The sequence below is a fragment of the uncultured Clostridium sp. genome, from assembly GCF_900547735.1.
Lineage (GTDB): Bacteria > Bacillota > Clostridia > Lachnospirales > Lachnospiraceae > Otoolea.
This window is the reverse complement of the sequence record NZ_URHZ01000016.1, coordinates 1-57,671: the sequence shown is the minus strand read 5'-3', so window position 1 is coordinate 57,671 and position 57,671 is coordinate 1. Positions and strand designations below refer to the sequence as shown.

The 57,671-nt window shown below is 49.4% G+C and carries 45 protein-coding genes, 3 tRNA genes and 1 pseudogene (1 of these 49 running past the window's edge); 10 read left to right on the top strand and 39 right to left on the bottom strand.

Annotated elements, in window-relative coordinates; genetic code table 11:
- From QZT18_RS07345 to QZT18_RS07300, 10 genes are all read right to left on the bottom strand, one after another.
- Positions 1 to 1,002, bottom strand: the 5' portion of a protein-coding gene (locus tag QZT18_RS07345) for a hydantoinase B/oxoprolinase family protein (RefSeq protein WP_294146116.1). Its footprint begins 711 nt before the window's first position; only the first 1,002 of its 1,713 coding nucleotides appear in the window; the start codon lies at positions 1,000 to 1,002; its stop codon lies off the left edge, out of view.
- Positions 1,002 to 3,065: a hydantoinase/oxoprolinase family protein gene (locus QZT18_RS07340; protein ID WP_294146114.1), complete on the bottom strand. Its 2,064-nt coding sequence runs from the start codon at positions 3,063 to 3,065 to the stop codon at positions 1,002 to 1,004. The genes QZT18_RS07345 and QZT18_RS07340 overlap by 1 nt, the downstream gene beginning before the upstream one ends.
- An 84-nt stretch (positions 3,066 to 3,149) precedes the next feature.
- On the bottom strand, positions 3,150 to 4,025 hold the full coding sequence (locus QZT18_RS07335) for a fructoselysine 6-kinase (protein ID WP_294146112.1): 876 nt from the start codon (positions 4,023 to 4,025) through the stop codon (positions 3,150 to 3,152).
- Between the two features lie 202 nt (positions 4,026 to 4,227).
- Positions 4,228 to 5,868 (bottom strand): ABC transporter substrate-binding protein, encoded by a 1,641-nt coding sequence (locus QZT18_RS07330; RefSeq protein WP_294146107.1) that lies wholly within the window; start codon positions 5,866 to 5,868, stop codon positions 4,228 to 4,230.
- Between the two features lie 69 nt (positions 5,869 to 5,937).
- A complete protein-coding gene (locus tag QZT18_RS07325) occupies positions 5,938 to 6,765 on the bottom strand; it encodes an ABC transporter permease (protein ID WP_294146105.1) in 828 nt (275 codons plus the stop codon).
- Positions 6,766 to 6,775: 10 nt separating this feature from the next.
- On the bottom strand, positions 6,776 to 7,735 hold the full coding sequence (locus tag QZT18_RS07320) for an ABC transporter permease (RefSeq protein ID WP_294146103.1): 960 nt from the start codon (positions 7,733 to 7,735) through the stop codon (positions 6,776 to 6,778).
- Positions 7,728 to 8,717 (bottom strand): ABC transporter ATP-binding protein, encoded by a 990-nt coding sequence (locus QZT18_RS07315; RefSeq protein ID WP_294146101.1) that lies wholly within the window; start codon positions 8,715 to 8,717, stop codon positions 7,728 to 7,730. Before QZT18_RS07315 ends, QZT18_RS07320 begins: the two co-directional genes overlap by 8 nt.
- Positions 8,710 to 9,705, bottom strand: coding sequence for an ABC transporter ATP-binding protein (locus tag QZT18_RS07310; RefSeq protein ID WP_294146100.1), 996 nt, complete (start codon positions 9,703 to 9,705; stop codon positions 8,710 to 8,712). The genes QZT18_RS07315 and QZT18_RS07310 overlap by 8 nt, the downstream gene beginning before the upstream one ends.
- A 632-nt stretch (positions 9,706 to 10,337) precedes the next feature.
- Positions 10,338 to 11,984 (bottom strand): SulP family inorganic anion transporter, encoded by a 1,647-nt coding sequence (gene sulP / locus QZT18_RS07305; RefSeq protein ID WP_294146156.1) that lies wholly within the window; start codon positions 11,982 to 11,984, stop codon positions 10,338 to 10,340.
- Positions 11,985 to 12,346: 362 nt separating this feature from the next.
- Positions 12,347 to 13,126 (bottom strand): DUF6612 family protein, encoded by a 780-nt coding sequence (locus tag QZT18_RS07300; protein WP_294146098.1) that lies wholly within the window; start codon positions 13,124 to 13,126, stop codon positions 12,347 to 12,349.
- A gap of 316 nt (positions 13,127 to 13,442) precedes the next feature.
- Between QZT18_RS07300 and QZT18_RS23510 the strand changes: the two genes are divergently transcribed.
- A complete protein-coding gene (locus QZT18_RS23510) occupies positions 13,443 to 14,798 on the top strand; it encodes a DNA-deoxyinosine glycosylase (RefSeq protein ID WP_366925812.1) in 1,356 nt (451 codons plus the stop codon).
- A gap of 688 nt (positions 14,799 to 15,486) precedes the next feature.
- Positions 15,487 to 15,951 (top strand): annotated as a pseudogene (locus QZT18_RS23505) (Ltp family lipoprotein); the annotation flags it as partial.
- 246 nt (positions 15,952 to 16,197) lie between these two features.
- Here the strand turns inward: QZT18_RS23505 and QZT18_RS07280 are convergent.
- Together QZT18_RS07280 and QZT18_RS07275 are read right to left on the bottom strand one after the other, a co-directional pair.
- Positions 16,198 to 16,269, bottom strand: a tRNA-Gly gene (locus tag QZT18_RS07280).
- Between the two features lie 185 nt (positions 16,270 to 16,454).
- Positions 16,455 to 18,131, bottom strand: coding sequence for a sigma-54-dependent Fis family transcriptional regulator (locus QZT18_RS07275; protein WP_294146092.1), 1,677 nt, complete (start codon positions 18,129 to 18,131; stop codon positions 16,455 to 16,457).
- Between the two features lie 372 nt (positions 18,132 to 18,503).
- Here QZT18_RS07275 and QZT18_RS07270 point away from each other — a divergent pair, with 372 nt between their 5' ends.
- The 3 genes from QZT18_RS07270 (at position 18,504) to QZT18_RS07260 (ending at position 22,028) form a co-directional block, all read left to right on the top strand.
- Positions 18,504 to 20,126: a BCCT family transporter gene (locus QZT18_RS07270; protein WP_294146089.1), complete on the top strand. Its 1,623-nt coding sequence runs from the start codon at positions 18,504 to 18,506 to the stop codon at positions 20,124 to 20,126.
- A gap of 79 nt (positions 20,127 to 20,205) precedes the next feature.
- The gene (locus QZT18_RS07265) at positions 20,206 to 21,741 is read left to right on the top strand and encodes an aromatic amino acid ammonia-lyase (protein WP_366925811.1); all 1,536 of its coding nucleotides are present in this window, start codon (positions 20,206 to 20,208) and stop codon (positions 21,739 to 21,741) included.
- Positions 21,742 to 21,767: 26 nt separating this feature from the next.
- Positions 21,768 to 22,028, top strand: a complete 261-nt coding sequence (locus QZT18_RS07260) for a hypothetical protein (protein ID WP_294146083.1) — start codon at positions 21,768 to 21,770, stop codon at positions 22,026 to 22,028.
- 138 nt (positions 22,029 to 22,166) lie between these two features.
- Here QZT18_RS07260 and QZT18_RS07255 read toward each other — a convergent pair.
- From QZT18_RS07255 to QZT18_RS07225, 7 genes are all read right to left on the bottom strand, one after another.
- Positions 22,167 to 22,237, bottom strand: a tRNA-Gly gene (locus QZT18_RS07255).
- Between the two features lie 66 nt (positions 22,238 to 22,303).
- Positions 22,304 to 22,376 (bottom strand) — tRNA-Phe (locus tag QZT18_RS07250).
- Between the two features lie 217 nt (positions 22,377 to 22,593).
- On the bottom strand, positions 22,594 to 23,460 hold the full coding sequence (gene rsmA / locus QZT18_RS07245) for a 16S rRNA (adenine(1518)-N(6)/adenine(1519)-N(6))-dimethyltransferase RsmA (RefSeq protein WP_294146080.1): 867 nt from the start codon (positions 23,458 to 23,460) through the stop codon (positions 22,594 to 22,596).
- A 1-nt stretch (position 23,461) separates the two neighbouring features.
- Positions 23,462 to 24,250 (bottom strand): TatD family hydrolase, encoded by a 789-nt coding sequence (locus QZT18_RS07240; RefSeq protein WP_294146078.1) that lies wholly within the window; start codon positions 24,248 to 24,250, stop codon positions 23,462 to 23,464.
- A 118-nt stretch (positions 24,251 to 24,368) separates the two neighbouring features.
- Entirely contained in the window at positions 24,369 to 25,256 is an 888-nt protein-coding gene (locus QZT18_RS07235) for an EcsC family protein (protein ID WP_294146075.1), read from the bottom strand.
- A gap of 189 nt (positions 25,257 to 25,445) precedes the next feature.
- Positions 25,446 to 27,425, bottom strand: coding sequence for a methionine--tRNA ligase (gene metG, locus QZT18_RS07230; RefSeq protein WP_294146072.1), 1,980 nt, complete (start codon positions 27,423 to 27,425; stop codon positions 25,446 to 25,448).
- Between the two features lie 681 nt (positions 27,426 to 28,106).
- A complete protein-coding gene (locus QZT18_RS07225; RefSeq protein ID WP_294146069.1) occupies positions 28,107 to 29,186 on the bottom strand; it encodes an acyltransferase in 1,080 nt (359 codons plus the stop codon).
- Between the two features lie 1,065 nt (positions 29,187 to 30,251).
- Between QZT18_RS07225 and QZT18_RS07220 the strand changes: the two genes are divergently transcribed.
- Positions 30,252 to 32,108, top strand: coding sequence for a DUF885 domain-containing protein (locus QZT18_RS07220; RefSeq protein ID WP_294146065.1), 1,857 nt, complete (start codon positions 30,252 to 30,254; stop codon positions 32,106 to 32,108).
- Positions 32,109 to 32,417: 309 nt separating this feature from the next.
- On the opposite strand, the gene QZT18_RS07215 is transcribed toward QZT18_RS07220, so the two are convergent.
- From QZT18_RS07215 to QZT18_RS07205, 3 genes are all read right to left on the bottom strand, one after another.
- Positions 32,418 to 32,939, bottom strand: a complete 522-nt coding sequence (locus QZT18_RS07215; RefSeq protein ID WP_294146064.1) for a GerMN domain-containing protein — start codon at positions 32,937 to 32,939, stop codon at positions 32,418 to 32,420.
- 24 nt (positions 32,940 to 32,963) lie between these two features.
- Complete coding sequence (locus tag QZT18_RS07210; protein ID WP_227033191.1) at positions 32,964 to 33,419, bottom strand: MarR family winged helix-turn-helix transcriptional regulator; 456 nt, start codon at positions 33,417 to 33,419, stop codon at positions 32,964 to 32,966.
- 116 nt (positions 33,420 to 33,535) lie between these two features.
- Positions 33,536 to 34,060, bottom strand: a complete 525-nt coding sequence (locus tag QZT18_RS07205; RefSeq protein WP_294146061.1) for a spore maturation protein — start codon at positions 34,058 to 34,060, stop codon at positions 33,536 to 33,538.
- 432 nt (positions 34,061 to 34,492) lie between these two features.
- Here QZT18_RS07205 and QZT18_RS07200 point away from each other — a divergent pair, with 432 nt between their 5' ends.
- Positions 34,493 to 34,849, top strand: coding sequence for an arsenate reductase family protein (locus tag QZT18_RS07200; RefSeq protein WP_294146059.1), 357 nt, complete (start codon positions 34,493 to 34,495; stop codon positions 34,847 to 34,849).
- A 255-nt stretch (positions 34,850 to 35,104) separates the two neighbouring features.
- Here the strand turns inward: QZT18_RS07200 and QZT18_RS07195 are convergent, their stop codons facing one another.
- On the bottom strand, positions 35,105 to 35,713 hold the full coding sequence (locus QZT18_RS07195) for a nucleoside recognition protein (RefSeq protein ID WP_294146057.1): 609 nt from the start codon (positions 35,711 to 35,713) through the stop codon (positions 35,105 to 35,107).
- A gap of 213 nt (positions 35,714 to 35,926) precedes the next feature.
- Between QZT18_RS07195 and QZT18_RS07190 the strand changes: the two genes are divergently transcribed.
- Both QZT18_RS07190 and QZT18_RS07185 read left to right on the top strand, forming a co-directional pair.
- Positions 35,927 to 36,988 (top strand): hypothetical protein, encoded by a 1,062-nt coding sequence (locus QZT18_RS07190; protein WP_294146054.1) that lies wholly within the window; start codon positions 35,927 to 35,929, stop codon positions 36,986 to 36,988.
- Positions 36,989 to 37,151: 163 nt separating this feature from the next.
- Complete coding sequence (locus QZT18_RS07185; protein ID WP_294146053.1) at positions 37,152 to 37,364, top strand: hypothetical protein; 213 nt, start codon at positions 37,152 to 37,154, stop codon at positions 37,362 to 37,364.
- Positions 37,365 to 37,482: 118 nt separating this feature from the next.
- Here the strand turns inward: QZT18_RS07185 and QZT18_RS07180 are convergent, their stop codons facing one another.
- Entirely contained in the window at positions 37,483 to 38,835 is a 1,353-nt protein-coding gene (locus QZT18_RS07180; RefSeq protein ID WP_294146050.1) for an MATE family efflux transporter, read from the bottom strand.
- A 384-nt stretch (positions 38,836 to 39,219) separates the two neighbouring features.
- Between QZT18_RS07180 and QZT18_RS07175 the strand changes: the two genes are divergently transcribed.
- Positions 39,220 to 41,205, top strand: a complete 1,986-nt coding sequence (locus tag QZT18_RS07175) for an ABC-ATPase domain-containing protein (RefSeq protein WP_294146045.1) — start codon at positions 39,220 to 39,222, stop codon at positions 41,203 to 41,205.
- A gap of 76 nt (positions 41,206 to 41,281) precedes the next feature.
- Here the strand turns inward: QZT18_RS07175 and QZT18_RS07170 are convergent, their stop codons facing one another.
- The 15 genes from QZT18_RS07170 to QZT18_RS07100 form a co-directional block, all read right to left on the bottom strand.
- Positions 41,282 to 42,877 carry an amidohydrolase gene (locus QZT18_RS07170; protein WP_294146043.1) on the bottom strand — a complete coding sequence of 532 codons (1,596 nt, stop codon included), beginning with the start codon at positions 42,875 to 42,877 and terminating at the stop codon, positions 41,282 to 41,284.
- Between the two features lie 73 nt (positions 42,878 to 42,950).
- A complete protein-coding gene (locus QZT18_RS07165; protein WP_294146041.1) occupies positions 42,951 to 44,459 on the bottom strand; it encodes a sodium:solute symporter in 1,509 nt (502 codons plus the stop codon).
- A complete protein-coding gene (locus QZT18_RS07160; protein WP_294146039.1) occupies positions 44,449 to 44,919 on the bottom strand; it encodes a hypothetical protein in 471 nt (156 codons plus the stop codon). The genes QZT18_RS07165 and QZT18_RS07160 overlap by 11 nt, the downstream gene beginning before the upstream one ends.
- 316 nt (positions 44,920 to 45,235) lie before the next feature.
- Positions 45,236 to 45,859 carry a TetR/AcrR family transcriptional regulator gene (locus tag QZT18_RS07155; RefSeq protein WP_294146037.1) on the bottom strand — a complete coding sequence of 208 codons (624 nt, stop codon included), beginning with the start codon at positions 45,857 to 45,859 and terminating at the stop codon, positions 45,236 to 45,238.
- A 362-nt stretch (positions 45,860 to 46,221) separates the two neighbouring features.
- Positions 46,222 to 47,340 (bottom strand): nitronate monooxygenase family protein, encoded by a 1,119-nt coding sequence (locus QZT18_RS07150; protein ID WP_294146035.1) that lies wholly within the window; start codon positions 47,338 to 47,340, stop codon positions 46,222 to 46,224.
- A 180-nt stretch (positions 47,341 to 47,520) separates the two neighbouring features.
- Positions 47,521 to 49,344, bottom strand: a complete 1,824-nt coding sequence (gene accD, locus QZT18_RS07145; protein WP_294146033.1) for an acetyl-CoA carboxylase, carboxyltransferase subunit beta — start codon at positions 49,342 to 49,344, stop codon at positions 47,521 to 47,523.
- Positions 49,345 to 49,555: 211 nt separating this feature from the next.
- Positions 49,556 to 50,908 carry an acetyl-CoA carboxylase biotin carboxylase subunit gene (locus tag QZT18_RS07140; protein ID WP_294146031.1) on the bottom strand — a complete coding sequence of 451 codons (1,353 nt, stop codon included), beginning with the start codon at positions 50,906 to 50,908 and terminating at the stop codon, positions 49,556 to 49,558.
- Positions 50,909 to 50,918: 10 nt separating this feature from the next.
- On the bottom strand, positions 50,919 to 51,341 hold the full coding sequence (gene fabZ / locus QZT18_RS07135; RefSeq protein ID WP_294146029.1) for a 3-hydroxyacyl-ACP dehydratase FabZ: 423 nt from the start codon (positions 51,339 to 51,341) through the stop codon (positions 50,919 to 50,921).
- A gap of 118 nt (positions 51,342 to 51,459) precedes the next feature.
- Positions 51,460 to 51,966 carry an acetyl-CoA carboxylase biotin carboxyl carrier protein gene (gene accB / locus QZT18_RS07130; protein WP_294146027.1) on the bottom strand — a complete coding sequence of 169 codons (507 nt, stop codon included), beginning with the start codon at positions 51,964 to 51,966 and terminating at the stop codon, positions 51,460 to 51,462.
- Between the two features lie 118 nt (positions 51,967 to 52,084).
- Positions 52,085 to 53,329 carry a beta-ketoacyl-ACP synthase II gene (gene fabF, locus QZT18_RS07125; RefSeq protein ID WP_294146024.1) on the bottom strand — a complete coding sequence of 415 codons (1,245 nt, stop codon included), beginning with the start codon at positions 53,327 to 53,329 and terminating at the stop codon, positions 52,085 to 52,087.
- A 33-nt stretch (positions 53,330 to 53,362) separates the two neighbouring features.
- Entirely contained in the window at positions 53,363 to 54,103 is a 741-nt protein-coding gene (gene fabG, locus QZT18_RS07120) for a 3-oxoacyl-[acyl-carrier-protein] reductase (protein ID WP_294146022.1), read from the bottom strand.
- On the bottom strand, positions 54,097 to 55,023 hold the full coding sequence (fabD, locus tag QZT18_RS07115; RefSeq protein ID WP_294146020.1) for an ACP S-malonyltransferase: 927 nt from the start codon (positions 55,021 to 55,023) through the stop codon (positions 54,097 to 54,099). The genes fabG and fabD overlap by 7 nt, the downstream gene beginning before the upstream one ends.
- A 167-nt stretch (positions 55,024 to 55,190) precedes the next feature.
- Positions 55,191 to 56,117, bottom strand: a complete 927-nt coding sequence (gene fabK / locus QZT18_RS07110; RefSeq protein WP_125141715.1) for an enoyl-[acyl-carrier-protein] reductase FabK — start codon at positions 56,115 to 56,117, stop codon at positions 55,191 to 55,193.
- The gene (gene acpP, locus QZT18_RS07105) at positions 56,117 to 56,350 is read right to left on the bottom strand and encodes an acyl carrier protein (protein ID WP_125141714.1); all 234 of its coding nucleotides are present in this window, start codon (positions 56,348 to 56,350) and stop codon (positions 56,117 to 56,119) included. The genes fabK and acpP overlap by 1 nt, the downstream gene beginning before the upstream one ends.
- A gap of 94 nt (positions 56,351 to 56,444) precedes the next feature.
- Complete coding sequence (locus QZT18_RS07100; RefSeq protein WP_294146014.1) at positions 56,445 to 57,407, bottom strand: beta-ketoacyl-ACP synthase III; 963 nt, start codon at positions 57,405 to 57,407, stop codon at positions 56,445 to 56,447.
- Positions 57,408 to 57,671: the final 264 nt, after the last annotated feature.

Here is a 57,671-nt window from a genome sequence, read left to right as displayed (position 1 = left end):
CACGGGCGCCGGGTTTGTCGCATTGATGATGGTTCCCGGCTCCGCCTCCACGCTGAATGCCCTGTATATTCCGGCATTGGACGGGATTCCCGGATCAATCAGCGCTTTTAAGGAATAGAACACCGTGGCGAGAAGTCCGTTTTTTGTCACGTTGTTCGGTCCGTTCACCTGGGGATCGGTTCCCGCAAAGTCCAGGTGCATATCGTCCCCTTTGATGGTGACCCTGACCTGAATCCTGATTGGCTCGGGATGCCCTACGCCCGCGTCGTCCATGTAATCGGTAAATTCATACTCCCCGTCCGGCAGATTCCGGATACCGGCCCGCAGTCTTCTCTCCGCATAGTTCTGAAGCTCGTGCATGCTGTCCACCAGCAGGTCGTCATAGCGGTCGAACGCCTCGGTCAGACGTTTGGCCCCTACACGGTTCGAAGCAATCTGAGCCTGCAGATCCCCGTAACGCTCCCCGGGGATACGGCTGTTGGCCATGAGAAAACTGATGATATCGTCATTGACCTCATCATTCCGGCACACTCTGACAAGCGGAATTTTAAGTCCTTCCTGAAAAATGCTCACCGCATCGCCCGAGGTGGAACCGGCCACCTTACCGCCCACATCGCTGTGGTGGGCCAGGTTGGCTACCCAGCCAATCAGCTTTTCTCCGACAAACACCGGCTGCGTCACCGTGATGTCCGGCAGGTGGGTTCCGCCGCCGTTATACGGGTCATTTCCCATAAACATATCGCCGGGCCTTATGTCCTCCGGGGCATGTTTTTTATATACTTCCTTGATAATTCCAAGCAGGGAGCCGAGGTGCATGGCGACGTGCTCGGCCTGTGCCACCATATTTCCTTCCGGATCAAACACCGCCGTGGAAATGTCACGCCGTTCCTTGATGTTGGTGGAATAGGCGCTCTTGATTAGCGCCACTCCCATTTCTTCCGCAATGGATAAAAGAAGGTTTCCCACGATTTCCACCGTTACTGCATCAACCTGGTTTTTCATTATTTTGCACCTCCCTCATAAGTCACGATGATATTCTGGTATCCGTCCGTGTACACCTTCCAGTCCGGCGGGATTACGGAGGTGGAGTCCATCTGTTCAATGATGGCCGGTCCCATAACCGTGCAGCCCGGTTTGAAGTCGTCCCTGTTGTAAATATTGGTCGTTATGTAATCTTTCTCCCGATCAAACAGGACGTCGCGGGTGGTAAACGGCTTTGGCGGCTCCGCGTTCGGATCCACCGGCATTTCAACCAGATCCGGTTTGATGATATCTCCGATGGCGCTGACGCGGTAGTTGACCATCTGAAGCTTCATGTTTCTGTTGAAATAGCCGTAGGAACGGTTGTGTTCCTGATGGAAATTCTCGATCATTTCCTCCATCACCTCTTTTGTGAAACGGCCTTCCACCTCGATGCCAATCTCATAATTCTGTCTCTCATACCGGCACTCGATCAGGTAGGTAAAGCTTCTGTCTTTCTCCGCAACACCCTCTTTGTCGAGAAGCTCATTGCCCTCTTCGGTCAGCGTATCAAAAATATTCTGTACTTTGCCCAGGTTCTCCTCCTCCGCAATCATGACGTTGGAGCGGCTGATGTCAAACTTCGTATCGGCCATCAGAAGTCCCAGGGAGCAGAGCGTTCCCGGAGACGGCGGAAGCAGCACGGAGGTGATTCCCATATCTCTCGCCACCTCACACGCATGGAGCGGGCCTGCGCCGCCGAAGGCCATCAGTGTGAATTCCCGTGCGTCGTATCCGCGCTCCACGGACACAACACGGATGGCGCGCGTCATGTTGGAATTCACAACCGAGATAATTCCCGCTGCCGCCTGCTTCAAATCCAGGGTGGACTTGCCGCAGATATTCTCTTTGACGGCTTTTTCAGCCAGTTCCAGATCCACGTCCATCCGGCCGCCCAGAATCTTTTTCTGGTTCAGCTTGCCGAGTACGATGTTGGCATCCGTAACACAGGCTTCCGTGCCGCCGCGCATATAGCAGGCCGGTCCCGGCGTCGCTCCGGCGCTGTCGGGTCCCACCTTTAAGGCCCCTCCGGCGTCAATCCGGGCAATGGAACCGCCGCCCGCGCCTACCGTTACAATATCTATCATTGGTATTCTGGCCGGATACCCCTCCACGAGTCTCTCGTTGGACAGGGACGCCTTTCCATTTTCAATCAGGCTGACGTCGATGCTGGTGCCTCCCATATCAAAGGTGATTACCTTGTCGATGCCGCACTGCTTTCCGATATAGACGGCGCCGATGACACCGGCGCTGGGTCCCGACACGGCAGTCTTGATCGGGCAGTCGATGGTCTCCGCAATGGAGATGACGGAACCGTTGGACTGTGTCACATAGGGAGCCACGGTGATCCCGGAGTCCAGAATGGATTTTTCAAAGTTATGTACGTATTTTTCCATAACCGGTCCCAGATAGGCATTGAGCACGGTCGTGCTCATCCTGGAATACTCCCGGAATTCGGGAACCAGTTCATGGGAGGTGGAAACATAGGCCTCCGGATACTCTTCTTCTATGATTTCCCTGATTCTCACCTCATGCTCCGGGTTGATAAAGGAGAAAAGAGTGCAGACGGCAATCGTCTGAGCGCCCTGTTCTTTCAGGTAGCGCACCGCTTCGCGGACGCTGTCCTCGTTTAGCGCCGTTTTAACCGTGCCGTCGTATAAAATCCGTTCCTCCACCTCGCATTTCATGCCGTCCGGAATCAGGCTCTCGGGTTTCTGTTTTGATAAATCATAGAGGGACGGCCGTTTCTGCCAGCCGATTTCCATCAGGTCGCGGAATCCCTTTGTTGTAATCAGTCCCAGGCGCGCGCCTTTCTTTTCTATCAGGGCGTTGGTTGCAACCGTGGTTCCATGTGCCAGGTAACTCACCTGCTCCGGGCCGATGCAGTCCTCTGAGAGCACATGGAGGATGCCGTTTACAATCGCTCTCGACGGATCATCCGGCGTGGAACTGTGCTTAAAATGTTTTAATTTCCCCGTCTCTGTGTTGAATATCGAAAAGTCTGTAAACGTACCGCCGACGTCTACGCCAATCATATAACTCATATTTTCACCTCGTATTTTCGTCTTTTAAGTGCAGGAATTGTAACAGTTCAGCCATGATGCAGTATGGCCGAAGGCTGAACTGTATCAAAAATTCCTGCCGTGCCCGAATGCTCCCCGTACCAGGCAGGTCCCGGCTGCGAATGCCGCTCCGTTTTCCATTGCCGTTTTTAACTTTTTCTGATACGGTTCTCCGTCTCTGTCCGGCTTACCGCCGTCCGCTTTTTGCCCGCTCCCGTCCTCCTTTATCATGGAAAGCAGAAATGCCGTTGCAAAGGAGTCCCCTGCGCCCAGCGTATCCACCGCCTCCACCAGATGGGGCGGCTGGCTGTAGAAATCCTTGCCGTCATAAACGAGCGCTCCCCGGCTGCCCATTGTCGCCACGATAAACCGGCACCCCTTTTCATGCATATCAAGGCAGATGCGCCTGCCCTCTTCCTCTGTCACGGAACCGCAGGATAAAAATACATAAGAGGCATAGGGCGCCACCTTCGACACCAGGCCCTCGTTTACCCACTGTCCGGAAAAATCATAGGAAACGGGAACCCCGGCCCCATGGATTTTCTCAAGCTGGCCGTCCATATAGCTGTTGTTGCTGGTATGCACCAGAGCAAATGTCTTTATATATTTAAGATCCTCCTCCGTTAGTTCCAGAGGATGTTCCTTCGTAATTCCCCCTTTATTGCTTCCGAGAAAAACACGGTCCCCGTCCACCAGGGTTACCCTGGCACAGCCGTTTTCACCCTCATACCGCCTGCACCTGCCATGTTCAATTCCCAGTTCATCCAGCGTGTTTATCACGTGGTCCGCTACCTCATCCGTTCCAAACACCCCCATATAAGAGGCATCCGCGCCCAGCATTTTGGCGTAGACGGAAAAATTCAGCGCCTGTCCTCCCGGAAACATGGTCTTTAAATGTTCATATTTATCGCATACATTGTCTCCAATACCTATTACTCTCAATCTGTTCTGCCTCCGCATGCCCCATTGCCCGTGCGGCGGTGTAGCGGCGCCGCATCATTCAGGTTTCTGCCATCCGTAACCATAATTATCATGTCATTATATATCATTCCAATATGTTTATATCTTTTACTCCGGGGCAGTTTCTACTGCCCCGGATAATACTTAATTTTATGATTGGCGGTGTTTCCCCCGCGCCGGTTTCTTATTCCTCTACGTAAGTATCCTGTAATGTAAGGCCGGAAAGGTAGGTAAGGATGCCGTCCAGGTTCTGGAATCCGTGAACGTTCTTGGCTGTTGCGAATACCTGCTCCCTGAAGTTGATGAATACGAATGGTGAAAGCTCCAGCGCCCTCTCCCTGAACTGATCATAGATTTCCGCTCTTTCTTTTTCATCCAGAGTAGTTCTGCCCTTTGCAAGAAGCTCATCGATCTTGTCGTCGGCAAATCCCGGGCAGCTGTTCATCCGCACGTCTCCGCTCTCATAGTAGTTGGTCGTCCAGTCCATATCCACAATATTTCCCGTTGTTCCCGATACCATCATGTCGTAATCGCCAACGTTGGAACGCTCGATACGCGTTGCCCAGTCCGGAAGCTCCAATTCTACCTTGATACCGATTTCGGCGAGGCTGGACTGTACGCATACTGCGGTCTGCTCGTGCATTGCGTAGGTGGAGGAGGATAACAGCTTGCAGGAGAAACCGTCGGGATAACCGGCTTCCGCCAGGAGTTTCTTTGCCTTTTCAACGTCATAGGAGAAGTAGTTGTCGTATTTGCCGTCATAGCCGTTCTGGCCCACGATGGTCGGAAATCCGAAGATTGGCTCGCCGCGTCCCATAAATGCCGCGTTGATTACGTCGTCTCTCTTAATTGCGTAGGAAATAGCCTGTCTCACCTTCGGATCGGCCAGCGGGCTGCCCTCGGTGCAGTTAATCTGCAGGCACATAAACGGTGCCACCGAAACGTCCACATTAGCGTCATCGGCTCCCTCAAATGCGATAACCTCCTTGGACGGAACGTAGTCGATGATGTCCACTTCTCCCGTGCGGAGCGCATTGGCCCTCGTTGTCTCGTCTGTGTAGAAGAAGAAATCAATGTTCGGAGTCTGTACCGGAGTTCCGTACCAGCCGTCATACGCACTGACGCTGATGGAGAGGCCGTTCTCCCATCCGCCGAATGCATAAGGTCCGCATCCCATGGCTGCTGTGCTTAAATCGTTGTTGTTCGCCTCGCAGAATGCCTTTGAAACCACTGCTGCTTCGGGAAGGCAGAGGTACTCCAGGAACGGTGCGCAGGGCTGTTTCAGGACAATTTCCACCGTCTTTTCATCCGGTGCATTTACATGGTCCACTACCGAGCGGAAATCGCTTCCGAATGTGGCCGCCACGGATTCGTCCATGACACGCTCCACGGAAAACTTCACGTCCCCGGCCGTAACCGGTGAACCGTCGTGGAAGGTGGCATCCTTTAATACAAAGGTATAGGTCAGCCCGTCGTCCGATACGGTATAGGAATCGGCCACGTCTGCGGCAATGCCGGAATCTGCCGTATAAGTCATAAGTCCGCGGTAAATCTGCTGCTTAATCAGCCTTGTCGCCTGTCCCGACTGAAGATGGGGATCCAGGGTTGCCGGCTCGGCGCTGATTCCCACGTTTAAGGTATCGCGTTTGTTACCCGTTCCGGCGCCTGCCGCTTCTTCGGTTCCTGACGCTGCACCGCCTTCCTCCTTTGTTGCAGGCTGTGTGTCCCCGCCCGTCTGAGAACTGCCGCAGGCCGTCAACACTACGGATGCCGCCAGGGCGGCCGCCAATGTAAGCGCTACTTTTTTCAAACCTCTTTTTTTCATGAAATTTCCTCCTTTTTTATAGTTAACGGTACCCGGCGCTGTATTTTCTCTGTCACCCGGCGCCAGCCATTAAAAACTGTTGTTAAGCTTCGGATCCAGAATATCTCTTATGGCATCGCCCATCAGGTTCACCGCCAGGATGGTCAGGCACAGACAGAGCGCAGGCCAGAACAGATACATAACATTGACATTCAGATATCCCCTTGCCGAACCGATCATCTGGCCCCAGGAAGGTGTGGGCGGCAGAACGCCCAGTCCCAGGAAGCTGAGTCCCGATTCCAAAAGGATCGCATTGGAGATCGTCGTGCTCACCTGGACAATCAGAACCGATATTATGTTCGGGAAAATTGCCTTTCTCATGATGGCCGCCGGTGTGGCACCAATGGATAAATCGCTCTCCACATACTCCATTTTTCTGACCTGGAGCGTGGAAGAGTAGGCAATACGTGAAAAGTGCGGTATGTACAGAATCCCGATTACCAGCATCAGATTGATGACTCCGGCTCCCCAAAGGCCCGCGATAATCATAGCCAGCAGGATGGGCGGAAAACAGAGAATGATGTCAATTCCCCTCATAATGACCGTTCCGATTTTGCCTTCCAGGTAACCGGCCGCGACTCCCAGGACGGTTCCGCCGGCAAAGGCGATGGCCGTTCCCCCGAGCGCCACCATCATGGACGGCCTGATTCCCAGTATCAGACGGGTCAGGATACACCGTCCGTACTCATCGGTTCCCAGCGGATATTTAACCGATGAGTTCTGCAGCATGTTGGCCGTATCCAGCGCGTAGGGATCATTGGGTATCAGGAGATTGCCGAATATCATGACAATAATCAGAGGGACCAGAATAATAAAGCCGACAGCAAACTTTTTATTGCTGAAACATTTCTTAAACATTGTATCCCTCCTATCTGACTCTTGGGTCAAGAATTCCGTATATTATGTCAACCATCATATTCGTAAATATGTAAACTACGGAGATCAGCAGTACGCACCCCTGAATCAGGGGATAATCACGGTGGTTGATGGCCTTTACCAGAAGGGACGCCACTCCCGGCCAGTTAAACACGGTCTCACAGAGGACGGTTCCGCCGATCAGGTTCCCCAACTGGAGGCCGATGATTGTGATGACGGGAATCATTGCATTCCTGATTACGTGTTTTCTGATCACCTTTCCGTTTGAAAGTCCCTTGGCCCGCAGCGGCCTGACGGATTCCGCGGCCATTGCGTCCAGCATGGAGGAACGCGTTGTCCTCATGATGGAAGCGGCGACTCCCAGGGCCAGCGTAATGGCCGGAAGTATGATTTTCTGTATATGCAGGCCCGGATTTTTTGAAAATGCGGTAAATCCGCTGGCGGGCAGCTTCGCTATCGGCAGGTTGAAAATATTCAGGGCGAAGATTACCACCAGCAGATATCCCAGAACATAAACCGGTACCGATGTACCCACCGATGCCATCGTCGTCAGCGCAAGATCGGAGAATTTTCCCCTCCGCACCGCGGCAATAATGCCAAACGGAATTCCTACCAGACAGGCCAGCACAAGCGATACAAAGGCCAGTTCCAGTGTTCTCGGAAAACGGGAAGCGATCGCCTGTACGACCGGGATTTTCTCTGAATATGATTTCCCCAAGTCAAGATGGATAATTCCTTTTAAATAATTGGCGTACTGAACCAGGATTGGCTGATCCAGCCCCAGTTCCGTACGGATTTTTTCAACGGTGACCGGATCCGGGTTGCTGTCCACTCCCAGCATCGTCAGAACGGGATCGCCGGGCATCATATGTACAAATGCAAATACAAGTGTGGTCACGATGAACAGTAAAAGCGCCGATATGGCCAGTCTTTTTGCTATAAATTTAAACATGAGCGCCGCCCCCTTTCCCGGCCAGAAAACAGGCTGCATAGTGTCCCGGCTTTATCTGCACAAGTTCCGGCCGCTCCGTCCGGCACCGTTCCTCCACGAAGGGACATCGGGTACAGAACCGGCAGCCCTCCGGTGGGTTCACCGGACTTGGAATATCCCCGTTTAAAATAATTCTTTCTTTTTTCTGTGTTGTCTTTGCTTCGGGAATTGCCGAGAGCAGGGCTTTTGTATAGGGATGGGCGGCATTTTCATAAATCTCATCGCTGTCCGCCAGTTCCACTATCACCCCAAGATACATGACGGCAATTCTGTCCGCCATGAATTTTACGACGGATAAATTATGTGAAATGAACAGATACGTCAGTTCAAATTCTTTCTGAAGATCCTTTAAAAGGTTTAAAACCTGTGACTGGATTGATACATCCAAAGCGGAGACGGGTTCGTCGCAGATAATCAGTTCCGGATTGCCGGCCAGAGCCCTTGCAATCCCGATCCTCTGCCTTTGTCCTCCTGAGAATTCATGGGGGTAGCGGTTCAGCCATTCCCTGTTAAGCCCCACCATGTCCATCAGCCTGAGAACCTCATTTTCAATCTCACCGTCCGGCACCGCATGATGGATTTTCAGCGGCGCGCCGATAATGTCCTTCACCCTCTCCCTGGGATTCAGGGAACCGTACGGCTTCTGGAAAATCATTCTCATCTTCCGCCGTATTTTTTCCATCTTCCTGCCTTTTAAGCCAGTTATATCTTCTCCGTTAAATGTAATCGTTCCCCCATCGGCGGGAACCAGATTCAGAATCGTCCTGGACAGGGTGCTCTTTCCGCATCCCGACTCTCCTACCAGGCCGAACGTCTCTCCCTTTTTTATCTCGAAACAGACGTCATCCACCGCATGGACCGTGCCTTTGCCCCCGGAGAACATCTTGGCCTTGACGGGAAAATACTTTTTCAGGTGGTCGATTTTCAGAATTACATCACTCATGGGCCAGACCTCCCTTCGCAATTTCCTCCGCCCTGTGGCATCTGACAAAATGTTTCTCGTTTAGTTCTATAAACGGCGGTTCTTTCTCCCTGCACTCATCGAGCGCCAGAGGACACCGCGTACAGAAACGGCATCCGGGAGGGAAATTCCTGATGTCGGGCACCATTCCCTGAATGCTGTAGAGCCGCTCCTCCTTTGTATCCAGCTGGGGAATCGAACGGATCAGGCCATGGGTGTAAGGATGGCAGGGAGAATTGAAAATCACCTCTTTCGGCGCAATCTCCATGGATTTCCCCGCATACATCACCACGATATCGTCCGCCACGTCGGCCACCACCCCCAGGTCGTGGGTGATGAGGACGGTTCCCATATCGTATTCCTTCTGGATCTTTTTGAGCAGTTCCATAATCTGGGCCTGCACCGTCACGTCGAGGGCCGTCGTAGGTTCATCGGCAAACAGCAGTTTCGGATTGCAGCTAAGGGCAATCGCTATCATAACCCTCTGGCACATGCCGCCCGACAGCTCGAACGGATAGGAACGGTACACGCGCTCCGAATTGGGAATCCCCACGTCCTCCAGCAGGGCGAGCGCCTTCTTCTTCGCCTCGTCCTTTGACATTTTTTTATGTGTCCGGATCGCCTCGATAATCTGATCGCCGACCGTGTAAATCTGATCTAACGACATGACGGGATCCTGAAAAATCATGGCCATCTCATTACCCCTGAGATTCTGCATTTCTTTTTCACTCAATTCCAGAAGGTTTTTCCCGTCAAACAAAATCTCACCTTCCGCCACCCTCCCCTGGTTTGGGAGTAAGCCCAGCACGGAGAGGGACGCCATCGTCTTTCCGCTTCCGCTTTCCCCGACTATTCCAAGAGTCTTTCCCCGCTCTACCGAAAAGGTAAGACCTTCTACTGCGGCAAATGATGACTTCTTATTCTGAAACACCATTTTAAGATTATTAACTTTCAGTAAAACTTCTCCCATCCGCTCTCACTCTCTTCTCTTTACTCTGCACCGTTCCGGTGCCGTCTTTCTGCATCCCGGCTGCCGTTTCCATTGATCCACGTTCCCACCGCAGCTTTACCCCGATTGCGTATAATATTTTGCAAGTTATTATGTATCATTATATAATATGTTGACTCAAAACGATAACCTGCGCGCTCTGCGCACAGGTCACTGTCCCCAACAACGAAAAACCTGCTCTTCAAACTTTTCATTGTCGGTTGCTCGCCCGCTAAACGGACTCTATGCCGACCCTGTCTGCTCCGGCATTACAGCGGACGCTTTTGTCCAGCTCATTATATAACATTACAGAATGTTATTCTCTATTGAAAATAGTATCATCTTGTAAAATTCTTGTCAAGATATTTGAAAACTTTTTATCACTATCTTCTCATGATGAAAACAGTCGTTTTTCTTCCAGTCTATTTCACAAATGTATTTTATTTCGTTAGATTTCTGACAATAACTGATATCTGGATAGCCGCCTTTATCCTCAAAGCATAATGACTCGTCCCAGGTTTTCCATTTATCCCTTGATAAATGGAGGGTAAAGTTCCTCCGTGAACCGGGTGAAGGTCCATCTGATTCGTTAAAAAAAACACAATTTGTCAGCGTCAGCGGTCCCCCGTCGTCTTCTCCGCCTCTGCCAGAGCCTCATCAATACATCCGAAGAAATTATCTTCCCCGGCCTCCTGGCAGAAGCCGGCTTTCCTCATTACCCTCATCGGCTGCTCATTGACGTGTGACAGCATCAGTCTGATCCCTTTCTCCCGGCACACCCGGTTTAATTTTCTCAGGCTGTTCAGCGCCGTAATATCCATGGCCGGAACACTCCTCATTCTCAGAATCATAACTTTCTTTTCCTCGTGGAACGGCACTTCCAGAATCTTGTCCGCCGCGGCAAAGAACATCGGCCCTGTAATCTCAAATACCATTGTATGGCCGGGAACCGGTTTTAAGTCCCTGGTGTCTTTTCCTTCCTCATACTCATCCAGGTAGGTCCATTCCTGTACATCGGCCACATCGGCCATCCTGCTCAGGAAAAGAAGGGATGCCAGTATCAGGCCGACCGCGATGGCAACCACCAGATCAAATACCACCGTGAGGGAAAATGTCAGGACCAGCACCACCACATCGCTCTTCGGCGAAGTCTTAGCAATCTCGGCAAAGGTGCGCCAGCCGCTCATATTATAGGCCACCATGAACAGAATTGCCGCAATAGCAGGCATTGGGATCAGCGCCGCATACGGCATCAGAAGCAGCAGCGTCAGAAGCAGGACTACTGCATGAACCATGCCCGCGACAGGGGAACTTCCCCCGTTTTTAATATTGGCCGCCGTCCTTGCAATGGCGCCCGTCGCCGGGATGCCTCCAAAGAGGGCGGAACCGATATTTCCCAGTCCCTGTGCAACGAGTTCCATGTTGGAGTTATGTTTGCTGCCGATCATGCCGTCCGCCACCACACAGGAGAGCAGGGATTCGATCGCGGCCAGAATTGCGATGGTAAATGCATCCGGCAGAACGGTTTTCACGGTTCCGTATGTAACCTCGGGGAGGTGGAAGGCTGGAAAGGAGGAAGAAATCGTATAGAGATCCCCAATCGTATTGACCTTAAGCGCCAGACCCTTAACAAGCACTGCCGATACCAGCACCGCTATCAGGGACGGCGGCAGCTTTTTATTAAACTTCGGCCACACAACCAGTATGGCGAGGGCAATCAGCCCCACTCCAAGCGCCTGCAGATTTGCAGTACCGATGCAGGTAATCACCTGCTCCAGTTTTTCCATGGTCTCCAGCGGTGTCTTTTCAAAAGTCAGCCCCAGAAAATCTTTAATCTGCCCTATGACGATCGTCACTGCAATACCCGCCGTAAAACCGGTCGTGATCGTGAAGGGAATAAACTTAATCATGCTGCCCAGCCGGAGAAGTCCCATGGCAACCAGAAGAATACCGGCAATCACGGTTGCGATAATCAGTCCGTCCATCCCGTTGCGGGCCACGATTCCGGCTACGATGGATGCAAATGCGGCCGTCGGTCCGGCAATCTGTACCTTGCTGCCGCCGAAGAATGATATGATGAATCCTGCGATAATCGCCGTATAAAGTCCCTGTTCCGGCGTGACCCCCGAGGCCAGCGCAAGGGCAATAGAAAGCGGCAGCGCAATAATCGCAACGATAACGCCTGCCGTCAGATCCCCGGCCAACTGTTTGCCGGAATAGCCTTTCGTGGATAAAAAGAATTGTGGTTTCAGCTCTTTCATAATCAATAAAACACCCCTTAAATAGTAATTCTCCGCAGAACTGTTAAAATCCTGCAAAGATATATCCATCTTACACTCTCTTTCCATGAGGATACAAGTTCTTTTTTAAGTACTTTGTTTATTGTATACATATTTTACATGTAATTTACATTTTCTAGAACAGAGAGTTCCGCTTGCGGAACTCTTGCGCTGCCGCGCGGTTGCTTCTGCAGCCATTTACCTCTGCGCGGCATGTGCATCCTCGCGGAGCGTTTTTGATTCATAGGACGTAATTTCCTATGAATCAAAAAAACCTGTACAGGCGATGACTGCCCATACAGGTTTCCCATTTTTATTTTTTCTTTTATTTTATACCGTCCGCATTACTGTGCTGCAGGCATTTCCACTTCTGTGTATCCTTCCGTATCAGGCAGTTCCACTGTAACTTCCTGTCCCGGATTGTTTACTTTACCGGTCAGATCCATTACCATGGTAACGGCTTCGCCCTGAAGATCCATGTCTACGGTCATCTTCATTGTCATGTCTGTATAGTAGCCGTCTTTGTTAACCGTATAAGTTCCGCTGGCTTCCTTGAATGACATCTGTGTGTCGCCCATAGCGCCCATTCCGCTCATGCTGCCCATAACGTCGGTTAAGTACTCGTTCATCTTCTCAGGATCTGCGGTGAAAGTCAGGATTGTGTTGTCTCCCTCTTTCGCCATTGTAAGATCTTTAAGCTGCTCGGACTGAAGGTTTGTGCTCTCCGTGCTCTGTTTTACGGATTCCATAAGCGCTGTCAGATCCATTGGATATTTGATCTTCTGTCCCATGCTGTCCATGTAGTAATATCCGTCTTTATAGAAGATAGTTGCATCCAGGGTCTGGCCCATCAGGGAAGTCTTTGTCTCAGCCAGATACTGCATGGTATCCTTGCTGATATCGCTCATCTTCATCTTCATATCCACGGTTACGTCGATATTCTCTTCTCCCTGTGTCATGGTCATCTTCATTGTTGTATCCATGTCCATGGAAGTCAGTTCTGAATTCTTTTTCACTGCTGTGTCAAAAACCTCTTTCGGGTCTGCTTTCTTTGCGCAGGCTGTCATGGAAAATACCATCATGGTAGACAGGATCACTGCTGCTGTTCTGATCATTTTTTTCATAGTGTTACTCCTTTTTTCCTCTTTCTTTATACTTCTCACTGTAATACTAAATTGTTTACCAAAAAGTATACTAGGAGTATAGCATTTATTTATGTGTCGGACAATTGTCTATATTTACCATTTAATTAATATTTTGCGTCATTTTTATTACAATATTGTCTTTACGGGAGATTCCTTCCCGGTAAAATTGTCTCCGGGTGAAGGACACCTGCGGAAAGGATGACAGCTCCCTCTTTGTTGTCTTGAATTATTTTTTCACTTCAGTTATCATAAAATACAGAAACCATCTTACAAACCGATTTAAAGGAGTCTGATTATGCCTTTTGTTTCACTGATTATTCCCGTATACAATGCGGAAAAATACCTTCGCCGATGCCTGGACAGCGCAATGCAGCAGACTTTTCAGGACATGGAAATCATCCTGGTCAACGACGGCAGCGAGGATACCAGCCTGGAGATCTGCCGGGAATACGAAGAACTGGACAGCCGGTTCCGGATTATCGACAAAGAGAATACCGGCGTATCGGACAGCCGCAACCAGGCCATTTCGGCCGCCGTCGGAACCTATCTGCAATTCATGGACAGTGACGACTGGATAACTCCGGATGCAACGGAAAGCTTTGTCCATGCGGCGAAAAAATACGACTGTGATCTGGTCATTGCGGATTTCTACCGTGTAGACAAAGCCGTCTTCACCGAAAAGCAGCATATTCGGGAACGGGGCCTGTTAAGCCGGGAGACGTATGCGGAATATATGATGCAGGACCCTGCGGATTTCTATTACGGAGTGCTCTGGAATAAATTATACCGGCGCAGCATTATTGAGACACACCGTCTGAAAATGGAGGAAAAACTCCAATGGTGTGAGGATTTTCTGTTCAATCTCAGCTTTATCCGGTACGCCGAACGTTTTACCGCAATCCAGACGCCGATTTATTACTACATGAAGCGGAAAGGGAGCCTTGTCAGCACAGACTGGAAAAAGGCCAATGCGCTGCTGCTCAAATTCTATCTGCTGAAAGTTTATAAAGAACTGTATCAGAGCATGAACCTGTACGAGGAAAATAAGCTGCGCATCAATGCATTCGTGGTGGCCTTTGCCAAGGACGGAGGTGTGGCGGCCCCCCTGAGCCGGCGCAGGCAGAGGCTGGGCGAGGAAATATATATTGAAGACGAACTTCCTCCCGGATACGTCCGGGTATCTCACCCCTTCGAGCCGGTATATGATGAAAACTCCCGTATTTTAATCCTCGGCAGTTTTCCATCCGTCAAATCCAGGGAAACGAATTTTTACTACGGACGCCCCCAGAACCGTTTCTGGAGACTGATCGCCCGCCTGACCGGAGAACCGGTTCCCGAAACCATCGAGGAGAAAAAAGCTTTGCTGCTGCGCCATGGAATCGCGGTATGGGATGTGGTTGCCGTCTGCGATATCAAGGGGTCCAGCGACAAGAACATCCGCAATATCATTCCGACGGATATCAACCGGATCCTGCGCTCGGCAAACATTGAAAAAATCATAGCCAACGGCGACTCCGCCTTTCATCTTTACCGGAAATACTGCCAGGAACAGACCGGAAGAGAGGCGGTTAAATGCCCCTCCACCAGCCCGGCCAATGCATTGTTTACACTGGAGCGGCTGAAGGAAGAGTGGGAGAAGGCGCTTAAGTAACAGCGAAGCCCTGATACAACCGCTATCGTGTATTTTCATAGGCATTTTTATTGATCCTGCCGTATAAATTTGTTATAGTGTAAGTATCAGGAAATAAAGTGATAAAGGCCATTAATACCAGTTAATACGGCGATACATTCTACAAATTCAGAAAACAGAGCCGGTAATATCCGGTCCTCATGGCCGTCACTAAGGAGGAAAGAGTATGAAATGTCAACGATGCGGTACAGAATTTGAGGGGCGTTACTGTCCCAACTGCGGAGAAGCAGTGGGCGCCGCGCCGCCTGTGAATGACCGGGAGAACCGGGAAGTTCCCCCGATTGAACCGGCGCCGATGTCCGGAAAGTATTATGAAACAAGGGCACAAGTCAAAGAACCGTTTCTCGCCAAAACGTGGTTCGTCCTTCTGATGCTCCTGTTCTGCTGTTTCCCATTCGGCCTATTCCTTATGTGGAAATACAAAAAATTCAATAAACCGGCGAGAGTAATTCTTACCGCAGTCTTATGCATCTGCTATATGTGGAGTATTGCAAATATGCTTGCGTTCTCAAAGGTTCCTTCCATACCGTCGTCTCCATCGGCGCAGACTGCCAAAACGGCCGCGGAGGCCAGGGAAACCAAAGCGCAAAAATCGGAGCCGGAAACGGTCAAAGCCCCGGAAGCAGGGAAAAAAGCCGAACCTGCGGAGGATACTAAAGTTCCTTCCGAGTATAAATCGGCGTTAAAGAAAGCCCAGAGCTACAGCAGTATCATGCATATGTCCAAGGCAGGCATCTATGATCAGCTGACATCGGAATACGGTGAACAGTTTACTGCCGAGGCGGCACAATATGCCATCGATAACATGGAGGCCGACTGGAATGCAAATGCCCTTGAAAAGGCAAAATCATACAGTGACACATTGTATATGTCTAAAATAGGTATCTATGATCAGCTGACCTCCGAATACGGTGACCGTTTTACCTCCGATGAGGCACAGTACGCAGTTGATAATGCCGACATTGACTGGAACCGGAACGCACTGGAGAAGGCAAAATCCTATCAGTCCACAATGAATATGTCACCCGCCGCCATTCGCGACCAGCTCATTTCCGAGTATGGAGAAAAATTTACCAGGGAACAGGCGGATTATGCTATTGCAAATCTTAATTGATTCTTTTTAAAGGAAATACAAAAGGCCGGTTTCCGGGGAGCTTTGATGTGCTCCCGGAGAACGGCCTTTCTGCTTTTTATGAAAGGACAAAGAATCCCGCGAGCGTGATTCTTGCGCTACCGCGCGGTTGCTTCAGCAGCTATTTACCTCTGCGCGGCATGTGCATCCTCGCAGAGCATTTTTTGATTTATCGGACGTAATTTCCCTATGAATCAAAAAAAGTACCGCAATTACGGTACTTCTGAGAGCGCGAGACGGGATTCGAACCCGCGACCCTCGCCTTGGCAAGGCGATACTCCACCACTGAGCCACTCGCGCATAAGTTATATAAATTGTTTCTGTTCCAAGGTTTTATAATGACCTGTCAACGAGAAATATTCTATCATAACTTATGCGCTATGGCAAGTGGTTTTTGTGGATTTTTTTAAATTTTTTATTTCATTTCTCCTATTGCCCCTCTGTTTTCCTTTTTACTGCCTCCGGACAAAAAAGATTCGGCCGTTTTAAATGATGATACCGTACTTTTTAATCCGGTACTGAAGACTCTGCCTCCTGAGGCCGAGGGCGTCCGCGGTCTTTGTGATGTTGTATCCGTAATGCTCCAGCGCCTTCTGTATTACCTGGTGCTCGTACTCGTCCATAATTCCCTGAAGTTCCACGCCCGGTGTAAAGCCGGAGGCGCCGTCCCCGCCGAATGAAGCGGCGGGCCCTGTCTCATTCCTCTCCGCCCCGAACTTGCGCAGGTAGCCCGGCAGATGCTCCCGTTTCAACACCTCGCCGTCCGCCACATTCTGCGCGTAATCCAGCACGTGAAACAGCTCCCTGACGTTTCCCGGCCAGGAGTAGGCACGGAATACCTCCATAACCTCCTGGGCAATCCCGGAAAAAGAATGTACATACTGAAACGCCGTGGCATTCAGCCGGTACTCGATCAGCTCCTCCAAATCCTCCTTATGCTCCCTCAGCGGCGGCAGTTCAATCATAACCGTAGAAAGCCGGTAGAACAGATCTTTCCGGAACTGGTTTTCCGCAATTGCATGGAAGGGATCCTCGTTGCAGGAGGAAACGATACGCACGTCCATCTTGATGTCTTTTTGTCCGCCTACCCTGCGGAATGTATTCTCCTGTATCGCCCTCAGGATCTTGGACTGCATGCTCAGGCTCATGGAGTTTAACTCATCCAGGAACAGCGTTCCGCCTTCGGCCTCCTCAAAGTAACCGGCTTTATTCTCACTGCCCGTAAAGCTGCCTTTCTGCGTTCCGAACAGCAGGCTCTCAATCAGGGACTCCGGTATGGCCGCGCAGTTCAGCGCAACAAATTTCTTGTCCTTCCGGCCGCTGGCCCTGTGGATGCTCTGGGCAAAAATCTCTTTGCCCGTTCCGGTTTCCCCCACCAGAAGAATGGAACTATTCTGATGCGCCACTTTTCTGGCTATATTCACCGCCTCTTTCAGCTTGGCTCCGTGGCCGATAATATGGTCAAAGGAATAACCTGTAAAACGGGTATAGTGGGAGTGCTCTTCATAGAGCTTCAGCGCATGGTCGATCTCTCCCATTTTCTTATTATACGTTTTTACAATATCACTGTTCTGTTCAAATACGACAGAACCTAAAAGCTCCTTCCCCTTCCTGATGGGGTAAGCCGTATTTGCCGTGGCAATGGAAATACCGTCGCTGGACTTATAGTGATCCACCCGGTTGATTACCGGTGACTGGGTCCGCAGGCATGTCATAATCGTGCTGATATTCTCATCCAGGTTATACATATCCAGCAGATGACGCCCCTCTATCGGAACATCATTGGGAATGTGGGCAATCTCCCTGCTGGCCTTGTTAAAAAATACGGCGCAGGCATTTTTATCATAAATCTGGATTCCCTCCGCAATGTGATCCAGAGTTTTTGCAAACAGATACCCCTGATCATCTCTTTTCTTAAAAAACAGATAGGAATGGCCGTCAGCGGCATCCAGTTTTTCAAAGTTAAAATGATCTTCGTCCCAGAATATCTCGCCTTCTCTCTCATCATCCTTCATGGCGAAAACGCCGGATGGCTTTTCTCCCCTCAGAATCCAGTTGGAAAAAAGCAGTCTGTACATGCTCTCCGCCTGCGGAGTCCCCCATTCTACGCGAAGCATTACCTGATTTTCGTCCAGTACAAAGTAAAAATCATAAAATTTCATTACTTTCCCCGCTTTCTCCTGTGCAATATTATTACTTTATAAACAAAGTGTATCACATAAAAAGAGCTCGCGTCAAGATAAACGCCAAATCATTATGCGGTATGCCAAATTATTATGCACTTTTTACTAAAATGACTGCCGCCCTGTGCCATTCCAATTAATTTGTAAGGTCCTCTGATGATTTTTGTTTATTTTTTAAATTCTCTCAAAATACTATTAAATACAGCAAAAATTGTGTAATACTATAATATATTTTTAACTACATTTGCAGAATCCAAAAAAGTTGGCACGGGTTTTGCTTTATATAAAGTCAGAAAAACGGAAAGGAGAGTATGGAGACGTATAAAACGTACTACCATACAAACAAAAAACATGAGTGAAAATAATTCCAATTCAAAGCCGATCCGCTGGAGCGTGTTTATTCCCTGCTTCCTGGTTGTCGGCGGAGCCGCCATCCTCGGCATCGTAAACAATGCCTGGCTGACGGACGTCACCAAAGCAATTTTTACATGGTCCCTCGGAAACTTCGGCTGGCTCTATCAGATCGTCGCAATGGTGACACTGGTTCTGGTATCCCTTCTCTGCTTCTCAAAGATCGGAAATATCCGTCTCGGCGGCCCTCAGGCAAAGTCGAAATATTCTTTCGGTTCCTGGTTCGCCATGACACTGACAGGCGGCATCGCGACCGGACTGATTACTTACGGCGTTAACGAGGTTCTGATTTATTTTGGAAACGTATACGGAGAGCTGAACGGTTACGGAGTCCAGCCGTACACCAACGAAGCCGCATACTTCTCACTTGGGCGCTGCTTCTACAACTGGACGGTAATTCCATATGCCATGTATGCCCTCTCAGGCGTTATCATCGCTTACATGTATTTTAACCGTAAACAGGAATTATCCGTTTCCGCATCTCTTACACCGCTGTTTGGCCAGAAGATTACAAAAGGATTCTGGAAAGCGCTGGTGGACGTTTTATCCGTTCTGGCAATCGCACTCGGTCTGGCTTCCTCACTTGGCGCCGGCCTCGCTTTAATCGGAACAGGACTTTCCGCAGCTTACGGCATCGCTCAGGGGCCGATCGTATGGTTTATCCTGACTGCAATTATCACCGTAACATTTACCGCAGCATCGGTTGCCGGTATCGACAAAGGCATCAAATGGCTGGCCGGTTTAACATCCAAAATTTTCTACGTGCTTTTAATCCTTCTTTTCATTATCGGGCCGACCGTTTACATCCTCAACATGGCTAACGTTGGTCTGGGCTACTGGCTGGATCGTTTCTGGACCTGGGGCTTTGACCCATCCACAGTCGGCGGCGACGCACTTGTAACATGGTGGACCATGTATGACTGGGCTATCTGGATTGCTTACGCTCCTCTGATGGGTATCTTCTTCGCTATCATCGCCTACGGAAGAACCATCCGCCAGTTCCTGATTATCAACTGGATTCTGCCTGCATCCTTTGGTTTCGTATGGTTCTCCGTATGGGGGAGCACAGCCCTCAACTGGCAGATCAGCGGCAAAGCAGATATTATCGCAGCCATCAATGAAGGAGGAGCCGTATCCGGTATCTGGGAGTTCTTAAAACATGTACCGTTAGGCGCTATCCTGATTCCGGTTATCATTGTTACACTGATTGCGGCCTTCTCCACAACGGCCGACACCATGTCCACGACAATCGCAGCGCTCTGTACCGAAGGCGCACGCCACGATGAAGAGCCTGCACTCTGGCAGAAAGTCGTATGGGGCGTTTCCATCGGACTCATCGCCTGCATCATGGTTGCCTTTGGCGGCGGTTCACAGGGTGTGGACGGCGTTAAGTATCTGGCAGCCTGCGGCGGTTTCGTCGTACTGGCCATCTTCATCCTTCAGTTAATTGCGAGTATTAAAGTATTCTTCTTTGACCCGCAGACGAAAAAAGACATTGAGGCCTGCGCCGATAACACGGTCACCGAAGTAACCGAGGTACCGGCCGAAGAAGCAAAAGCCTGAAAACACGGCTGAACAGGCCGAAGAAGCTGAACAAAATATCTTATCAACATCAGAAACAAAATAAAAGGTGGAAAGCAATATGGATATCAGTATCAAAAATATAATTCTGGGGACCCCCATAACCCTGGAAGACTTTATCGCAGTCGTCAGATACGGCGCCAGGGTCGAATTCTCCGACGAATACTGCCGCAGGGTTAAAAAATCCCGCGAACTGGTGGAAAAATGGGTTGCCGAAGAAAAAGTCATGTACGGAGTCACCACCGGTTTCGGCGCCCTCTGTACCAAGGCGATCGGCAAAGATGAAACGGCAAAGCTTCAGGAAAACATTATTCTCTCCCACTCTGTTTCCGTAGGTGAGCCGCTGTCCATCGAGAGGGTAAGGGGAACCATGCTTATGGTTCTCCAGAATCTGGGGCAGGGATACTCGGGAGTACGCCTTACTCTTCTGGAATACTACAGAGACTTTTTAAACAAGGGCGTTATCCCATGGGCGCCAGGCTGCGGCAGCGTCGGCTATCTGGCTCCGGAGGCCCATATGGCCCTCGTGCTGCTCGGCAAAGGCAAGGCCTGGTATGAAGGGGAACTGCTTTCCGGCAGCGAAGCGCTCCGGAGAGCCGGTATGGAACCTCTGGAACTCAGTTCCAAGGAGGGGCTTGCTCTGGTATCCGGTACCACTTCCCCGACCGCAATGGCGGCGCTGGCTGTTTATGACCTTTTAAACGCCGCAAAATCCGCCGATATCGTCGGCTCCGCAACCCTGGAGGCCTGCAAGGGCGTTATGAATGCATTTGATGAGCGTGTCATGTCTGTCCGCCCGCACAGCGAGCAGGGAAAAACGGCGGAGAATGTAAGAAAGATTTTAAACGGCTCCGGCATTATTGAAAAATATAAGGGAAGCCGTGTCCAGGACGCTCTTTCCCTCCGCTGCATCCCGCAACTCCACGGCGCCGCGAAAAAGACGCTTAAGGATGCCAGGGAAGCGATTGAGATTGAAATGAACTCCTGCTGTGATAACCCCGTCATCTGGCCGGGTGAGGGAAACCAGGACGTAATCTCCGCCTGCAACCCGGATTCTTCCTATGTAGGCATGGAGATGGACAGCGCCTGTATCGCCGCCGTAGGCATGGCAAAGATGTCCGAGCGCAGAAACAACCGCCTGATTGACGAGAGCCTGTCTGGAAACCCGTGGTTCTGCATCAAGACCCCGGGACTGAACTCGGGACTGATGATTCCCCAGTACACCCAGGCCGGTCTCTTAAACGAGATGCGCGGCCTTGCCACTCCGGCTACCATTGACAATACCCCCACCTGCGGCAACCAGGAAGACTATGTTGCAATGGGATTCAACGCCTGTAAAAAAGCGGGGGCCGCGGCCGAAAAGCTGGAATACATTCTGGCTATCGAGCTGCTTTCCGCCTACCAGACACAGCAGTTTTTAGATACCGACGTGAACAGGGCTCCTGCCACAGACGCAGTCATGAAAGAGATCGGCGAACACATTCCTGTCATGGAACAGGATATGTTCCTCCATCCCTATATTGAGTATCTCAGGGAGTTAATCCACTCGGGAGAACTGGTTCGTATCGTGGAGTCGGTTACCGGGAAACTGAATTAATAATTATATAAAAGGAGAAAAAGCAGATGAAAAGCGCAGAAAAAAGACAGGTGGAAATGGATCTCACAAGAATCTTTCTCACACCTCCTAATACAAGAAAAGAAAAAATCACATTGTTAGCTATGCTGGTGGTCACCTTCATTATTTTCTTCGGCCCCATCTGCTTTTCGGCCATACCGCCCGTGAAAGCAATATTCCTGGCCTGCATGCCTTCCCTCTCTATCTCATGGGGATGGATGGTGATGCTGCGCTCTCTCTTCAGGAAAGATGAATTCGCGAGGAATTAAGCGGTAACAGAACGGTTCCAACGCACCGTACCTGGTTTCCTGCATGAAAAAGGCCGGCGTCCATTGAGCTCTGAGCTCAGCGGACGCCGGTCTTTTTGTATCGTTCTTATCATTAGATTTTTATCCGGGCAGCAAAAAAGCGGGTGATGGGAATCGAACCCACGTATCTAGCTTGGAAGGCTAGTGTTCTACCATTGAACTACACCCGCATAATGTATAACTATGAAACAACGAAAAGCACGCTTCACAAACTTTTCATTGCCATTCAATTAAAGTGCCCAGAGCCGGAATCGAACCAGCGACACGAGGATTTTCAGTCCTCTGCTCTACCAACTGAGCTATCTGGGCCTCCTGAGAAATTGTTGATTCTCTCACCGCACTGGTGTTACCAGCAACGTAAATAATTTTACTAAATTTTCGCCCTGTTGTCAAGGAGTTTTTTCGTTGTTTCGCGGGTTTTTAATCATGCCCGTAAATTGTTTTCCAGCACTCTTTTATTTTATTCCATTCGTACCGTTTTGTGAATCGGAGATCGGCGGCATTTCCTGACGTCGGTCCCCGGTTTTTAGCTTTCGGAAAGAATATTGGCCAGCGCTGCAAATTGCTCCAGCGTGAGGGCCTCGCCTCTGACTGCGGCGGGCACGCCCAGTTTCACGATAGACTCTGCGATAATTTCCTTGGGTATCTGTATTTCCGGTGAATTGTTTAAACCGTTTAAAAGAGTTTTCCGTCTCTGGTTAAACGAGGCGCGGATCAGTTTGAACATCAGCTCCCTGTCGGCCACGTCCACCGGCGGCGTCCTGTGGCGTGTAAGGCGTATTACGGCCGATCCCACATTGGGGCGCGGAATAAAGCAGTTGGGCGGCACATTGGCCACAATATACGGTTCTGCGTAGTACTGGACCGCCAGGGACAGGGCGCCGTAATCTTTCGTTCCCGGCCCGACCTGCATTCGGTCGGCCACCTCTTTCTGAACCATGACCGTGATATTGTCGATGGGGACACCGCTTTCAAACAGTCCCATAATAATCGGCGTCGTAATATAGTAAGGCAGGTTAGCCACCACCTTAATCGGCTTTCCCCCGTTGTGTTCCTCCGCCAGCTTTTTTATGTCAACCTTTAGGATATCCTCATTGAGCACTGTAATATTTTCATAATCTTTAAGCGTTTCTTCCAGAATCGGTATCAGATTGCTGTCTATCTCAACAGCGACAACCTTGCCGGCGCTGTCGGCCAGGTACTGGGTCATCGTTCCGATACCCGGGCCTATCTCCAGAACCATGTCGTCCTTCGTCACCCCGGCGGCATCTACAATTTTAGAGAGGACATGAGTGTCGATGAGGAAGTTCTGGCCGAATTTTTTCTGGAAGGCAAAGCCGTACTTTTGTATAATCTCGATTGTGTTTTTGGGATTTCCCAAATCTATGCGCATATCAGTTCCTTTCTGATTTCCCCGGAGCCAGGTGGTAAAGCTGTTTGGCGTTCAGGTTGGTTGCCCGGATTACTTCCTCCGTGCTTAAGCCCCTTATCTCCGCCATGGCATCCACCACGTACGGCAGATTTAAGGAAGAATTCCGTTTCCCTCTGTTTGGGACCGGCGCCAGATAAGGACAGTCTGTTTCAAGTACCAGCCTGTCAAGCGGCGCGTATTCCACCACCTCTTTTAACTTCTTTGCGTTGCTGAAGGTCAAAACTCCGCCGATACCAAGATAAAAGCCCAGGTTCAGGAATTCTCTGGCCATCTCTTTGCCGTAGGAAAAACAGTGGATCACTCCGCCGATCTCCTCCGCTTTATGTTCCTTCAGAATATCAAGTGTATCTTTGGCCGCATCCCTGCTGTGGATGACAACGGGTCTCTTGACCTCCCTCGCCAGCTCAAGCTGACGGCCGAACCAGTACCTCTGGATCTCATGGGCAGGCTCGTCCCAATAATAGTCAAGCCCAATTTCTCCCACCGCTACTATCTGGGGATCCATGGCTGCCGTCTTAAGCCTGGCAAATTTTTCTTCATCCAGCTCCGCGCTGCTGCTGGGATGGACTCCCGCCGCCCCGTATACCTGAGGATAGCGTTTCGTCAGCTCCAGCGTGTGTTCGGTGCTGGCCATATCATTTCCTATATTTACAATAGCCTCAATTCCATGCTCGGTAAGGCCCTGCAACAGTTCTTCCCTGTCTTCGTCAAATGCCTCGTCATCGTAATGGGCATGTGTATCAAAAATCATTTGTTTCCTCCGGTCTTCTTATCCGTTTTGGTATTTATCCGTTACTCACGCACCATTATAGCCAATCTCCCGTGAAAAAACAATGACTATCGGGATTTTACTTCCGTTTTTACGCCTTTTATCCACATTTTCCCTCTGATTTTCCAAGCAGATATCTTCTCTCCAGCTTGATCGCCGCATAGCCGGTCACCTTTTTCATATAAATTCCGTCATACAGTCCGCCGATTACGCCTGCAATGGGAACTCCCTGCAGGAATTTCATATACAGAAGTTCTCCGGAAAGCGCCCGTGAGGCATCAAGGGCGGCCGCATCCACGTCTGCCGGAGCTTTCTCATGCGGTGCGGCTTCAAATTCTTTCGTTTTCCCCGGCGACGCTGCTCCGTACGCCTGAGTTTTCTCCGTCAGTGCTTCTCTGTGCGGCCTGCGGGCCATCCGGTACAGTTTCCGGTTCATCGCCGCATCCCGTTCCTTAAAATCTTCCCCGCTGTACAGAGACAGCGCAAGAAGCTCCAGAAGCAGTTCCTGTTCCTCCGGATTTCTATAATCTACGCCAAAATGCAGAGCCTGCGTATACAAGCCTCGGAGCAGCGCAGCCAGAAAGAGAGGAATGTCAGGAAGACCGATTCCCAAAAGCCCCAGTACCGCCCCCTCCGCACAGGCTCCGGCCACCCCTGCCGCTGCCTGGCGGGCCGCCAGCTTTCTGCCCGCCGCCAGATTTTTCCTGACCGGATAGAGCCTGCCTGCGTACTCCCGCGTCTTGAACTCTGCCTCCAGCTTTTCCTTGGGAAATGTCTTCTCAATCACCCCGGTGCCGTTTTCCAAAATCACGCAGAATGCCTTGTAAAATGCATCTTCCAGTTTTTCCCTCAGCCCGTCCGGCACCGCCTTATGCAGTTTTTTCTCCCAGAAAGGCTCCTTTCTGGTTCCATATCTTTTAAGGGTCTTATTTTCACGTTTCAGAAAGGAATCCCATTCCTTTTCCAGAGGTGTCTTTTTATCTGCCATCCGTTCCATCTCCTTTCACCGCTCATTTTCATTGCCACTCAACAACGAAAAGCACGCTTCGCGAACTTTTCATTGCCACCAACAAGAATCCCCGCCGGGAACACTGCGTTTCCAGGCGGGGTTCAACCCGAATTTCGTCTTATATGAAAGGCAGCGTATTCTGCCGGGCGCATCGTGAATCTTACGGATTTAGCAGATTTCAGCGCCTGCCGGCATATCCTTCTCCGGCTTCATAAGCGCCAGATTGCCCTCACTGTCTTCTGCACAGAGCAGCATTCCCTCGGACAGCATTCCCGCAAGTTTAGCCGGTTTTAAATTGGTCACAACCATAACCTTTTTACCAACCATCTCTTCCGGTGTGTAGTTTGCCTTGATTCCGCTCAGGATCTGACGTACCTTTGTTCCCACTTTTACCTGGGAGCAAAGAAGTTTTTTGGACTTCGGAACCGCCTCGCAGGCAATAATTTCGCCAACCTGGAACTGGAGCTTTGCAAAATCATCGTATGTGATTTCCGGCTTTGCTTCCAGATCAATCACATTCTCATCCTCTTTTTCTTCTTCCGGCTGTTCGGACGCGGCCGCCTCGGCTGCTCTCATTGCTTCGACCTTCTCCATTACCTCTTTCACATCCATACGTGCAAAAAGAATTTCCGGTTTTTCGGTCACTTTCCCGCCTGACGGATAAAGGCCGAATGTGCCCATCTCTTCCAGGGTTCTCTTCTGTGTGTTGATCTGAGCCAGAATCTTCTCAGCCGTTTCAGGCATGAAGGAGTATAACAGGGATGCACCGATTGTGATAGCCTCCGTCAGGTTGTAAAGAACGGTTGAAAGGCGGTCCTTCTTTTCCTCATCCTTTGCCAGTGTCCACGGCGTAGTCTCATCAATATATTTGTTGCTTCTTCTGAATATTCCGAAGATATCCGTAATGGCATCCGCTACGCGCAGCTTATCCATCTTTTCGTCCACCTTCTTCACGGCAGCCAGTACGGTGGCCTTCAAATCCGCATCAACTTCCTCGGATACGCCGGTATCCGTAACAACGCCTCCAAAGTATTTATTGCTCATGGAAATAGTCCTGTTTACCAGGTTTCCAAGGATGTTTGCCAGATCGGAGTTCATACGCTCCACCATCAGATCCCAGGAAATAACTCCGTCATTTTCAAATGGCATCTCGTGAAGTACAAAGTAACGCACCGCGTCCACACCAAAGAAATCCACCAGAGTGTCTGCATAAAGCACATTTCCTTTGGACTTGCTCATCTTGCCGTCGCCCTGTAAAAGCCATGGATGTCCGAATACCTGTTTCGGCAGCGGAAGATCCAGAGCCATCAGGAAGATTGGCCAGTAAATCGTATGGAAACGGATGATGTCTTTACCAATCAGATGGAGATCGGCCGGCCAGAATTTTTCAAATAATTCGCCGTGGTTTCCGTCGCAGTCATAACCTAAGCCGGTGATATAGTTGGTCAGGGCATCCAGCCATACGTATGTCACATGCTTCGGATCAAAGGATACGGGAATTCCCCACTTAAAGGAAGTCCTGGACACACAGAGGTCCTGGAGTCCCGGGAGCAGGAAGTTATTCATCATCTCATTTTTACGGGATACCGGCTGGATGAATTCCGGATGCTCATTGATATGGTCAATCAGCCTCTGGGCGTATTTGCTCATTTTAAAGAAATATGCCTCTTCCTTCGCTGGAATAACCGGGCGGCCGCAGTCGGGACATTTGCCGTCCACTACCTGGGAGGCGGTCCAGAAGGACTCACACGGTGTACAGTAAAGTCCCTCATAGTGGCCTTTATAAATATCACCCTTGTCATACAGCTTTTTGAAAATCTTCTGTACCTGCTCTTCATGCTCCTTATCGGTTGTACGGATAAATTTATCATAAGAAGTGTTCATCAGATCCCAGATCGACTTAATCTGGGCTGCTACACCGTCTACAAACTCCTGAGGCGTTACACCGGCCTCTTCGGCCTTCAGCTCGATCTTCTGGCCGTGCTCGTCGGTTCCCGTCTGGAAACGCACGTCAAATCCCTGTTCCCTCTTATATCTAGCAATACTGTCCGCCAGTACAATCTCGTAAGTGTTGCCGATATGCGGCTTGCCTGATGTATAGGCGATTGCGGTAGTTATATAATATGGTTTTTTGCAATTCTGACACATAAATCGTTCCTCCTGTTATGAATAATAGTTTTATAGTTGAAGAAAAAAGAACAAAGAATCCCGCCCGGAGGGCTTTTTTATACCATAGGAACACTTTCCTATGATATAAAAAAATCGCCTTTAAAGGTGATTGAATCACCATTAAAGACGAGAGTTATTTTCCCGTGTTACCACTTTAATTCGCATGCCGTCTCACAACGGATGCCTCTACGGCTGTAGAGAAACGTCTCTGTTCCGGCATTTCTGCCGACCCACTGCGTGTTCACAGCCTGCGGTGTTAACGGACCTGCTCCGTCACTGCTTAAAACAGACAGCCTGAACACCCCGCACACAGTTCGTCGTCATCAACGGACCCGGCACTTACGTAGGCACTCCATCCATACTTCGGCAGCGCAGCTCTGAGACCATCTTCGGCAGCTCTCCTGACAATCCGTTTCCACCACCCGGACTCTCTGTAATCATTCCTTCTGCGTACTCTTCTCTTCACAGCCTTTGTTTTATATTGTTACTTTCTAAAAGATATAGTTTAGTCTAGCGTTTTCAACTCTTTTTGTCAAGAAGGATTCCTCAAAATCCGGCATAAACCGGCGAAAGTCCGGCCATGACATATTCCGCGGGACATTTTCACACGCTTTTAATGGAACTGCCGGGGCCCGGTACCCGCGGCATAAAGCGCTGTTATTACCGTTCCGTTGTATCCTTCCTGCAGTTCAGCCATGAAACCGTGCTGCCCCACAAAAGAGCGGCAATTCCTGTTAAAATACGGCTCATCCAGTAAAATACCGCACCGACTATACTGATGAATACAAAATACTTCCAGAAAACAAGATAGTTTTCCAATCTTCCCACCGGCCGCCCAATCAGTGGAAACACAAATTTCCCGACCAGAATATGATGTACAAGATAGATGGCAAAGGTATAGGAAGAGAAAATGGAAATTCCCTTCTTCACGACCGTATTTTTAATAAACTGCCCCACCCATACGAGAAAGAGAAAAAGCGGTATCCCCGTCCACAGGATTTTAAACGGAACCGGCAGTGACGTTTTCACCGTCATAACTGTAAAAACTCCGATAAAAGACGCCAGTCCCCATTTCCAGTCATATTTTTCCCGCTGCTGCCTAGTTCCATACAGATATTTTATAAAATACATGCCAAACAGCACTTCCGGCACCCTGAGCAGGAAGAAAAACTGAATATCCATCTGAAACGGATAAAACAGCGTGAGAGGAATATAAATAAGCGCCGTGCCAACTAAAGTGAGCACCGGCCAACGGAGCATACACGCCCGAAGCGCCGGAAACATCAGATAAATCAAAAGAATACAGCCGATAAACCACTCGCCTAACAGATAGTAGTTCGGAATCAGGTAATTCAGATACCCATCCATGCCAACAGCCGTAAGAAGCAGCCTGGACAATGGTTTATCAAAGGCAAAGTTATGCTTAATCAGATAATTATATACAAAAAAAGCGGCATAAACGGTCCAGTAAAGCGGATAAATCGCAAGGAATCGCTTTTTAAAATACGTCTTTAGATCCAGCTTTTCCATCGACGAATACATCAGCGACGCCCCCGCCAGAATAAAGAACAGTGAAACGCCGATATGGCCCATACTTCCGTTGGCATAATTAAAAAATAAAAGGATCGGTTTATTAACAATGGGCTCCATGAACGTCACAGCATTATAATGGAAAACAACAATCGACACAGCAGCCAGGACACGAACAAAATCCAGCGGGAATAGATGTTCTCTTTTCATTTGCATTACGGCTCCTTTTCTTCTTTTCGATTCAAGACACTATATTTTATCACATTATAAAGGGAGTGGCAAATGGATTGAAAAATGAGGACGCCTATGTCGGGATGAAGGTCGGGAGAGGGGGAAGGTATTGGAGGGTCTTCAGTCCCGGGGGAGGTATGTCGCAAGGGGAATCCGGACGAAAAAATTCCTACGGGGACTCGCTCCCGCTTGTGGAATGCGCAGCGGATGCTAGCTTCGTATAAAACCTCAGCAAGCACCGGCGGATTCCAAGGTCCCCTTCGGAAAGTTTTCGCCCTACTTCCCCGGTCAGTATGTCGCCGGGCCTGAAGACCGGGTAGGTTTTCGCCCCCGTCCGCCATCCTGACACCGGCTGATTGTCCTGATTTTTCAAAAGGGAAGGGGTGAAGAGAAGGCAACCGGTAGGTTTGTTTCGGCAGGGTTAGGTCAGTGAATTCTTCAGGCTCCATTGTATCAGTGTCTTATTACTGGATATCCTCTGTTTATAACTGCAGCTCCTTTTATTTATCATTAAAATAGTAAAAACTATAATTAGTAAACTTCAAATTCAATTATATTCTCCCAGGACACCTATATATAAAGGTACACCTGGATACCTTTTCACAGGGGTACACCCGCTTTTTTCCATGAAAAGGGATTTGCCGAAGGATTGTTATGGCCGATGCCCTCCGCGTCTTCAGTCCCGCCATAACGTATCGGGGGATGGAGGGTGAAAACTTTCCGAAGGGGACCTTGGAATCCGCCGGTGCTTGCTGACACATTGAGCACTTGGCGAGGTATTTTCGAGCTTAGTGCAAAAGCGTGCGGTGGCAGGTCTTTTCGAAGCTAGCACCCGCTGCGCATTCCACAAGCGGGAGCGGGTCCCCGTAGGAATTTTTTCTCCCGGAATCCCTCTCGCGACATACTTCCCCCGGGACTGAAGACTCACCCCTCCCCCCCATAACCCCCCACAGCGATCCCAGCGGCCCCATCTTTTCAATTTTCATTGATAAGTTGTAATCTCCCCTAATATAAATTATAATAGTAGGCAATTGGAGGTAAAAAATGAAGGCACGTAAAACCTGTTTATACTATCTGCTGGCCCTGGTGGCCACGATTATGCTCTGCGGCTGCTCCCGTTATAATCCGCCTGTGGAATCGTACCAGGCATCGGAGGCGTCGTCACAGCCCGCACAGAGCGGTTCGGAGCAGAACGCAGAGAATCCCGGCAGCGGTAAAGATGCGGCGGCTGTCCAGGCTGAATTTGATACTTTTACGGATCGTATTTTCCGGGAGATTGTCGGTTCCGACCCTCTGAGTCTCCACTTTATGCTCAGGAATCCCGAAAACTACGGCATCGATACACCCGAGATAAAATTCCAGACCATTTCCAAAGCAGAACTGGAAAAAGATACCGCGGATAATGAGAAACTGTTCACGGAGCTCAAGGCATTTGATCCATCTCTCCTGACGGCTGATCAGCTTTTTACCTATAAAATGTTAAAGGACTCCCTGGAAATCGGGATGGCGTCAAAGGGACTGGAGCTCTACGGCCAGCCGCTGAGTCCGCTAATCGGAACCCAGGCCCAGCTTCCTGTACTGCTTGCCGAGTACACATTTTACGACAAGAACGACATTGACCACTATCTGGAACTGCTCTCCCAGATTGATGTTTACTACGGCCAGTTGGCCGCTTACGAGATAGAGCAGGCCGATGCCGGGCTGGCGCCCAGCGACGTTACAATCGACCGCATGCTGCAGTCCTGCAAAGATTATCTGATCCGGCCGGAGAACAGCTTCCTTACGGAGACCTTCAGCAGCCGTCTGGACGAGGTGAATGGGCTGACCGACGAGGAGAAGGCGGAGTACAAGAAAAAACATCTGCAGATTTTAAAAGAGCATTTCATCCCCGCCTACACGAATCTGTCCAAATCCCTGGAGGAATTAAAGGGACGCGGAACCAACAATAACGGTCTTTGCCACTATGAAAAGGGCAAAGAATATTATGAATATCTCGTGGCCACCCTCACCGGAACCGACAGCTCCATCCCCGAGCTGAGAGATCGGATTGAGAAGCAGTTCGGGCGTGATATGGCCGAAACTGCTAGGCTTTTGCAGAACAACCCAAAATTGGCGACCGAGATAGAGAGGAGCAGCGTTTCCCTGACCGAACCGGTAGAAATTCTGGATCACCTGCGTGAACAGATTAAAAAGGATTTCCCGGAACTCACCGATTCCTCCTACGAGGTAAAGCACGTTCCGAAAGCACTGGAATCCTCGCTGTCACCTGCATTTTTCCTGATTCCTCCCCTTGATTCGGACACCACCAATGTAATCTATATCAATGATAAGTCCAGGGAAGAAGGAGCGGATCTCTATTCTGTTCTTGCACATGAGGGATATCCCGGCCATCTTTACCAGTCCGTTTATTTTAACCGGAAAAAGAGCTGCCCTCTGCGGCACGTTCTTTCCTGCGGCGGATATGATGAGGGATGGGGATTATACTGTGAACTGTACAGCTATTCATTTGACAATGGCCTCTCCCCCGATATGAAGGAGCTGATGGCCCGCAGCCAGGCATCTATTTACGCACTGTATGCCCTGCTGGATATCCATATCCATTACGACGGCTGGGATCTGGATAAGATTTCCGGTTTCTTAAGCACATATTACGGGATCAGCGATCCGGAGGTCTGCGAGGAAATGTTTAACTCCATTATTGATAATCCGGGCAACTACCTGAAATATTATACCGGCTACCTGGAAATCTGCACTCTGAGGGATGCCGCCCAGAAATCCCTGGGCAGCCGGTACTCGGCAAAGGCATTCCATAAATTTATCCTGGATATGGAGGGCGCCTCTTTCCGTGTGATTAAACCGTACTTTGAGACTTGGCTCCTGACTTATGATGTTAACAGCTAAAAATAGACGGCAGGGGTAATAGACAGAGACAGATATACAGATGAGATATAGAAATTTTGTGGATAAAGAGCGGGAAGTAATCTATTATTGTGGATTACTTCCCGTTTTTATGTGCTTAAAATCATTATATCTGGCCCAAAGGAACCGTGCCGCCCTATTTTAGTGAATTAAAGAAACTGCTAAGGACCGGGCTGGATAAAACCGATGGTATTACCGTGCTGTACTGAAAAAAACAGGGTTTCGCCGAATTCTGATTCAGCGAAACCCTGTTTTTGCGGCTTCTGACTTATTTTTTACTGTTCTTTTTTATTAATTCATCTTCTTATATTCTTTGACAAACTTATAATTTCCGCTGCCGATTTTCTCTCCGTTTACACTCAGTGCCAATTCCTCAGCCTCGTAGTTCTGGATGAAGGTATTGACAACAGCCGTTACCGTCTTATCATCCTTAACACCTGCCAGGGCTGATAAATCAAGTGTAATCACGCCGTCCTTATTGTCAAAGCTCTTTACTTTGATTCCTTCTTCGATTACTCCCAGTTCCGCCATCTTATCAACCAGCAGCTGAGCATCCAGTTCTTCACCGTCAATCGCATCGATATTCTGTTTCAGGCCTGTCTTATCATCATTTAAAGAATAAACGCAGACTGTTACGGTTGGATCTGCATCTACCACCATCTCCTGCTTCTCAAGGGCTCCGTCAACCGTGGATTCCTGTGTGGCTCCCGCGGGAGGGTTCTGTCTCTTCTCGCTGCTCTGCTTGGTCGGGGTACATGCAACAAGGGCTGCTGCCATAATCACTCCGGTTAATACTACCATAAATCTTTTCATATTTGCGTGATGCCTCCTCATATTCTACTCTTTCCAGCGGTCAAACCATTTCTTCAGCTTGGACAATGCCGTTATTAAAGTTTCCAGCTCTTCTTTGGTAAGCTCACTGGTAACGCTGTCTATCATTTCCTTATGGAACTGGGCGTGGTGCTCGTAAGCTCCCCTGCCTTTTTCTGAAAGGGATATATACACGACTCTCCTGTCTTCCTGGCCGCGTGTTCTCTCCACATAGCCTTTCTTCACAAGACTGTTCATGGCAATCGTAAGGGTTCCCACCGTAACAGACAGCTCTCTGGCGATAGAGGACATGTTTTTTGGAGCCTCAATCCCGATCGCTTCGATCACATGCATATCGTTATTGGTGATATCCTTATATTCCGGTGTGATTATGGCCTTTTGTTCAATATCCATAATATCACGGAACAGCTTTACCAGTACTTCATTGAGCGTCTCGTAATGATCCACGGCAATCCCTTTCATTTCATAGTTTTCGCGTACTCATCCGCGTACTAACTGATTATACAATATTCTCCCTGTCAAGACAACCGTCAAAATTCTTACAAAAAATGGCATTTTTCCAGTATTTTCATATGTTTTTATCCGACCGACGCCAAGAAAATACTGGCTGCGATGCCTGCCGCCGTGGCCAGCATTGCCCCGGCAAATGTCCATCTTGTCTTCGTTACCTTTGCCGTCATGAAGTAAACGCTCATTGTATAAAAGACGGTTTCCGTACAGCTTTCCAGAATCGAAACCATCATTCCGACAAAGGAATCCGGCCCCGAGGTCTTAAAAATATCCAGCAGCAGCCCCGTGGCTGCCGAACTGGAAACGAGCCTGACCAGAATGACCGGAACGATCTGGGACGGTATATGTAAAAGTCCGGCCGGTTTTTCCAGAACGCCGGACAAAAAATCAAGAAAGCCGGAGGCCCTGAGTACTCCCACGGCCGTCATCAGGCCAATCAGGGTGGGGAGAATGTCTGCGACTGTTTTCATTCCCTGTTTTGCACCTTCTATAAAATCATCAAAAACCGGACGTTTTGAGAGAAAGGCAAAACCGGCAATATAAAAAATGATAATCGGAACCAGATATTCCGATATATAAAGAATAAATTTCATTGGACGCTCCTGACGAAGCCGTTATCATTACTATTTTATTCGCACACCACTCCTTCCATTCTGATTACCCGTCATTTATCGGAATAATTATATATGGAATTTGTGACCATACTGTGAAATAAGACCCCTACTGCTTGAACAGGTTAAAAAACCGATAAAACGGACCTCCGGTCCCGGTCCGGCCGGATTCCAAATGGTGTATCAAAAATAATGGATGTATTGTGAGCAATCATGGGTGAAAAATGGATGAATTATGAACGATAACAGCCGGTATATAAAATTGTTAATCTACGTCTAGCCTAGGGGGCTGGCAGAACGCAATTTTTATGATATGATAACAGCAGTATAAAAACTTGGTACAATTTGAGCTGAAAGTAATCGAGACTTGAAACGATTACAGGTTAAATTACAGACACGCGAAAGGAGACTATCATGAGTGTATTATTTTTAGAATATCCCCCCTGTTCCACCTGTCAGAAGGCAAAAAAATGGCTGGACAGCCACAGTATCTCTTACGAGGCCCGTCATATTAAGGAGAATAATCCCTCGGCCGATGAACTGAAACTGTGGCACCGGAGAAGCGGGCTTCCGCTTAAGAAATTTTTCAATACCAGCGGGCTGCTTTATAAGAGCATGGAACTGAAGGATAAACTGCCGTCTATGAGCGAGGAGGAACAGTATAACCTGCTGGCCACAGACGGGATGCTTGTAAAACGTCCTCTTATTATAACCGAAGATTTTGTGCTGGTTGGTTTTAAAGAAGCTGAGTGGGCAGAGAAGCTGAAGTGATATTATAGTTTGTCCATCCATTGTTATCGTGGATATATTGTTTAAGCGCCGGATTTTTATGTTATCCGGCGCTTTGATGTTTCTTTTTTTCTATTTTTTCTATCGCCCTGCTTTTTCCGCCCTTTTTTGTCACCCTGCTTTTTCCGCCGCGCCTTCTCTGCCGTCCTGCCTTCCATTTTATCCGTCATTGTGTATTAATGTGTTCTCAATGTAGAATATTGCTGCCAATGGATCAACATATATGTATTAAACACGCTAGCCGGCTTTCCTGTTTTTCCATTTACAGAATATTGCCGCTACGATCGTGCTGATTGTTGTAGCCACCAGTGCGGGCCCCACAATTGCCGTAGGGTTGATGCTGCCATATTGAGTCCTGTATGCAATCATGTTGATTGGGATCAGTTGCAGAGAAGATATGTTGATAATCAGGAATGTGCACATCTCATTATTGGCAACTCCCCTCGGAACTGATTTTTTTCCTTCCCGTCTTCTGTCTTCCTCCAGGTTTTCCAGCTCTTCCATTGCCTGCAGGCCGGCCGGCGTCGCAGCCCAGCCAAGTCCCAGCATGTTGGCAATCATATTGGCGGAAATGGATTCCAGAGAAGGATGCCCCTTGGGGATCTTCGGAAAGAGAAATCTCAGAATGGGGGTCATTTTCTTTGATAACTGCTCAATTAGCCCGGCCCGCCTGCCAACCTCCAGAATTCCGGTCCAGAATGACATGACGCCGAGCATCGTAATGCAGAGAGTCACAGCCTCCCTGGCCGAATCCAGAGCGCCGGTGGTCACGAGAGCCAGATTGCCGTGCAGAGCCGCCCATATAATTCCAACAAGCATCATAAATGCCCACAGATAATTCAGCATGAAATATACTCCCTGATACAGTCGATTGTTATTAATGTATGTGCCACAGCAGACAGATATTCCGTGCGAAAAAGGCCGCGGGGCAATAGACATTTCTCCGGCTCTGTGTTACTATAAAACAACCAGTCAGAATAAATCTGAACATTCTTAAATTCCTGCAGTCTCTGCAAATCATTTCTTAATCTCAAAACAACTTCATATGGGAGGGATTCTATGGAAAATTCTAAAAATCATATCACTGACTTCGATAGTCGCATCACCCGCTCCGGAAATCAGATTATTGGCCCCGAAAGCCGTGGCACAAACACCGGAAACCGTCTTACAAATCCTGAAAATCACCCTACGGACACTGAAAGCCGCCTTACAAACAGAGAAGTAAAATCCAGCGCATTTACAGCATTTTTCAGCGACCCCGAAAACGCGGCCAGGCTTTATTCGGCCCTGGACGGAGCCGATATGGTGCGCCCGGAGGATATTACATTTACCACTCTCAGCGGGGTACTTTTTATGGCCAGAAAAAATGACATGGCGTTTACAGTGAAAAACAAAGTATTAGTAATCAGTGAACACCAGTCCACAGTCAATGCGAATATGCCGCTTCGGGACGCTATTTATTATGGCCGGACGATGGAAAAGCTCATTGAGCCCAGGGCACTTTACCGGACAGGCCAGATTCCGGTTCCCACTCCCGAATTCTTTGTATTCTATAACGGAAGCAAAGATTTCCCCGGTGAAAAAATCCTTAAACTTTCCGACGCCTATCTTGAAAAAGCCGATCCGCCTATGTTAGAATTAATTGTAAAGGTAATCAATATCAATCTGCCGGTCAGCCACCCAATTCTGGAGCGGTGCAGACCGCTTTATGAATATTCCTTTTTTATACAAACTATAAGGGATTACATAAATAAGGGAAAAAACCGCGATGAGGCCATTATTCAGGCCATGGCGGACTGCGAGCGTGTAGGTATTATGACTGATTTTCTGAAGGAGCATGGAACGGAGGCGGTGAATATGCTGTTTACGGAATTCAATATGGAAGATGCGCTGGATGTGAGGTTTGAGGAAGGGCAAAAGGAAGGTCTTAAAGAAGGAATTAAAGAGGGAATTAAAGAGGGAATTAAAGAGGGAATTAAAGAGGGGCAACTTCAGGGTAAAAGGTTAATGCTTGATCTGGTAAACGCCATGATTAACGATCACCGTACGGCAGAATTGGCAAAACTGCAGAGTGAGCCTGACTTTCTCGCTGAAATGATGGAATACTATCATCTAAACTAACCTTATATTGAAACGTGAGAAATTACATTATTCTAAAATTGGCAAAAGTTTAATCAATGGAAAAAGAGGTCACGATGCGGCCATTATTCAGGCCATGGCAGACTGCGAGCGTGTAGGTATTATGACTGATTTTCTGAAGGAGCATGGAACGGAGGCGGTGAATATGCTGTTTACGGAATTCAATATGGAAGATGCGCTGGATGTGAGGTTTGAGGAAGGGCAAAAGGAAGGTCTTAAAGAGGGGCAACTTCAGGGTAAAAAGTTAATGCTTGATCTGGTAAACGCCATGATTGACGATCACCGTACGGCAGAATTGGCAAAACTGCAGAGTGAGCCTGACTTTCTCGCTGAAATGATGGAATACTATCATCTGTAATAAAACCACTAGAAAACAGGATGCCATTTACATAACCGTACCGGCATCAAAAAAGAGAAGCAGGCGGAAGTCGCTCTTCCATCCCTGTTTCTCTTTGTGTCTTTACCATCTGAAAATTTCATTGCTTCACTACATTCTCCCGCCATTTTCCCGACAGATAGAACCAGATAATAAGTATCAGGCTCTCAAAGGAAGCTATCGGGGCTCCCAGCCCCACTCCGGTTAATCCCATGTCAAAGACCATGCCGAATAAAACGGAAGCCGGAATTCTCAGGGCCAATGCGGACATTACGGAATTGATCAGTGAGAATGTCGTATGGCCGGATGCAATAAACAGACCGTTTATCGAAAAGCAGAGGGGTACAAACAAATAGTCAAAACTGAATGTCCTGAAATACTGGATCCCACTCTGTATCATGTCAGGATTACTGTCAAACAGTTCCAGAATCTGTCTTGGGAACAACTGCACCAGGATAAAAATCAGATAGCTGCACCCTACCGCTATCAGCGTACCCGCCTTGCAGGTTTTTCCGGCACGTTCCCATTGCCCGGCTCCGATGTTTTGTGCACACATTGTGGCAATGGAGCTGCCCATTGCAATGGCCGGCATGATGGCAAACCCATTGACCTTTCCCACCACACCTACGGCCGCCGAAGCATTCACCCCGCCGATCGTATTGACAAGTGTTGTAATAATCAGGAAGGAAAAGCTGGTAATTCCATTTTGAATCGCCGCCGGAAGTCCGATTTTAATGATCAGTGAAAGCTTTTCTTTGTGAAACTTGAATGAAGACGGCTTAAAATCGAAAATGAAATCATTCCTCACCATGTAGATGATACAGAATATCATACTGGCCGCCTGTGATATGACCGTTGCCACGGCGGCTCCAAACGCTCCCATGCCGAATACCGCCACCAGCAGAAGATCCAGAAATATATTGGTTACGCAGGCAATAAGAACAAAATAGAACGGTCTTTTACTGTCTCCCATTCCCCTCATAACCGCGCTCAAAACATTATAGCCGAAAATAAATATGACACCGGTTACAGTCACAGTCAGGTAACGGCTGGCCTCCTCGAAAGATTCAGCCGGTGTGTTGATCGCGTGAAGGACCTGATTCTTCAGAAACAGCATCATAATCGTTATGACAATGGCCGCAGCTAACAGTGTACTCATCAGGGTTGCTACCGTGTCCTGCATATCTTCTCTCTTTTTGGCCCCCAGATACTGAGCCACCAGCACCGTTCCGCCCGAACAAAGCCCCACCACAATATTAGTCAGGATAAATGTCACCTGTCCGCCAATATTTACCCCGGACATGCTGGCCGTTCCGCTGAAATTACCTACAATCAGCATGTCCGCCACGTTGTACAGTGACTGAACAATACTGGATATCAGAAAGGGAATTGCAAACATAATAAGCTGCTTTACCACATTTCCCTTAGATAAATCATTTTCAAAATGTCCCATTTTTTCCTCCGTACATGCCCTCTGCAAATGCCTGGGGGCATTTTTTATATCTCTGCCAATAATATCACAGGAAAAAAGGAAATTCAATATCCCGGCAGACCGTAGCTGTCTGAACCATCCCCCGGCTTTACCGAACCTTAAATACGAAACTGCATTTTTTCCGTTTCTATGCATTGTGAAACGAATTACAGTGTACAAGGTAAGTACTGACACTCGAACCGCATCGAACTCTTGCCATTTTGGTATAGATGAATTAAAATATTCTGGTACGGATTGCAAGATACTCCTTCCGTATCCTGCCGGCCTTCAAAGACAGAGGGCCCGGTTTACCACCATCAATTATCAATTGCAGACTCAAATGTATCTGCAGAAAAGGAAAAAACCATGAATCAATCCCAGGATTTAAAAAGACTTCTGGAATCCGTTGATCACAAAAGCTATCCCGCCTATAAATCTGCTCAGGGTTCCTATGATTTTAAAGATTATATTTTATCAATCGACCATGTTCAGGGTGATCCGTTTGCCTCCCCCTCCAAGGTCAGTGTGTTTGTTCCCCGTAAAATAAACGCATTTCCCTCCGAATATAGCGACAGGCCATGGAAGAAAACCGCCCTGGAGGATTATTTACTGCGCTGTTTCAGCCAGGAAATCTCCCGTTTTAATTTCAAGGCCAAAGGCTCCGGCAAAAGCGGCCTTATTGCTACCAGCAGGCCGGGGCAGGAGGTTTTGGAGCGCACGGCATGCGAGTGTACGGACAGCGGAATCACAGCGCGTTTTGAGGTGGGCTTTCCGGCCTTTGGCAGGACTATCAACTCGGGCGAACTGATTAAAATACTGTTTGATTTTCTTCCCGGCTGCGTCAGGAATGTTTTCATTTATAAGAACAGAGATCCGAAACAGGTCCGCAGCGTGATCGAACTCGCGGAGGATCAGGAATTTATACGGAATGAACTGAAGCGGCTTAACCTTGTCTCATTTGCCGCCGACGGCTCCGTGCTGCCCAGAGAAACCGGTATTTCGGATCGGCCAATGAAGGGCAGCGTCCCGTTTATCTCTCCCGCTTCTTTAAGCATCACTCTTAACCTGCCGCACCATGGCCCAATCCGCGGCATGGCGGTCCACAGAGGAATTACCCTGATAGTCGGAGGAGGCTATCACGGCAAATCCACCCTGCTGAAGGCTCTGGAAAACGGCGTATACAATCATATAGCCGGAGACGGGCGCGAGTATGTGATAACGGACGAAACCGCGGTTAAACTGCGTGCCGAGGACGGACGGAGCATCAATAATGTGGATATCTCCCTGTTCATCAATGATCTGCCGAACGGCAGGGACACCTCCCGCTTCTCCTCAGAAGACGCCAGCGGCAGCACATCGCAGGCAGCGGCCGTCATTGAGGGAATCGAAGCCGGAGCGGCGGCATTCTTGATCGATGAGGATACATCCGCCACAAACTTCATGCTCCGGGACGAACTGATGGAGAAGATTGTGAGCCGTGATAAGGAACCTATCACTCCATTTATTGAGAGGGCCCGGGAACTCTATGACAAAGCCGGAATATCCACTATACTGGTGGCTGGAAGCTCCGGCGCCTACTTCTATATCGCCGACACGGTAATCCAGATGGACTCTTACCGCCCCTGCGATATTACGGAGCAGGTTAAAAAGGCCTGCGATGAATACCGTGCCTCCTCAGCTCCCGCTACGACGGCACCCGGATTTAATCTGCCCGCTGCCAACAGGAAACTGATATGCAGGAACAGCGGCTCCAGTTCCAGCGGGCGAAGAGATACCGAGCGCAGGGAAGACTTCAGTGAAAGCTGGAGAAATGGCAGCGACGACCGCAGTGAAAACCTGAGGGGCGGCAGAGATAACCGCAGGGAAGACCAGAGAGACGGCAGGGATGACCGTAGTGACAGCCGCAGAGGCGGCAGGGATGACCGTGGTGACGGCCGCAGAGGCGGCAGGGATGACCGTAATGACAGCCGCAGAGGCGGCAGGGATGACCGTGGTGACGGCCGCAGAGGCGGCAGGGATGACCGTGGTGACGGCCGCAGAGGCGACGACAGAATCAAGGTCAAAGTTTTCGGTAAGGATTCCTTCCAGGTTGCAAAAGAGCCGGTTGATCTCCGGTTTGTTGAGCAGTTGGCCGACAGTGAACAGACCTCAGCTCTGGCACAGATGGTCCGGTTCTGTCTGGAACGCGATCTGCTGTCACGTTATACCCTGCAGGAAACCGTGTCCCTCCTTATGAAGGAATACGAGAAAAAGGGACTGGCGGCATTTAACAGCTCCTCCTATACGGCAATGGGATTATGCATGCCCCGCATACAGGAAATTTACGCATGTCTTAACCGTTTCCGGGGATAAAAACAATATACAGGATACAAAAGACATGGGAATCACCAAAAAGCCTCCACTGGACAACACCAATGGAGGCTTTATTTTAATCGGCAATGAAAGCGTCTTCACCGTCAATAATTGTACGTTCTACACGAACATTTCTTATATTTTCTGCAGAAATCTCATAGAGGTTCTCAGACAAAACCACCATATCGGCCAATTTTCCAACCTCAAGGGAACCTTTTATCTGCTCCTCAAAGCTGGCGTAGGCCCCGTTGTATGTATGCATCCGCAATGCTTCTTTTATATTAACCCTCTGACATTGGGAAACTTTTTTGCCGCTGCACGTCACACGGTTGACCGCCTCAAAAATACCAAAGAGGGGATCGGAACTGGTGACCGGGCAATCGGAGCTTCCGGCAGCGACAACGCCATTGTCGAACCATGTGCGGCAGGGAAACATTGAATCGATCCGTTTACCGTAGTTTATCACATAGCCATCACCGAATTCATAAAAGAAAGCTGGCTGGGGGACAACAACCATGCCCAGTTTTTTAATGCGCTCTACCAGATTTTCATTGATAAAGCCGCAGTGCTCAATCCGATGCCGGTGATCCGTCCTGGGGGTATCCTCCAAAGCCTTTTCGATTGCCGTTACCATCACATCCACAGCTCGGTCGCCCACGGCGTGGACGGTACACTGATAGCCGGCCCGGTTGGCTTTAATCATCATGCGTTCCACCTGCTCCGAGGTATAACAGAGAATGCCCGTATCACCGGGACGTGAATCATAAGATTCAAACATGGCTGCGGTGGGGGCGCTCGTGGAGCCGTCAATCATCAGTTTAACCGGACCGATACGGAAATGTTCGTCGCCAAATCCGGTTACGATGCCGCATTTGATGTAATCGTCGATAAACTGTTCACAGTCGATAAAGGTGAATAAAACAGCATAGATGCGGTTTTTGATCCTGCCGCTCTGCACTCCTCTCCGCATGGCCCGCATCTGTGGATATCCATAACAGCCGGCTACATGGATCGATGTGATGCCCTGACGGATTAGAGTGTCCGAGGCGCATGCCATAGCATCTTGAAGCATATCCTCTCCGGGCATAGCCACCTTTAAAAGATTGTTGTGCGCAGCCTCTTTAAGCGTCCCGGTTATGTGTCCGTCAATTTTTTCAATCAGTCCCCCCTCTGGTGAAGGCGTGCCGTCGGATATGCCGCCAAGACGGAGCGCCATTGTATTATTGACGGAAACGTGGTAACAGGCTCTCGTAATCATGACCGGATGATCCGTTGTCGCCTGATCCAGTTCTTCACAGGTGGGCATCCGTTTTTCAGCCAGCTTCATTTCGTTAAGGCCCCAGCCCCGGACCCACTCGTTCTTCGGGGTATTCTGCGCCTGCCTGCGAATCAGCTCCACCACATCTGCGATGCATGTGGCCCGACGACAGTCGGCGGATACCTGCCCCATCCCAATCTGCCCCAGGTGAATATGGGAATCAATAAATCCGGGAGCCAAAGCTCTTCCTTTTAAATCAATTATTTCTGCCTCGCCACCGGAATACTTCATGGCGTCTTCCCGCGTGCCGACATATTTAATGAGCTTCCCCTGTGTTACCAGTGCTTCGGCCACGCTGTCATTCTTGTCTACGGTAAGAATGTGTCCGTTCAGATAAATTCTTGTATGATCCATTCTATTGTTACGCTCCTTATATACCAGTATTACTTCTTACGGCAGTGACTGCCGTGACGGTAACCGGTGTTGATTATAAATTGATTACTGCATCAATTTTCTTTGCACGGATAGAATCCTTGTCCCTGTCGGGAACAAGCAGTGAGACGATTACGGTAGCCGCCAGGGTCAGTGATATGACATTGATGTACCACGGAAGAGCGCCCGGCCACTTAATAACAGACAGAGACAGTACATTTAAGACCGCAGATACAATCAGCCCGGCTTCAACGCCGCGGCGGCTGATTCCCTTCCACAAAAATCCAAGAATAAAGGGAGGGAAGGTCGCCGACATCAGGGTTCCCCAGCCGAAGGTTCCCAGGATAGCAACACTCTCACTGGCGTAAAGGGAGTAGAATATTGCGCCAAATCCCATTGCCAGCATAGTGATACGCGACACCTTCAACTGCGTTTCGGGTTTAAAGTGAACGCCGAGAGCAGACGGAAGGTCTTTCGACAGACAGATTGCAGAGGTCGAAAGGTAAAGTGAGGCTGAGGACATCGAAGCGGCTAAAACCGCGGTGTAAGCGGCAATCTGGACTCCCAGCCCGCAGTAATCGGCAAAGACGAAAATCGCGTCGTCTGCTTTGGCCAGAGGCTGGATTTTCCCCGATGCAACCAGATAAAGGACGCCGTAACCGATGAACACCGAACCGGCGGCGACAATAATATGGCTCAGACAGTTGATGATTGCGGTTTTGGGTACATCCTTGGGGTCCTTCAGCGCATACATTCGGCTGATACACTGGGGCTGGCCGATTGTGCCGACTATTGGAATAAAGATCCATGCAAAACAGGTAGCCTTAGCGCTGGTTCCCCAGGCGTTTAACAGGTCGGGAGAAAATGTTTTCGTAATACTTCCATCCGTCGAGGTGACCGTTCCGGCTGAAGCGACGGCTTCCATAACGCCTCCCATACCGCCGGTGGTAACCAGCACCGCAATCAGCAGCACAACTACGGCGACACACATAACGACTCCCTGATAGGCCTGGGTGAGCATACCTCCAATCTCTCCCGAGAAAGACATATAAAGGGCAACCACCGAGAAAATAACCAGGCCGGATACAATCTGGCTCCATCCCATCAGATGGCTGAGCATCGCAGCGCCTGCAGTGATTTGTGAAGAGAGGTAAGCCAGACAGCCCAGCATCAGTACAAATGACATAAATCCTTTGATCACACGACTATTTGCAAATCTCAAATCCGTTAAATCGCCGAGGGAGGAAACCGGCCCAAGCTCCGCCATGCCGCGCACTTTCTTAGCCAGGAGCAGCATGGCAAACGCACCGGCGCAGGATGTCAGCATCCAGAGAGCCATAGAGGTTCCGTTCGCGTAGACGAGACCGTTTACGCCCACCAGGGCAAATGCACTGACCGTACCCGCCATAACGGACATGCCGGTTGAAAAAGGCCCAAACTGCATGGTCGCCCCAAAATAGTCCTGGTTGCTTTTCAGTTTTTTCATGCCGAGCCATCCAATTACAAATGATGAGAGAATAATCGCAATTGCAACTCCAAGAATAATAATCGTATTAATGTCCATTCTGTCCGACCTCCTTTTGTTCCTGTACATTCAATTCTTTTATTAATCTCACAAATTCATCCCAGTCTTCCGAAGACATCCAGTCACTTTTATTCACGCGCCATCCAAGAAGAAGCGTCAGAAGGCCACCAAACCAAAATCCGCCGATAATGCAGGCAAGGGACGGATGAAGGCCCAGAATCAGGGGAGGAACCACGCCCGCATAACTATCCGCAAAATATGCGGCACAGACAAATGCGGCAATCCAGACGACCGCCCAGGCTAAAATCGGATAAACAAAAAATCTTTGTTTCAATACTCCTTTGTTTGCTGCGCCGAGCATCAGGTAGCATCCCATAATGAAAACACTGAGAATAAGACAGATTAAATAGTTTTCATTTTTCCAACCGAGCACTGTAATAGCGCACCATAAAACTGTGGATAGAATGATAAGATATTTTTTTAAGTAGGTAATTTGCAATTTTTTTCCTCCTTATGTGTTTGTTATCGTGTTTCCCTGTTTATTTCAATTGTGTGGCCAACAACAATTTCAAGAATAAAAACAAAAAAATGAACTTCCGCTGCCTGTATTTCCGGTAAAAAAGGCGCAAAAAAATAGGCTATCCTCAATAGCTGCCTGAAAACGGCATTTTACCTGTTACAGCTCATCCGGAATATCCCCGTTTAAATTGCTCGGTATCCCTCCGGGTATGAAATATAACTTATAAAAACATAAGATGTTGTGTCAGTTGTTCCCACATCTTATGGTAGACTATCGAATATAACCTATCGTATGTTTATTCGTTTTTAACTGCAATATTTGCTTTTATTTCCAGAGCCATTGACTCCATAAACGTGTTGATGACATCCTCAAATATATCTTCACCAATTTCATCCCGGTGGTAAGTCAGATAGCTGAGAGAACGCATCATTCCGGAAAGGATCCGTGAATCCATCTTCAGTTCGTAATTGCATCCGGGTGACCAGCTGTTAATCAGTTCCTCCAGAACTGATTTATTCAGTTCACTGAACTCTTTCAACCCCTGAGTTCCATATTTATCACTGATATGTTTCAGGGTTCCACGCTGGTATATAATGCTTAATACGGGACTGCCCAGTAAGTTCTTTCGGTTATCCCTGATATAGGAAAGGACAATTTCAGCAATATCGCCGCTATATCCCTTATATTTTTGCAGTAATTCCTCTTGCAGCCTACGCCATTCTCTGGCATAAACATCGACGAAAAGCTCTCCTTTTGATTTATAAAACTGATAAAAAGTTCCTTTTCCGATGTCTGTTGCCTCAGTAATATCGGCAATCGTAATTTTTTCAAATCCAAAACGCACAAATAATTCTTTCGACTTCTCAAGAATCAGTTGCTGTATCTGGTTTCGTTCTTCAGGAGAAAACGGTTTCGGCATATGCCCTCCTCTTTCTTATGCATCGTCTAATTATTGGATAATTACAATAATTTTACCACTTAGAGTATGCAAAAGCAAGTAAGGCATTCTGTGACCAAAATACCATTTCGTTCACTGTTCATATATTAGCATACAAACAATTCGTCGTCAATATACAAAAGGGCTAATACAACGACCGGTTCTTAGTAAGATATGCACAAAAAGAGGAGGGATTCGGCCAAAAAAAGCCAAACGGTACAGGAACGGATTTCGCTCTGGTAAAGCATAATCCGTCCCTGTACCGTTTGGCTTTCTCAGCTAAGTACGTCTGTCTACTGTATCATCAATCCGTCGGGCAGTTCCCTCTCCGGCCGGAGCCGAAACTACTCCGTTACGGCTCCGGCCTGTTCGCCGCCGCACAGCTCCTGCATCACCTCATGCACCGTCACAATCTTATCGGCTCTCCATGCATTGCTTCCGCAGAAAATCAGGGCATTCTCCTCATCTCCGCTCACCGCATTGACAAGGGCCTTTGTAATGCAGTATGGTATCTTCGCCTGGTCACATTTCTCCAGGCAGCGGTAACAATGAGTAATCGCCTGCTTTCCTTTTTCCACTTCTTTCAGGAAATGGTTCCTGATCGCACGTCCCGGCATTCCAACCGGACTCTTTACGATAATGATATCCTCTTCCTTTGCATCGAGATAGGCCTGCTTATATGCCATCGGCGCATCGCACTCTTCCGTGGTCACAAAGCGTGTGGCAACCTGGACACCGTCGGCTCCCAGTTCAAGCTGGTGCATCACATCCTCATGGGAATAAATGCCCCCTGCCGTTACTACCGGGATCTCTTTTTCATATTTCTGTGCATATTCTTTGACGAGGGCGATAATCCCCCTGATCTCGTCATCATACTCCGCTTTTTTAAATGTATCTGCGGCGTGCTCCGTGTCGGCTCCCAGATCATGAAGTTTATCCCTGTCAAAACCGAGATGGCCGCCTGCCAGAGGTCCCTCCACCACTACCAGATCCGGGGCCGTCTTATATTTCCTGTCCCACATCTTGCAGATGACCATGGCAGATTTTACGGAAGAAACGATGGGCGCGATCTTTGTCGCGGAACCCTTTACATACTCCGGAAGGTTGATGGGAAGTCCCGCTCCGGAAATAATCAGATTCGCTCCCGCCTTTACCGCCGCCTTCACGTATTCGGCATAATTGCGGGTGGCAACCATGATGTTGAATCCTATGATCCCGTCCGGCGATATCTCCCTCGCCTTCTTAAATTCCGTTCCGATGGCCCTTAAGTTGGCCGCCTGGGAATCCTCGGCAAAATCCGGCTCCCGAAAACCAATCTGCGCTGTGGATATAATTCCCACTCCGCCTTCCTTTGCCACGGCTCCCGCCAGAGAAGAGAGGCTGATGCCTACTCCCATCCCGCCCTGAATAATAGGAAGTCTTGCCGTCAGCTCACCTATTTTCAACGGTTTTAAATTACACATTCCATGTCTCCTATCCTGTTTCTGAAGTAATACCGTCAACCGCCGCTAACTCGGGGTTTTACGAAAAACAATGTTAAAATCGACCGTTCACTTCATGTCGGCATCCTGTTCCATTTTGCCGGGTCCGCCCCATTTATAAACGGTGACAAGGTATCAACTGTGAACTGTACCAGCAGTAACTTAAAAGCCTCTGAACCTGTCGTATCTCTGACTGATTATCTCTTCAGGGGTCATGATTTCGCAGGTTTTAAAGAACTCTCTCATATGGCGGTCGATGATTTCCCCGACTATCTCCGCAGTCTCTGCCGTAGCAGGCAGATCCTCGGCTATGATGCGCTCCACAAGCCCCAGCTCATAAAGATCCCTGGCTGTCATCTTCATCACTTTCGCCGCCTCGCTCGCCCTCTTGCTGTCTTTCCAGAGAATCGAAGCAAATCCCTCCGGCGACAGGACGGAGTAAACGGAGTTTTCCATCATCCACACTTCATTGGCTACGGCCAGGCCCAGCGCCCCGCCGCTTCCGCCTTCGCCGATTACAATGGTCAGAATCGGAACCTTTAAATCGGACATTTCAAACAGGTTTCTTGCGATGGCTTCGCCCTGTCCTCTTTCCTCCGCTTCCAGCCCGCAGAACGCTCCCGGCGTGTCTACGAAGCAGATGACCGGACGGTTAAATTTCTCTGCCTGTTTCATCAGGCGGAGCGCCTTTCTGTAACCTTCCGGGGAGGGCATTCCGAAGTTGCATTTCAAGTTATCTTTGGTGGTTTTGCCTTTCTCCTGTCCGATTACCGTCACCGGCATACCGTAGAAGGTTGCAATCCCGCCAAGCACCGCACCATCGTCGCCGTAATAACGGTCGCCGTGCATTTCCATAAAATTATCAAATAAAACGCGGATATAGTCACTGGCCACAAGGCGGTCGCCGCTTCTGGACTTCAGCACCGTCTCCCATGCATCCTGCTGCCGGTTCGTTATCTTATCCAGCGTCTTCATCCTCATCTCGCCCGAGAACGGCGCAATCGGTCCCCGCGGTTTTCCCGCTGCAAGGCCTGCCGCCTCCCTGGCACAGATTCTCGCAGCCGACTCGCGTTTACGCTCGTCTTCGTCCATATCCTTCCGCCAGCTCTTCTTTCCGCTGTGCATCCGGAGAATCCGCGCAAGCGCCTCTTTCTGGTCCTTACGCTCTACAATCCGATCCACAAACCCGTGTTCCAGTAAAAATTCGGCTCTCTGGAATCCTTCCGGCAGTTTCTGGCGGATTGTCTGTTCGATCACCCTTGGGCCTGCAAAACCGATCAGGGCCCCCGGCTCCGCAAGGATAATGTCACCCAGCATGGCAAAGCTGGCCGTCACGCCTCCCGTTGTCGGATCGGTCAGTACGCTGACATAAAGCTGGCCCGCATCGTGGTGGCGCTTGAGGGCAGCCGAAGTTTTCGCCATCTGCATCAGGGAAACAAGACCTTCCTGCATCCTGGCCCCGCCCGAAGCGGCAAAGATAATGACCGGAAGCTTTGCGCAGGTAGCGCGTTCCACGGCTCTGGTGATTTTTTCACCTACATTGTGGCCCATGCTGCTCATCAGGAATCTGGAATCGCAGACCGCAATCACGGTATCCTGTCCGTAAATCTTTCCCTGACCCGTAATGACGGCTTCATTGAGGCCCGATTTCTCCTTCGCAGCCCCAATCTTCTTCTCATATCCCGGGAATCCGAGAGGATTTACGAATTCCATTTCCTTATCCCATTCCTCGAAGGTTCCCTCGTCTATGAGCATTTCAATACGCCTGTGGGCATGGATACGGAAGTAACCGCTGCACTTGGGGCAGACATAAAAATTATTCTTAACATCCTCTGTATAGATCGGACGGCCGCATTTGTTGCATTTGCGCCATAATCCTTTCGGGATATTGGGTTCTTCCCCGTTTTCCGGCTGGTCTTCCCCGTTCCTGTCCGCATATTTTGTATCGATTAAGGTATACGTTTTCTTAAACATATCTCTTAACATAGGCATTCTCCCCTTCTTAGACGAAAATTTTTATTTGCACTTTTATTGTTACTATTTACGTTACTGTTCACAGGTAATGTCCCGCGAGGCGTTTTCGCGCGTATCTTGCGTGAAAATTCCGAGTTACACGGCGCGAAACGGCACTTTTTGCCGTTTCTGCGCATCGCGAAGCGTGTTATTGTTCACAGCGCAATGCGGTGTGAACAGTAATCTATTTACAGTACTGAGGGAAATAACGCGGAATAAAGTCCGTGTCAACCTCCCCGCTCTGGTAGGCCTCACTGCTCATGATTTCATACTGGAAATCCAGGTTGGTCTCGATTCCCTCGATGATCAGCTCGCCGAGGGCGCTGCGCATCTTGGCAATGGCGGACTCCCTGTCTTTATCGTAAACGATAAGCTTTAAGAGCATGGAATCATAGTTCGGCGGAACCATGTAATCATTGTAAATGGCGGTGTCAATCCTGACTCCTCTTCCTCCCGGCACATGGACGTTGGTAATGCGCCCCGGACACGGCATGAAATTCTTTTCAGGATTCTCCGCATTAATGCGGCATTCGATGGCATGGCCTCGGATGACCACATCGTCCTGGGTAAAGGAAAGCTTCTCTCCCGCCGCTATTTTAATCTGTTCCTTTATCAAATCCATATCCGTGACCGCTTCCGTGACCGGATGCTCCACCTGGATACGGGTGTTCATTTCCATAAAATAAAATTCTTTGCTCTTATCCAGCAGGAATTCAATGGTTCCCGCATTGACGTAGCCTACGGCCTCCGCCGCTTTGATTGCGGTTTCACCCATCCGTTTCCTCAAGTCGGCCGAGATGGCGACGGAAGGTGATTCTTCCAATACCTTCTGATGTCTTCTCTGGATCGAGCAGTCGCGCTCGCCCAGGTGGACCACATTGCCGTATGAATCGGCCAGAATCTGGAACTCAATATGCCTTGGCTGTTCAATATATTTTTCGATGTACATGGTGTCGTCGGAAAAACCTTTGACGGATTCCATCTGGGCCTGGTTAAAGTTGGCCTCAAAATCATCCGCTCCCCGGGAAATTCTCATTCCCTTCCCGCCTCCTCCGGAGGACGCCTTGATCATAACAGGAAAACCGATGGCCTCTGCCATCTTAAGCCCTTCCGCTGCTGCAAAAACGGGCTCCTTGCTGCCCGGAACAACCGGAACTCCGGCCTCCATCATGGTCTTTCTGGCTTCCGACTTGTTGCCCATCTTATGGATAATCTCTGCGGACGGCCCGATAAATTTAATATTGCACTTTTCGCACAGCTCTGCAAAGCGGGCATTCTCAGAGAGAAAACCAAAGCCCGGATGAATCGCATCCGCTTTCATCGCCACGGTGGCGGAGATAATTCTCTCCATATCCAGATAGCTCTCCGTAGATGCGGCCGGCCCGATACAGATGGCCTCGTCGGCCAGAAACGTATGGAGCGCATCCCTGTCGGCTTCCGAATAAACGGCTACCGTTTTTATTCCCATTTCCCTGCAGGCCCGGATGATCCGAACTGCAATCTCTCCCCGGTTTGCGATCAAAATCTTATTAAACATCGGCCCTCACCTATCCAATCATAAATGTTAATTCCGCTACAACGGCAACCTTGCCGTCCACCGTTGCGGTTGCGCTGCCGATTCCCACCGGCCCTTTGCGCTTGATAATATGGCATTCCAGCTTGAGTTTATCGCCCGGAATTACCTTTTTCTTAAATTTCGCACTGTTGATTGCCCCAAAATAAGCGACCTTGCCCTTATTCTCTTCCTGGCTTAAGATAGCCACCGCTCCGACCTGTGCCAGCGCCTCCACGATCAGCACGCCCGGCATAACCGGTTCCTGCGGAAAATGGCCTGCAAAAAACGGCTCATTGTAAGTAACTGATTTATATCCTACCGCGCCTTCACCCGGTGTCACTTCCTCGATACAGTCGATGAGGAGGAACGGATGACGGTGAGGAATGATTTCCTGGATTTCTTTGATTCCTAACATGTTTTACCTTCTTTCCGGGACAATGCCCGTGAATCGTAACAGTTCAGACAGCATGAACTGTTACCGTGAATCACTTATTCCGGTCTGTTTATTTGTTACTGCCTGTGAACAGTAACGTTTATTTAATCCTGAACAACGGCTGGCCGTACTCCACAACTTCTTCATTGTCTACGAGAACCGCCTCTACAATGCCGTCATATTCGCTCTCGATCTCATTCATCAGCTTCATTGCTTCGATGATACCGAGTACCTGGCCCTTCTTTACCGTATCGCCTACGCCGACAAATGCGCCCGCCTCGGGTGACGGTGAATTGTAGAACGTTCCCACAAGGGGGGATGTCACAACCTTATCGGAACCGATGGAACCCGGCTGGGCTGCCGCGCCCATGCCCTGTACTGCCTCGGCGGCTGAAAATACGGGCTGTACCGCCAGACCGGCCAGCGATACATCCTGGGACACTGCCGTTCCGGGTGCCATTACGGTCTGAACCGCAGGAGCCGATACGGTGACAATCTCTTTTTCTTTTTTCATGGAGATCTTAGAACCGTTCTCCTCCAGGACAAAGCTTGTAAGGCCGTGTTCGGAAACTGCCTCGATTAACTTTATAATATCATTTATTTCCATATTGAACCTCATTCTATCTCTACATCTCTGATTTATATCCGTCTCCGTCAGGCGTATCTCTGCCGCCGGACGGGCATATCCTGTATCATATTCCTGATTCTTAAATTCCTGTAGGATTCTATTCCTCAAATTTCTTTACAATCAGGCTGGCGTTATGACCGCCGAAGCCCAGGGAGTTGCTGATGGCGTAATTAACGTCCATCGATACGCCCTCACCCATGGTGTAATCCAGATCGCAGCCCTCGTCGGCTTCTTTTAAACCGGCCGTTGCGTGGACGTAATTTTCCATAACGGATTTCACGCAGGTGATAAATTCCACACCGCCTGCCGCACCCAGAAGATGGCCGACCATGGATTTGGTAGAATTCACTTTTACTTTATATGCATGTTCGCCGAGCGCCAGCTTGATGGCCATCGTTTCAAAAAGGTCATTGTGGTGGGTGCTTGTTCCGTGAGCGTTGACATAATCGAGCTGCTCCGGATTAATGCCTGCGTCATTCATTGCAAATTCCATTGCCTTCGCGGCGCCGCTTCCGTCCTCTGCAGGAGAAGTGATATGGAAAGCATCGCTGGTGGAACCATATCCGACCAACTCGGCCAGAATCACCGCCCCTCTCTTCTGCGCATGTTCCAGTGATTCCAGAACTACTACGCCGGAGCCTTCTCCCATGACAAAACCGTCGCGGTCTTTGTCAAACGGTCTGGATGCCGTCTGCGGATCCTCGTTGGAGGAAAGAGCAGTCAGAGCGGTAAATCCCGCCACGCCAAGAGGTGTGATACATGCCTCGGCGCCGCCTGCCACCATCACATCGGCCTCGCCGTGCTGGATGGAGCGGTACGCCTCACCGATGGAGTGTGTTCCCGTTGCACAGGCAGTTACCACGTTGATGCTCTTGCCCTTTAACCCGAACTGGATGGAAACATTGCCTGTCGCCATATTGCTGATCATAAGCGGAACGAGAAGCGGGTTTACGCGGCCCGGACCCTTGGTCTGAAGTTTTGTATATTCTCTCTCGATCGCCTGAAGGCTGCCGATACCGGAGCCGATGCTGATGCCCACCTTATACGGATCCTCTTTTTCCATATCCAGTCCTGCCTGTTTGATTGCCTGTGAGGCCGCCGCTACCGCGTACTGGGAAAAAGTTTCCATTCTCCTGGCCGCCTTTGGGTCCATATAGTCTTTCGCATTGAAATCCTTTACCTGGGCGGCTACCTTAGCCTTATAATCCGCCGTGTCAAAATATGTGATTGGCCCAAAGCCGATTTTCTTCTCTTTCAGCCCTTCCCAGAAGGACTCCACATCATTGCCGATTGGGGTGATGGCACCCATTCCTGTTACAACTACTCTTGTCATATTGCTCATAATCCGACCGCCTTTCTCGCTATACCTGCAAACCTACATTGCCATTCCGCCGTCTACGCAGATAACCTGGCCTGTAATGTATCCCGCCTTATCGGATGCCAGAAATGCCGCCATATTCGCCACATCCTCTGTTTTTCCGAATTTCTTTAACGGAATCTGCGCTCCCATTGCCTCTTTCACACTGTCCGGGAGTACGTCCGTCATCTCTGTTTCAATAAATCCCGGCGCAATCGCATTGACCGTAATTCCTCGGCTTCCCAGCTCGCGCGCCACCGACTTTGTAAGTCCAATCACGCCTGCCTTGGATGCGCAGTAATTTGCCTGGCCCGCATTGCCCATTACGCCCGATACGGAAGAAATATTGATAATGCGTCCGCCCTTCTGCTTTAACATCTGGCGGGACACATGTTTCACACAGTTAAATGCACCCTTTAAGTTGATATCAATCACGGAATCAAATTCTTCTTCACTCATCTTCATCAGCAGGTTATCTTTTGTGATTCCCGCATTGTTTACCAGAATATCGATTCTCTTATATTTTCCAATGACATATTTGAGGAATTCCTCCGCCTTTGCGTAGTCGGACACGTTGCACTGAACCGCCTCCGCCTGGCCGCCTGCCTCACAGATTTCCTTTACCACTTCCTCTGCCTTCGCAGCGGAGCCGTTATAATTAACAATTACGGTTGCGCCTTCTTTTGCCATGGTCAGGGCAATCTGTCTGCCGATTCCGCGGCTGGCGCCCGTCACAACTGCAATTTTACCGTTTAACATCCTAACGCCTCCTTTACCTTCTCAATGTCTTCCAGTTTTTCTATATTCATCGCTTTCACGTTTCTGTCGATTTTCTTCATGAAACCGGTCAATGTCCTGCCCGGCCCAATCTCTATAAATGTATCCACTCCGTCTTCCAGCATCTTTCTGATACTCTGTTCCCAGCGCACCGATGAGGATACCTGTTTCTTAAGGAGCGTTTTCACATCCCGGCTGTCCGTGACGTATTCCGCCGTCACATTGGCCACATAAGGGATAACCGGCGTATGTACTTCCACCTCTTGAAGCACTCCGTATAACTTCTCCCCCGCTTCTTCCAGCAGATAGGAGTGGAACGGACCGCTTACATTTAACGGAAGAACCCTCTTGGCTCCGGCCGCTTTTAATTTTTCCGCCGCTTCTTCAACCGCCTCTTTTTTACCGGATATTACAATCTGGCCCGGGCAGTTGTAGTTGGCAATCTGAACGCCGCTGATATCGGCAATCACTTCTTCAATTTTCCCCGCATCCATGGCCAGTACGGCAGACATAGCCCCGACTCCCGCCGGAACCGCCTCCTGCATCAGGATTCCTCTCTGCCTTACTGTCCGGATTGCGTCTTCAGTTGACATAACGCCTGCCGCCACCATTGCAGGGTATTCTCCCAGACTTAAACCGGCCGCCACATCGGGTTTGATCCCCGTCCGCTCCATGAAAACCTTCATCATAGCGATGCTGGCCGTAACCATAGCCGGCTGTGTGTACTCCGTGATATCCAGTCTGTCATTTTTTTCAAAGCAGAGCTCCTGCATGGAAAATCCGAGTATTTCGGATGCCCTGTCAAAAATCTCTTTTGCGTCGTTCGTCTGCTCATAAAAGTCCTGACCCATACCACAGGCCTGCGCTCCCTGTCCCGGGAAAATAAATGCAATTTTGCTCATAGCGTTACCTCGCTCCCAACTTATCCTTACTTACTTTTTACTGATTTTCCATCCGCCGCTTCGCCTTACCTCCGGCATCCGGGCGGTAAAAAGCCGCTCTGTACATTTTCTGCCGCCGCCTTCTCATCAGGCGGCGGAAAAAAGGCCCCGGAGCGTGCTTCTTATCTTTATTTTCTTCCCAGCAGTTTTTCTGTCTCAGCCATCATCTCATCGATCATCTCTTTACAGGTCTGTTCTTTCTTTACCATTCCTGCAATCTGGCCGGCCATAACGGTTCCGGTCATGATATCACCTTCCATTACGGCGTTCCTGAGGGAGCCCATGGTCAGGTATTCCAGTTCCTCGAAGGACTTTCCTTCCTGCTCAAGTTTGATATATTCCCTGGTCATCTTATTTCTGAGGCCTCTCACGGGATGGCCATGGCTGCGTCCCGTAACCGCCGTATCGATGTCCTTTGCCTTGATAATCCTGTCCTTGTAGTTCTGATGGGCAATGGATTCCTTTGCCACTACAAAGCGCGTTCCCATCTGGACCGCTTCGGCGCCCAGCATAAATGCTGCTGCGATCCCTCTGCCGTCCGCGATTCCTCCGGCTGCAATCACCGGGATGGAAACAGCGTCCACTACCTGGGGAACCAGGCTCATCGTCGTCTGGTCGCCGATATGGCCGCCGGACTCTGTGCCCTCTGCCACTACCGCATCGGCTCCGCCCTTTTCCATCATTCTGGCAAGGGCCACGGAAGCAACAACCGGAATTACCTTAATTCCTGCGTTCTTCCACATTTCCATATATTTGCCCGGGTTTCCGGCTCCGGTTGTAACAACCTTGACGCCTTCCTCCACAACCACCTTTGCCACTTCATCGGCATAGGGGCTCATCAGCATAATATTTACACCGAAGGGCTTATTCGTCAATGCTCTGGCTTTTCTGATCTCATCACGGATTACCTCTCCCGGAGCGCTTGCGCCTCCGATGAGTCCAAGACCTCCTGCCTCTGAAACGGCAGCCGCCAGATTATGTTCTGCCACCCAGGCCATTCCGCCCTGGATAATCGGGTATTCAATCCCTAAGAGTTCTGTCACTCTTGTTTTCATTATGCCTCAACACCTTTTTCTTTTAAATAGTTCATTACGTCGCCAACGGTTAAGAGATTCTGTAAGTCTTCTGCCGGAATTTCAACGGAGTATTCATCTTCGAGCGCCATTACAAGCTCGAACAGATCCAGTGAATCTGCGCCAAGATCCTCTTTAAATGTGGAAACCTCTGTAATGCTCTCCGCATCTACGCTTAACTGGTCTGCAATCATCTCTTTCATTCTTTCTAACATAGCTCTTTGTCTCCTTTTACTATTTCTTATTTTTGATATTGTTTCTTTATTATAAAGCCATTCAGCCGGCCCGGCCGGTCCGAGGCTTTTTACCTTACCATTCCAGAAGCATGGCTCCCCAGGTGAGTCCCGCGCCGAAGCCCGATAAAACGATTTTGTCACCGCGCTGTAAACGGCCGTCCCGGTTCATCTCGTCTAAGAGTACCGGAATCGATGCTGCGGACGTATTGCCGTACTGATCCAGGTTGACGGGTATCTTTTCCATCGGAATCTTCAGTCTTCTGGAAACAGCCTCCAGGATCCGGATGTTCGCCTGATGAAGCACGAAATAGCGGATATCCTCCTGAACCAGACCGTTATCTTCCATAATTTGTTTCGTAATCTCCGGCACCTTGCGGACCGCGAATTTGAAAACCTCCTGGCCATCCATCTTCATAAAACCGAGTTCCGGTTTTACCTTCGTCAGGCAGTTACCGAGACTTCTGGACTGGCATTCCAGTACCCAGCCTTTTCTTCCGTCGCTGCCTACCAGGGTGTCTATCAGGCCTTTCTCATCGGCCCTCACTACTGCGGCTCCGGCTCCGTCGCCGAACAGGAAACAGGTTCCCCTGTCCGTCCAGTCCAGTACCTTGCCTAGGGTCTCCGCGCCAATCACCAGGCCTGTCTTGTAAATACCCGACTGGATAAATCCCTGTACAATGTGCATGGCATAGATAAATCCGGAGCAGGCCGCAGTGATATCAAACGCAACCGCGTTCAGCGCCCCAACCGCCGCCTGTACGTCCGTCGCCGCGCTGGGGAAGCTCCTGTCCGGTGAGGAAGTAGCCAGAACGATGATTTCAATCTCCTCCGGGGCAATGCCCGCATCCTCGATGGCTCTCTGAGCCGCCTGGACCGCCAGGGCCGATGTGCCCTCCTCGGTGGATATCCGGCGGTAACAGATTCCGCTCCGCTCGCGGATCCACTCATCACTCGTGTCGATATACTCCGTTAAGTCTGTATTTGTAACAATATTTTCCGGCAGATAAGAGCCGGTTCCGATTATTCTTGAAGTCATATTTTATCCCCGATTTACTGTTGGTTTCAAATGCTTTGATATTCAAACTATTCACAGTGTATCCAATCTGCTTCTGTTTGTCAAGAATAAGTTTTCGCGAAACTATGTCGAATATAGGGATTTAATTGAGATGCGAGGACGCCTCTGTAAGACGGCGGACGGGGTGGTGGGAGGTTGGATATGAGTCTTCAGTCCCGGTTTATAGGTTGTGGTGAGGGGGAATCCGGAGAAAAAAATTCCTGCGGGGACTCGCTCCCGCTTGTG

What these genes read in the sequence shown, in the direction of transcription:
- QZT18_RS07270 (WP_294146089.1), top strand. Translation starts at nt 18,504, where the DNA reads ATGAGTGAAAATAATTCCAATTCAAAGCCGATCCGCTGGAGCGTGTTT.
- QZT18_RS07185 (WP_294146053.1), top strand. Translation starts at nt 37,152, where the DNA reads ATGCTGTTTACGGAATTCAATATGGAAGATGCGCTGGATGTGAGGTTT.
- QZT18_RS07215 (WP_294146064.1), bottom strand. Translation starts at nt 32,939, where the DNA reads ATGAAAAGATTTATGGTAGTATTAACCGGAGTGATTATGGCAGCAGCC.
- QZT18_RS07165 (WP_294146041.1), bottom strand. Translation starts at nt 44,459, where the DNA reads ATGGACATTAATACGATTATTATTCTTGGAGTTGCAATTGCGATTATT.
- QZT18_RS07265 (WP_366925811.1), top strand. Translation starts at nt 20,206, where the DNA reads ATGGATATCAGTATCAAAAATATAATTCTGGGGACCCCCATAACCCTG.
- QZT18_RS07195 (WP_294146057.1), bottom strand. Translation starts at nt 35,713, where the DNA reads ATGCTGAATTATCTGTGGGCATTTATGATGCTTGTTGGAATTATATGG.
- QZT18_RS07170 (WP_294146043.1), bottom strand. Translation starts at nt 42,877, where the DNA reads ATGGATCATACAAGAATTTATCTGAACGGACACATTCTTACCGTAGAC.
- QZT18_RS07100 (WP_294146014.1), bottom strand. Translation starts at nt 57,407, where the DNA reads ATGACTTCAAGAATAATCGGAACCGGCTCTTATCTGCCGGAAAATATT.
- QZT18_RS07240 (WP_294146078.1), bottom strand. Translation starts at nt 24,250, where the DNA reads ATGATTTTTGATACACATGCCCATTACGATGACGAGGCATTTGACGAA.
- fabZ (WP_294146029.1), bottom strand. Translation starts at nt 51,341, where the DNA reads ATGTTAGGAATCAAAGAAATCCAGGAAATCATTCCTCACCGTCATCCG.
- accB (WP_294146027.1), bottom strand. Translation starts at nt 51,966, where the DNA reads ATGGAAATAAATGATATTATAAAGTTAATCGAGGCAGTTTCCGAACAC.
- QZT18_RS07330 (WP_294146107.1), bottom strand. Translation starts at nt 5,868, where the DNA reads ATGAAAAAAAGAGGTTTGAAAAAAGTAGCGCTTACATTGGCGGCCGCC.
- QZT18_RS07235 (WP_294146075.1), bottom strand. Translation starts at nt 25,256, where the DNA reads ATGGCAGATAAAAAGACACCTCTGGAAAAGGAATGGGATTCCTTTCTG.
- fabF (WP_294146024.1), bottom strand. Translation starts at nt 53,329, where the DNA reads ATGAGCAATATGACAAGAGTAGTTGTAACAGGAATGGGTGCCATCACC.
- QZT18_RS07300 (WP_294146098.1), bottom strand. Translation starts at nt 13,126, where the DNA reads ATGAAAAAAATGATCAGAACAGCAGCAGTGATCCTGTCTACCATGATG.
- QZT18_RS07200 (WP_294146059.1), top strand. Translation starts at nt 34,493, where the DNA reads ATGAGTGTATTATTTTTAGAATATCCCCCCTGTTCCACCTGTCAGAAG.
- rsmA (WP_294146080.1), bottom strand. Translation starts at nt 23,460, where the DNA reads ATGCGCATAGATTTGGGAAATCCCAAAAACACAATCGAGATTATACAA.
- QZT18_RS07325 (WP_294146105.1), bottom strand. Translation starts at nt 6,765, where the DNA reads ATGTTTAAGAAATGTTTCAGCAATAAAAAGTTTGCTGTCGGCTTTATT.
- QZT18_RS07210 (WP_227033191.1), bottom strand. Translation starts at nt 33,419, where the DNA reads ATGAAAGGGATTGCCGTGGATCATTACGAGACGCTCAATGAAGTACTG.
- fabG (WP_294146022.1), bottom strand. Translation starts at nt 54,103, where the DNA reads ATGTTAAACGGTAAAATTGCAGTTGTGACGGGCGCCAGCCGCGGAATC.
- fabD (WP_294146020.1), bottom strand. Translation starts at nt 55,023, where the DNA reads ATGAGCAAAATTGCATTTATTTTCCCGGGACAGGGAGCGCAGGCCTGT.
- accD (WP_294146033.1), bottom strand. Translation starts at nt 49,344, where the DNA reads ATGTTAAGAGATATGTTTAAGAAAACGTATACCTTAATCGATACAAAA.
- QZT18_RS07205 (WP_294146061.1), bottom strand. Translation starts at nt 34,060, where the DNA reads ATGAAATTTATTCTTTATATATCGGAATATCTGGTTCCGATTATCATT.
- QZT18_RS07320 (WP_294146103.1), bottom strand. Translation starts at nt 7,735, where the DNA reads ATGTTTAAATTTATAGCAAAAAGACTGGCCATATCGGCGCTTTTACTG.
- QZT18_RS07315 (WP_294146101.1), bottom strand. Translation starts at nt 8,717, where the DNA reads ATGAGTGATGTAATTCTGAAAATCGACCACCTGAAAAAGTATTTTCCC.
- acpP (WP_125141714.1), bottom strand. Translation starts at nt 56,350, where the DNA reads ATGTTAGAAAGAATGAAAGAGATGATTGCAGACCAGTTAAGCGTAGAT.
- QZT18_RS07275 (WP_294146092.1), bottom strand. Translation starts at nt 18,131, where the DNA reads ATGAAATTTTATGATTTTTACTTTGTACTGGACGAAAATCAGGTAATG.
- fabK (WP_125141715.1), bottom strand. Translation starts at nt 56,117, where the DNA reads ATGAAAACAAGAGTGACAGAACTCTTAGGGATTGAATACCCGATTATC.
- QZT18_RS07155 (WP_294146037.1), bottom strand. Translation starts at nt 45,859, where the DNA reads ATGCCGAAACCGTTTTCTCCTGAAGAACGAAACCAGATACAGCAACTG.
- QZT18_RS23510 (WP_366925812.1), top strand. Translation starts at nt 13,443, where the DNA reads ATGCCTTTTGTTTCACTGATTATTCCCGTATACAATGCGGAAAAATAC.
- QZT18_RS07340 (WP_294146114.1), bottom strand. Translation starts at nt 3,065, where the DNA reads ATGAGTTATATGATTGGCGTAGACGTCGGCGGTACGTTTACAGACTTT.
- QZT18_RS07190 (WP_294146054.1), top strand. Translation starts at nt 35,927, where the DNA reads ATGGAAAATTCTAAAAATCATATCACTGACTTCGATAGTCGCATCACC.
- QZT18_RS07180 (WP_294146050.1), bottom strand. Translation starts at nt 38,835, where the DNA reads ATGGGACATTTTGAAAATGATTTATCTAAGGGAAATGTGGTAAAGCAG.
- sulP (WP_294146156.1), bottom strand. Translation starts at nt 11,984, where the DNA reads ATGAAAGAGCTGAAACCACAATTCTTTTTATCCACGAAAGGCTATTCC.
- QZT18_RS07220 (WP_294146065.1), top strand. Translation starts at nt 30,252, where the DNA reads ATGAAGGCACGTAAAACCTGTTTATACTATCTGCTGGCCCTGGTGGCC.
- QZT18_RS07310 (WP_294146100.1), bottom strand. Translation starts at nt 9,705, where the DNA reads ATGGGAGAAGTTTTACTGAAAGTTAATAATCTTAAAATGGTGTTTCAG.
- QZT18_RS07225 (WP_294146069.1), bottom strand. Translation starts at nt 29,186, where the DNA reads ATGAAAAGAGAACATCTATTCCCGCTGGATTTTGTTCGTGTCCTGGCT.
- metG (WP_294146072.1), bottom strand. Translation starts at nt 27,425, where the DNA reads ATGTGTCAGAATTGCAAAAAACCATATTATATAACTACCGCAATCGCC.
- QZT18_RS07260 (WP_294146083.1), top strand. Translation starts at nt 21,768, where the DNA reads ATGAAAAGCGCAGAAAAAAGACAGGTGGAAATGGATCTCACAAGAATC.
- QZT18_RS07140 (WP_294146031.1), bottom strand. Translation starts at nt 50,908, where the DNA reads ATGTTTAATAAGATTTTGATCGCAAACCGGGGAGAGATTGCAGTTCGG.
- QZT18_RS07150 (WP_294146035.1), bottom strand. Translation starts at nt 47,340, where the DNA reads ATGTGTAATTTAAAACCGTTGAAAATAGGTGAGCTGACGGCAAGACTT.
- QZT18_RS07175 (WP_294146045.1), top strand. Translation starts at nt 39,220, where the DNA reads ATGAATCAATCCCAGGATTTAAAAAGACTTCTGGAATCCGTTGATCAC.